Here is a 57,671-nt window from a genome sequence, read left to right on the forward strand (position 1 = left end):
GCTCTCCGTGGTTCTCGCTCACTCCGTTCGCTCTCCGTGGTTCTCGCTCACTCCGTTCGCTCTCCGTGGTTCTCGCTCACTCCGTTCGCTCTCCGTGGTTCTCGCTCACTCCGTTCGCTCTCCGTGGTTCTCGCTCACTCCGTTCGCTCCGAACCACGCTCTCGTCATGCGATCAGGTGTGCAGTGACGTTCAGTGGCTACGATAGCGGTGGGACTCGTGGTATGGCAACCACCGAAGAGACCGCTCGATCGGTCGGCCTCTCAAAGAGAAAAACACCTTCGAACGGTGAACCGCAAATCTTTATCCATAGTGCCGAAAATCTACACGTGATTGAGAACTAGACCCATGGCACTTGGAAACGAACAGTTCGGATCGATATCGATCGACTGGGAATCCGAACCGGTTCCCAACCTCGGACAGTACGACAGTTACGAAACCGCTCGAGCGACATTCGAGTGGGAAATTCCAGAGACGTTCAACATCGCCACCGACGTCGTGACGCGGCACGCGGATGGACGAGGCCGCGTAGCGCTGTTCCAGCGCATCGAAGGTGAGGAGGACCGCACACATACGTTCTGGCAACTCGAGCGAGAGTCGAACCGGATCGCGAACGCGCTGGCGACTCGGGGAGTCGAGCGTGGCGACCGCGTAGCGATCATCGGCTCGCAGAGCGATCGGGTGATGCTCGCACACCTCGCGGCCTGGAAGCTCGGCGCGATCAGCGTTCCTCTCTCAGTGCTCTACGGACCCGACGCCCTGGCGTTCCGCCTTGGCGACTGCGAACCGAACGCCGTCTTCGTCGACTGCGAACTCTCGGAGGCAGTAGCGGATGCACTCGAGACTGTCGAGAGCGTCGAGTGCGTCGTGGGAATGGACGGGGTGCCCGACGAGATCGACGGTGCCGAAACGGTCGCGTTCTCGGCCCTGGATGGAACCACGCGCTTCGAAGCGGTCGAAACGGCGGCCGACGACCCGGCGTTCATCCTCTACACGAGCGGAACGACCGGCCGGCCGAAGGGCGTCCTCCAAGACCACCAGTCGCTCGCGGGCTGGCTACCGAGCTTCCAGATGTGTTTCGAGTTGCCCTGGCACGACGTCGACCCGCTGCTGTACGCGACGCCGGATCTGGCGTGGATCGGCGGCATCAACCTCGTACTCGGCTCGTGGCACTACGGATTCCCTGTGTTCCGCCACGACACGCGCTCGGGATTCGACCCCGAAACAGTGTTTGAGAACATCGAGCGCTACGGCCCGACGCGTGCGGTCTTGGTACCCGGGATGCTCAAACCGATGGCCGATCTCGACGCGTCGCAGTACGACCTGGAGTCCCTCCAAGTGGTCATGTCCGGCTCCGAGCCAGTTTCTGAGCGGCTCCACGAGTACGTCACGGAAACCCTCGGCGCTAACCTGAACGAGATGTACGGCCAGACCGAGGCGATGCACCTCGTCACCTCCTGTTCGCAGTGGCTCGACGCGGATCCGGGAAGTCTCGGCTATCCGGCACCGGGACACGACGTCCGCGTCATCGACGACGATGGAGTCGAGTGCGAACCGGGCGAGACGGGTATCATCGGCGTAAAACGGCCGGATCCGGCGATGTTCGTCGAACTGTGGAACGACGAACTGGCGACCGCGCGGAAGTTCGTCGCCGACGGCGAGTGGATGAACACGGACGATCTCGGTTGCGTCGACGAAAACGGCCAGCTCTGGTTCAAATCGCGCGCGGACGACCTCATCATCACCAACGGCTATCGCGTCGGCCCGGCGGAGGTCGAAGACTCAATCCGTGAACTCGAGGCGGTAGCTGAAGTCGGGGTCATCGGGGTCGAGAACGACCATCGCGGTGAAGCCATCAAGGCATACGTCGAACCGACCGAAGGGGTCACCGCCGACGAAAGCCTCAAGGAGGCGATCAAACGTCACGTGAGGGAAAACCTCGCGAAGTACGAGTACCCGCGAGAAATCGCATTTATCGACGACGTCCCCACCACGGTCACCGGGAAAATCAAGCGATCGCAACTCGAAGAACTCGAGTCCGAGAACGCGGTCTGATCGACGACTCGAGTCGATCGAAGGGGACAGGTGCTCGCATTGACACCGATCGATTCCGAACCAGCCAGGGCCACATCGAGTGGGCTGAATTGAAATAGAAGAAACCAGCGTATTTGTGGCGAATCCCGACAGAGTGATGAGTGGGACAGTTTTCGCTTGGGAAGTATTATATACATTGTCATCATTGGTGGGGGTAGCCATGTGGAACGATAGCAATGGTGTCACTGGCGAGGCGAGAATGGGTCGACGAGCAGCGATTGCGGCAGCCGGAAGCGGCCTGGCCGTCGGTTTGGCCGGGTGTCTGGGTGACTTCACGGGCGGTGGCGGTGATGGGGAATTTCCGAGCGAAAACATCAGGACGCTCATCGCCTTTGGTGAGGGCGGTGGGACCGATATCTACGCTCGACAGATCTGGGGAAAGGTGTCGAAAGAACGTGACGCTTCGATCGAGTTCGACAACGTCCCGGGCGCCGGTGGAATGACGGGAGCGAGCGAGTTCGCGTCGTCGGATTCGGGCGGGCACACGATCGCCCCGTTCAACGCGCCCGGAGACATCATTCCGTCGCTGATCCAGAACGTCGACTTCAGTTTCGAGAACTTCCGCGGAATCGCGGGCCACGCCGTCGAGCCGTTCGTGATCATCGCCAACCCGGACGAGAACGTCGAAGACTTCGAAGACATGGTTTCTCGCTACCGCGAAGGTGAGTTTCAGGCTTTTGCCGGGATGCAACCGGGAACGCAATTCAACGTCGTCGCGACGATTCTCAAGGAGAACGATGACTTTGGTGTCCCGTGGCAGGACTACATTCCCTACGACGGATCGGGCGGGATCGGACAGGCGGTGGCCGGCGGCGAAGTTCCCGTCGGCATTACGACTGTCACGACCGCTCAGGACATGTCCGACAGATTGGATGTCGTCGTCGGTCTCGTCGACGAAGAAATGAACGCCTTCCCCGACGTAGGTAACGTCACCGACTTCGGCTACCCGAGCCTCGATTACATCGGGAAGATCACCAGGGTCACGTACGCACCTCCGGACACACCCGATGAACACATCGATTGGCTCGAATCCGCGGCGGAAGAGGCGATTACGAGCGACGAACTTCAGGACTGGGCCGACGAGGGCGGTCTTCATCTGGAATTCATGGGCGGAGCCGAGTTCGTCGACGACCTTACGGTGGAGGCGATCGAGAACATTCAGGAGCAAGTCGACCTGGAGCAGTTCAGAGACGAATGAGCGCCGATGAACCGGCCGGCCCCCAGCACTCACTGACCGCCGAACACGTGCTACTCGTCGTCGTGCTCGCAATTGCCGTGTACATGTTGGTCGAATCGTACAAGTTCCCACGGAGCGCAGCCTTTTTTCCGCAATTTACCGCCACCGTCACTATCGTGGGTGCGACGCTCTTGCTGGTTCGCGAGTACCTCCCAAGTCCGCTCTATGAGTATGTTGCCGAGTCAACCGACATGCTGAGCGGGTATGGCGACATGGCGGATGCGGACGAGGAAACCGCGACGACCGAAGAAGATGACACTCGCGGACGACCGGTCACCGCCGCGACGTTCACCGTCATTTCCCTCGCTGCGTACGTGATTGGCGCCTATGTCGTGGGACTTCTCTGGGTGACGCCGGTTTTCGTCCTCGGGTACACCTCATGGTTCCGCCTCAGCTGGCCCGCCCGGATCGGCCTGTCGCTTGCGGGGTTCGCGATCACGTTCGGCTTCATGGTGATACTGAACATCGACTTACACGAGCCGTTACTACCTACGACCATCTGAACCATGCTATCCGACTTCCTCCACGCCGTAAGTATCGTCTTTTCAGGACCGACGCTCGTCTGGCTCACGGTCGGCCTGGTGTTCGGCATCTTCGTTGGTGCATTACCGGGTATCGGTCCCAATCTCGGAATGGCAGTCGTCCTTCCGCTTACCGTGTCGTTAGACGGGATCACTGCGATCATCCTCCTGATCAGCATTTACAGCGGGGCGATGTACGGCGGAAGCATCGCCGCGATCCTCATCAACACGCCTGGAAACGCCGCCGCCGCGGCGACCACCTTCGACGGCTATCCCATGACCCGCCTCGGGCAGGCCCGGACGGCGCTCGCCATCTCGGCAACTGCGTCGGCGTTCGGGGGCACACTGACGATTCTGACCGTGATCCTCCTCTCGCCGCTGCTGATCGAACTGGTGTTGCTGTTCGGTTCGCCCGAGTACTTCCTCATCGCGATGTTTGGACTCGTGCTGATCACGGTGGTCACTCGCGGCTCGATGGTCAAGGGGATCACAGCCGGCGCGTTCGGCCTGTTGCTTACGAGCGTCGGAATTCCCGTCACCACCTTCGAAAGACGTTACACCTTCGGCATTCTCGAACTACAGGACGGAATCTCGTTCGTCGTCGCACTCATCGGCGTCTTCGCCATTGGGGAGATGATGCGTCTCGCTTCCCAGCCGGGGAGTATCGCGGATTCCGACGTCGATCTCGCCGGAAGCGTCAGCTCCGGATTTTGGGAAGTATTCAAAAACCCCGTGACGACGCTCAGGTCGGCGTTCATCGGAATGGGAATCGGCGCCGTTCCTGGTTCGGGCGCATCGGTCTCGAACTTCATTTCCTACGGGGAGACCGTCAGAAGCGACGGCGATGACGGCTACGGAGAGGGAAATCCGAAAGGCGTCATCGCCTCCGAGGCCGCCAACAACGGCACTGTGGCCGGGTCGCTGATACCGACGCTCTCGTTCGGCATTCCCGGCAGCGGGGCAACCGCGATTCTGCTCGGTGGCCTCTTGATGCACGGTATCCGACCGAGTCCCGAACTCTTCGGAAGCGAACTGTACATTCCCTATACGACATTCCTTGCGTTGCTCGTCGGAAACGCCATCATTTTCGTGATCGGGATAGCCGTAGTCACTCGGACCGGCCACTGGTTCACTCGCATCAACACCGATTACATTATCCCTCTCGTTATCTGTCTCGCGGTCGTCGGATCGTTCGCTATTCGGAAAAATTGGCTCGACCTCGCATTCGTAGTCGCGTTCGGTATCCTCGGCTACTACATGGTCCGGTACAACTACTCGATCATCGCCTTCGTCCTCGGCATCGTTCTTGGCCCGATCGCCGAGGAAAACCTTTACCGGACGATGGAACTGGGCGGAGTCTCTTTCCTGTTCGAGCGACCACTCTCGATCCTCCTGATCGCCCTCATCGGTCTCGTCCTGATCGGGCCGTTGGTCAAGAAGCAACTTGGCTCACAACAGCGTAGCGGTTGATCACCACCCATTATGTTCAGTTCAACTTCACAGCAATACCCATGACGGCACCGAACAAACCGCTCGATGGAGTCACCATCATCGACGTCTCGACCTACGTCAGCGCCTCGTTCGGCACGTTGATTCTCGCGAATCTCGGCGCCGAAGTCATCAAGATCGAACGACCGGGTGACGGGGACGCGGCTCGGACGGCGGGACCGCCGTTTATCGGCGGTGAATCGCCGTACTTCATGACGGTGAACTACGGGAAGCGTAGCATCGAACTCGACCTCAAGACCGACCCAGGCCTGTCGATCCTCGAGGAGTTAGTCGAACAGGCTGACGTTTTCGTCGAGAACTTTCGGCCTGGAACCGCTGAGCGACTCGGCATCGACTACGAATCGCTCGTCACGGTCAACGAGAACCTGCTTTACTGCTCGGTCTCGGCGTTCGGTGAGGACGGTCCGTGGACGGGACGATCGGGCTACGATCTACTGATACAGGGTATGTCGGGTTTCATGTCGGTCACCGGCGAGCGGGACCGACCGCCGGTAAAATTCGGAATCCCTATCTCCGATCTCATCACCGGTACCTGGGTGACCCACGGCGTTCTCGCAGGCCTCTACGAACGAGAACGATCAGGCGAAGGCGATCGCATCGAACTTGCGATGTTCGACGGGATGCTCCCGTACCTCACCAAACACGCCGGAAAGGTGTTCGCGGGGGAGTCACCGAGCCGAATGGGAACGAGAGACCCGGTCATCGCACCGTACCAGACGTTCGAGGCGGCCGACGGTCGTCTCACCGTCGCCATCGGGAGCCAGAAGCTCTGGCTCGAGTTCTGCGAGGCGATCAGTCGCCCGGATCTCGCCACCGACGACCGCTTCGAGACGAACCCGGACCGCGTCGAGCACATGGACGAACTCGTTGCAGAGTTAGAAGCGACGTTCCGGGAACATTCAGTCAACGAGTGGGTCGAACTGTTGGCCGACGAGCACGGCCTCCCAGTGGGCCCGATCAACGATGTTGCGGACGCCCTCGAGAACGAACATACCGAGGCACGCGAACTGGTCGTCGAGCGCGCCCACACGACCGCGGGCGAGGTTCCGGTCGTTGAACACCCGTTGCGCTTCGACCGCCTTTCGAGCGGCTTCGACCGGCACGCGCCGGCGCTTGGAGAGGACACCGTCAACCTACTCACCGAACTAGGGTACGATGACGATGAGATCGTGGCGTTCGCCGAGATGGGCGCGATCGGATCAGTAGACGAGGAGCGCACGTCCGGTCCGATCGATCGCGACGACCGGGACGGAGGATCAGAATGAGCGAACTTGGTCCCTACCGCCGTCTGTCAGTCGCCGTCGACGACGGCATCGCGACAGTGACGATCGACCGGCCGGACGTATTGAACGCGATCGACGTCGCGACCGTGCACGACCTCGACAGAGCATTCGCTGAGCTGGAATCGCGAACCGACGTCGATGTCGTCGTCGTCACCGGCGCAGGCGACCGGGCGTTTTCGAGTGGCGCCGATGTTTCGGAGTACGGCGTCGACGACCGCCGCTACCACGAGAAGCGCGCCCGGCGCCACTACGAGATGTCGAAGCGGGCGCGAGACGTTAGCGTCCCGACGATCGCCCGCATCGAGGGGTACTGTCTCGGCGGCGGGCTAACGCTCGCTGCGTACTGCGACCTTCGGATCGCTTCCGACACTGCCGAGTTCGGAATCCCGACGACGCGGATGGGGCAGGTTCCCGGCGGCGGACTGACCTACCGTTTGGTCGAACTCGTCGGTGAGGCAGCGGCGAAGGAACTCGTGTTCCTTGGCGAGCGAATCGACGCCGAGCGCGCCTGCTCGATCGGACTGGTCAACCGCGTCGTTGCGAGCGACGCGCTCGACGACGCTCTCGAGGAGAACGTCGCGGCGATCCGCAGGGGCGGTTCCGAAGCCGTCGTGGCAGCCAAAGAGGGAATCAACGAGGCCGCCGACGAGAATGACCGCTCGGCGGGCTTCGTCGCCGAAACGGATCGGTGGTGGGATCGGTACGACTCTGAGGAGCGCCGTCGGCTGACGAGTGAGCGCCTCGAGAAGTGAGATACCATGATCGATCGAACGCCGCGAGCGGGAGAGATTCGGGCGACACTATAGTAGCCACTGAAACGATTCACACACTGATCGAAACGCCATCTTGCGATCAGGTGTACATTGACTTTCGGTAGCTGCTATAGGACACAGTCGCGAGATAGGACCCGCAAAACCGACAACCTGCGAGGACTATTGCGACGCACCGAATTTTAATACCCCCGAGAACGGACGGGGGGTATGACCGACCCGATCGACGTAACCGATCTCGTCGACATGCACTTGCACTGCGGCCCATCGCCGTTCGACCGCCGGGCCGACGGCTACGAGGCGGCGCGCGAAGCGGCGCAGGCGGGAATGCACGCGATCGTTCTCAAAGAACACCACCTGCCGACCGCCTATGGGGTATCGTACATCGACCGGCTCCTCGAGCGCGACGGTCTCGACGTTGAGGTCGTCGGGAGCGTGGTCCTGAACTACTGCAATGGCGGTTTCAACCCGTTTGCAGTCGAATCCGCGATCGCTTACGGCGCGGGCGTCGTCTGGGCACCGACGATCGACGCGCGACACCACGCGCGACAGACCGGCTCACTCGGGGAGTTTCTCGGCGTCGGGGCCGGCCCCGAGTACGATGACCGCGATGGCGTGACCGCGCTCGAGGACGGTGACCTTACCGACGACGCGCAGCTGTGTCTCGACAAAGTGATCGACCACGACGTCGTCTTCTGCATCGGCCACCTCTCCTACGCGGAGTCGGTCGCGATCGTCGAGTACCTTGCCAACGCCGGTCACCAGCGCATCGTCGTGGACCACCCGAACTACGGCGTTACGGATCTCTCGATCGATCAACAGCGGACGCTCGTCGAACTGGGTGCGTACTTGAACTTCCCGTTCATGGGTCTCAGTCCGAAATATCGGTGGATCTCGAGCGAGGAACTCTACAGGAACATCCGGGAAATCGGCGTCGATCGGTGCGTGCTTTCGAGTGACGTCGGCCAACCGGTAAATCCGAGTTCGCCCGAGAGTTTGCGGATCCTCGGCGAAACGCTCCGCTCTGAGGGGCTATCGACGGCTGAGTTCCGGACGATGGCGGGCGAGAATCCCAAAGCCCTGCTGTTCGGCTGAGTGTCGACGGTATGTTCGAACCACCTTACGGACCGATATCGGCTCTCGGGCGTGGCGGTGGTGCCGGCTAACTGTTCCGATGGCGGCTCGGAACGGGGGTGGTGGCGCTCGGTGTCGGCACAACGTCTCCTCTCGGTCGCGAAGCGATGCGGGGAGCCGGCACCGTCCGACCGCTGTCACCGAACGAAACGAACCGGTCGGTGCAAGGATTTTTAATGTGGTATTGCATTTGTTACCCCAAGGCATAGAGTATGACGAATTCCCATCGACGACTACTGGAGGGATAACGTATGGAGTTCAACGGAGAATTTACGCTGGAAGACGTGACGAGCGAAGAGCTGTGGCTCGCGTTATCCGACCCGGTGATGATCAAGAACGCATTGCCGGGCTGTCAGTTTCTCACGCGAATCGACGGTGAGGCGGATTTTGACGAACTCGAGGCGAACGCGACCGACGAGGATCTGCCGACGCTTCCCGAAGCGGATCCGGAGGACGTCGCTGAACGGGCGTTCGAAGAGGGCGGTCGGTACGCGGCGCTCGTCCAGATGAACGTCGGAGGCGTCAACCCACGTTTCGAGACGATCGTGACGATCGACCGCCGGGAGTTTCCCGAGATGGACGCGTCCGGCGAAGGGAGCGCGTCGGACAGCTCGTTCGAGATGAATTCCGGCATGACGCTCGTAGAATCGGACGACGGCGTCACCGTCGAATGGTGGGCCGAAACGGACGTCTTCGGTCGGGTCGCCCAGATGGGACAGCGCGTGATCAGCCCGGTCGCCAAGCGGATTATCAACCGGTTCTTCAGCAACGTCGAGAACCAGCTCTCGGACGTAAGTGAGGAACCGGGGCTTCGAGAACGTATCAGGGGAATTCTATGAATCAGGGTTCGGCGATTGAAAGCCCCATGTTGCACGCGGCGAAGAAACCGACGTCATAGCATGACAGAACACGACATCACGCTCACGGTTAACGGAACAGAACACGAACTGACGGTGGACGCACGGACGCTGCTCGTCCACGCGCTTCGCGATGAACTCGGCTACACTGGGCCGAACGTCGGCTGTGAAAGCAGCATGTGCGGGGCCTGTACGATCCACCTCGACGGCGACGCGGTCAAGTCCTGTACCGTCCTCGCGGTCCAGGCGGACGGCACCGAGGTCACGACCGTCGAAGCGCTTGCCGACCGCGACAAGCTCCACCCGATCCAGGAGAGTTTCTCCGAGGAACACGGTCTCCAGTGTGGGTACTGCACGCCCGGGATGATCATGACGACGTCCGAACTCCTCGAGCGTAATCCGGATCCGAACGAAGAGGAGATCCGGGAGGCGCTCGAGGGGAACCTCTGTCGGTGCACCGGCTACCAGAACATCGTCAAAGCCGTCGAATCGGCGGCGAAGAAGATGGGCACCGCGACCGTCGAGGGTGAGGACTGATGTACCCGTCCAACTTCGACTACCACCGACCCGAACGCGTCGACGAGGCGCTCGAGATTCTCACCGACGACCCCGACGCGAAGGTTCTCGCGGGGGGACACAGCCTGATTCCGATGATGAAGTCCGGGCTCTCAAACCCGGGTGCGCTCGTCGATATCGGTGGGATCGATGAACTCTCCGGCATCGATCGGAACGGCGACACCGTCTCGATCGGCGCGCTCACGACGTACTCGACTATCGCTGACGACGAGGAACTGTGGGACGACTGCACCGTCCTCGCCGAAGCCGCCCAGCAGGTCGGCGACATTCAGGTCCGAAACCGCGGAACGATCGGCGGGAACATCGCCCACGGTGATCCAGCCTCGGACCTCCCTGCGGCGGCGCTGGCAGCCGACGCGACGATCGTCGTGCAAGGACCCGACGGCGAGCGCGAGATCGATGTCGACGACTTCTTTGTCGGTATGTACGCGACCGACATCGAACCGGACGAAATCGTCACTCGCCTCGAGTCCCCCCGGAATCTCGATGCGCTCGGTGCGTACACAAAGAAACCCAGCCCATCGTCGGGGTACGCGCTCGTGGGGGTCGCCGTCTCGATGGAGACTGACGATGATCAAATCGAATCAGCCCGTGTTGCCGCTAACGGCGTGGTGGATCGAGCGGTTCGTCTTGAACCGGTCGAGGATGCGCTCATCGGCGCCACCATTGATGAGGAAACGTTCGAGGAGGCAGCCAAACTAGCCGACGACAGCCTCGACGAGTTCATGATAATGGACGACATTCAGGCGTCACCCGAGTTCCGTGCACAGTTGCTGCGGGTATTTACGAAACGGGCGCTCGAAGCCGCCGCAGATCGGATCAACGCGCCGGCAACGGCCTGAGACGGTATCGATTCTTCCGCTGGTCCGTTGATAATACCGATGCGTTCACAAGCGAGCAGGTTCAACGTCTACGGGTGACACGCTACGACTCTCCGATCCGTTACCGAGCGCGAATGACGCCAGCGGAAGCGTCTTCACCCGGAGGTGTTTGTCCGTGACCGGAACCGACCGAGCGGGCGCCGCGATCACGAGCGCGTTCGCTGACCTCGACGAACGGCGGCTGCGAGACGTCTTCGAGGAGATGGAGTACGTCGCCGAGACGGACCTCATCACGACGGTGTTACTCTCGTTGCGACTCGGAAAGCCGCTGCTCGTCGAAGGCGAGCCGGGCGCCGGCAAGACGGAACTGGCGAAGGTGCTGGCGAACGGATTCGAGACCGAGCTCGTTCGGCTGCAGTGTTACGAGGGGCTGGCTGCCGAAAACGCCCTCTACGAGTGGAACTACACGAAACAGCTGCTCGCGGTCCAGTCGGGCGAGCGCGGCGTCGCGACCGACGAGTCTGTCTTTAGCGACGAGTACCTGCTAGAGCGACCGCTTCTGCGCGCGCTCGAGACCGACGGTGAGACGCCGCGTGTGCTGTTGATCGACGAAGTCGACCGCGCCGACGAGGAGTTCGAAGCCCTCCTCCTCGAGTTGCTCTCGGATTTTCAGCTCTCGATTCCCGAGCTCGGAACGGTCGCAACCGAGACGCCGCCGGTGGTCGTCATCACGTCGAACCGGACGCGCGCATTGAGCGACGCGCTCAAGCGGCGGTGTCTCTACCTGCACGTCGAACCGCCGTCGCTCGAGAAGGAACTCGAGATCGTCCGCCGAAAGGTCCCGGAACTCGAGGAAACCGTCGCCGCGGAGGTCTGCGGCGTCACCCAGGAGCTGCGCGAGCATCCGCTGCTCAAGCAACCGGGCGTTGCCGAGACGCTCGACTGGGCGCGTGCGCTGGTCGATCTGGGGATCGATGACGAGGAGATCGGACCGGACGAGATCCGCGCGACAGCCGGCTGTCTCCTGAAGGAGGTCGAAGATGTCAAGCAGCTAGCCAACCTCGTTGACGACCTTTCGGCGGCCGCCTCGAGCGCCCGCGAGTCACGGGCCGAAACGGACGCCGACGATGACTGAGGGACCCAACTCGAGCGGTGTCCCGAGCAGTGGCTCGGACGACGAAGACGACCTGGACGTTGGTGAATTCCCCGTCGAAGGTTCCGCAGAGACGGGACCTGAGGCGCACGTTCGGTGGCGACTCGTCGAATTCACGCGAGCGTTGCGACGGGCGGACGTCGAAGTGTCAGCCGCCGACAGTCTGAACGCCGCGCGGGCGCTCGCAGAACTCGGCACGCTCGATCGCGAACGTACCAGGGCGGGGCTTCGAGCGACCCTCGTTAGCGATCCAGGAGATATCGCGACGTTCGACCGCTTGTTCGCCACGTTCTGGCGCCACCTCGTCGCGGCGATCGAGGACGCAACGGAACCGGAATCCGCCCGCGACCGAGAGCGCGACCCCGAGGTGCTCGATCTGCCGAACGCGGATCCGTCGGCGCTCGAGGACGAGGATGCGTCCGAGACTGACCTTGAGGCGGCCGGATTGATGACGGGGCTTGCCTCGGAGCGAGACGATGGGCGCCGACGCGACGACGGCGAGACGATCGCGGGATACAGCCGTAGCGGCGAGTCGACGGCCATCCCAGAAAGGATCGCCCCGTCGATCCACGGCGGAGTGGAAGTCCCAGTCGCCCAAATTGGCGACGCGCTGGCCAGATTGGCCGCACGCGGAGACACCGCGGCGAGCCGCGGCGATCGCATCGACGTTCGCCGGGCGCTCCGCGAGAGCTTCCAGACCGGTGGGGTCGTCGTTTCGGTTCCGATGCAATCTCCGAAACGGACCGCGGCCCGGTACCTGTTTTTCGTCGATGTGAGCCGCTCCGTCCTCGACGTAATCGACCGAGATTTCCTGGTACACTGTCTGGCAGCCTTTCGGACCAATAGTCGATCGATGCGGACGTTCTTTTTCGATACGTCGCTACAGGACGTGACCGCCGCCATCGACGCGCGAACGCCAGCAGACGCCTACGACGCGCTCGAGCGACTCGATGCGGAGTGGGGCGGCGGAACGCGGATCGGGGACGCGATAACCGACCTCCGCGACGACCATCCAGACGCCGTCGACCGCCGAACGGCGGTCGTCGTGATCAGCGATGGTCTCGAGACCGGTAACGTCGACGCCCTCACGGAGGGACTGGCCTGGCTTTCCCGTCGTTCGAGCCTCGTCCTCTGGTGGAATCCGCTCGCGACGTCGCCCGGGTACGAACCGTCCTGCCGGGGGATGACCGCAGCGCTGCCGTTCATCGACGGGCTGTTTGCGTTCGCCGGGGCTGACGATCTCCGCGAAATCGCCCGGCAACTGAAGCGTTACGACGGAACGCAACCACTCGGATACGAGCGGGCCGCCGACACGTGACTGGCCAGCCGACACGCTGGTCGTCGCCTCGAGAATCTTCCGTACGCGTAACGGGGCGCGATCGCGAGGATCGACGAAATCAGGCCCCGTGACTACGTCCCTCCGGGATATGACAACAGAATTGAAATTTCTTGAAACGCAGGTTCTCGACACGATCGGCGAACTCGTTGAGAACAAGCGAACGGCCGCACTGGCGACGATTGTCGACGTAGAGGCCGGGCACACAGGCGGCCGGGCGCGAAGATGGTGATCGAACGAGACCGGGGCGTCGGCAGCATCACTGCGGGCTGTCTCGAAAACGAAGTGATCGCCCTCGGTGAGTCTGCGTTCGAAGGAGACCTGTCCCTGCTTGAGCGATTCGATCTGACAGGCGACGACGAAGTCTGGGGACTCGGCGTCGGCTGTAACGGGGTCATCGACGTGCTTGTGGAACTCCTCGACGTACAGTTCCGCTCGATCGTCGAACGATACCAGGAGGGAACGGACCAGCTCGTGTTGGCGGCGCTATCCGGCGACGAGAGACTCACGGTCGGAGATCGGACCGTGCTGACCGGCGAGGAAATTGACTCATCCGAGGACGCCGTCGGGGACTGTCTCTCGGCGGCGGCTCTCTGTTCCAGATTGCCATAAGCATCGTTGGTGAGATCCTTACGGTCCACAACGGCTGCGAGTCCGGTCACCTCCGCGAGCGCGCGTCGCCGGCCCACGATCGAATCGAACTCGAGGCGGACGACTGATCGAGGCTCGGCCCTCGGCCGCCGCATGTTGGCCGGTGATCAATTTGGCACGAGAGAGACGGTTGACCGGCGTCGGCGGTCAGCACGAGATGGCGTTCAGCAGGTGATCACGCCCGATCGAAGCGGTTATCGCTCAGTCGGAGACGACCTCGAGGTGAGGACCGGGTTCCAGACGATCGGTTCGGATTTCGCCTCTGATGAGGGCTGGAGATGCGCTTTCGAACGCGACGTGGGTCGATGTTTTGCATAAATATTTAACCCCGTTCGTCCCATGGTACTGTACGACAGAGTGTCTATTACCAATGAGTGGAGATACGACGAGCGGGCAAATCGGAGCGCGGGTGAATCGCACGGAAGATGCCGAGTTCGTCACCGGCAACGCCACGTACACTGACGACATCGACGTGGCACGAGCAGCACACGCCGCAGTCCTGCGAAGTCAGCACGCCCACGCGAAGATCAACGGGATCGACACTAGCGAGGCAGAGGCACTCGATGGCGTGATTGCCGTGTTCACAGCCGAGGACATGCAAAACGCGGAGACGCCGGCTCCTCGAAAAATTCCCTCGATGTCGACAGACTACATCGAAGTGAAACCGGAACTGTTCCGTCCGGTCATCGCCTCCGACCGCGTCCGTTACCAGGGTGAGCCGCTCGCGATTGCGCTCGCGGAGGACCGCTATACGGCCCACGACGCGCTCAGTCTGATCGATGTCAATTACGAGCGCCTCGACTCCGTTACCGACCCCGAAGCGGCTCTCGAAGACGAGGCACCGACGCTGTTCGAGAACTATCCCGATAACCTCGCCTACGATTGGGAGTTCGGCGATAAAGAAGAACTCGATGAGGTGTTCGAGACGGCCGCTTACACCGCGAGCGCGTCGGTCGACGAGCAGCGGCTGATTCCGGATCCGCTCGAGCCGCGGGCCGCGATCGCCGACTACGACTCGGCCTCGAACAATCTCAGCATCCGAATGAGCACCCAAACGCCCCACTCAGACCGTCACGCGATCGCGGGCATCATCCGCCACCCGGAGAACAAGATCCACGTTCAGGTCCCCCGAGTTGGGGGCGGATTCGGCGCAAAAATACACAACTACGACGTCGAATCGCTCGTTCCGTGGTGCGCCCGCGAACTCGAGCGCCCCGTCAAGTGGCAGGCGCGGCGCAGTGAGATCCACCAGACGTCCTCGCACGGACGTGGCCTGAATCTCGACGGAGAGATTGCCCTCGACGAAGACGGGAACCTGCTGGGCGTCCGGGCCGAGGGTCTCGCCGATCTCGGAGGGTACGTTTCCTCGCACGTTCACATGCTGACGACAGTGCTCTGTATCGAGGTGATCAACGGTCAGTACGAACTGCCGAACCTCTACACCCGGATCCGGGGTGCGCTGACCAACGCGACCTGCCTCGACTCTTATCGAGGTGTTCACGAAGTGGCCGCGATCACGTTCATCGAGCGACTGATGCACGAGGCCGCCAAAGAAATAGGGATGGACCCGGCCGAGTTGCGCCGACAGAACCAGATCCCCGAGGACGCGTTCCCCTACGAGACGGTCACCGGAACCGAATACGATAGCGGCAACTACCAGCAGGCGCTTGACACGGCGCTGGAAGCGCTCGACTACGACGAACTGCGCGAACGCCAGGCGGAGCTCCGCGAGGAAGGGCGGTACCTCGGCATCGGGTTCTCGGCGTACACCCACGTCAGCGGCGTCGGTCCAGCCGACGTCTGTAAGGAGTACGGTATCTTCAAGACGCACTGGGAGAGCGGACGCATCACCGTCCACCAGTCAGGGACAGTCACCGCCTACTGCGGAACGATGGACTTTGGGATGGGCCATCAGACCTCCTACGCCCAGATCGTTGCCGACAAACTCGGTGTCCCACTTGAAGACGTCGAAATCATCGAAGGCGACACCAGACACCTCAACGACGGTGTCGGTACGCACGCAAGCCGCTCGCTCGTCGTCGGCGGCTCGGCGCTGGCCGAGAGTGCGGACGACGTGATCGATAAGGGTCACTCGATCGTCGCTCACCAGTTCGAAGCAGCCGAAGAGGATATTCAGTTCGAGGACGGTGAGTTCTGGGTCAAGGGCGTACCCGAACGCTCGATGACGATCCAAGAGGTCGCCTCTCAGGCCCACCGTGCGTGGGACGTGCCAGACGAACCCGGACTCGAGGCGACAACGTACTACCTGCCCGAGAGGATGGCGATCACCTCCGGCGTCCACGCCGCGGTTGTCGAGGTCGACCCCGAAACCGGCGAGGTCGAGTTCGAACGATACGTCTCCGTCGACGATGCCGGCAACCGCGTCAATCCGGATATCGTCGAGGGACAGTTGCATGGCGGTATCGCCCAGGGAATCAGTCAGGCGCTGTTTGAGGACGTCGTCTACGACGACAACGGGAACATGGTCACCAGCACGCTCCAGGACTACGCCATGCCAAAGTCCTTCCACGTGCCCGAGGTCGAGACGATCGAGGTTTCGACGCCTGCGCCGGACAACCCCCTCGGGGCCAAAGGCGTCGGCGAAACCGGCCCGATTGCCGCTAACGCCGCGGCACTCAATGCCGTCGCCGACGCACTCGAGCCGCTCGGTTTCGATAGCACCGAAATGGATACGCCGCTGACGCCCCAGAAGATCTGGCGGGCGATAAGAGACGAATCGTAGGCGGACGAATTCGCCGTCACTCGCGATCGGTGGGTCGATCGATTTCGCTAGGCGTTGTCCGTTACGTTGACGAGGAGTCAGTATCCTGATGCAGCGTGAATTCGCAGTTGGCACGGCTGTGGCGTCGATGAGCGATTCGAGACGCTCAGTGCGGGCAGTCGGACAACACAGTAGCTAACCCCTGGGGTTCAGTCGGGGACATACCGATCGGCCGGGCTTCGTCGTATACTACTACCTATTTCGAGGATTGTCGCTCAGGTATCCGGCATGTCGCGTTCAATTTTGGCTGGACTGATACGGTTTGTTGTGATTTGCTATCGGTGATCGCCGCCCCAGTGGGGCGATCATCGGTAGAACGGTACAATGATTCGTATGAGGTCGATCGACGATCGACCGTTCGCTAGCGGGAAACTCGTCGAGCGCAGTTTCAGAACGTCGCGACCTCGCGAATGCGGTCTTCGATCCGCGTTGGCAGCACACGAGTGCCGCCACCGTAGGGTGTTTGAACAACCATCTGATAGCCATACTGCCCGCAACTGCGAGCGTGAAGTTGCGCGGCGTGGTTGATAATCTACTCGAACGCCTGATAACTGAACCCGAGGAGCTTGATCTCCCGGACAGGCAGGCCGTGTGCGGCGAGTCAGACGGCGGCACCAACGATTCAACTCCGTCACGCCCGGAGAGCGTCTTTCGGCAAAAGACGCGAATCTGATGGCCAATCTCGGAACGGATCACGTCGAAGCGTTCGCTATAGGTCCCCGTTAGAACTTCTCATTCAAATAGTATTGACAAATAAAATAGGTAATATATAAAATGAGTAATCTCGACAACATCTGTGTCGAGAAATTGAAAGATACCCTCGACAACGTGGAGGGAAGAAGTCGACACAACGACTCTTAGCGGCAATAGCGTACAAAATGGCGTTGCACAAACCGAATTAGCCGAGTGTACGACGTTCAGCGACGAGCGTTCTATAGCTGTTTAAGCGACTCGTTAGTGTCGAGTCGCTTAAACAGGGCGTTACTGATACTCGTTAATCTGAGATATAAACGTTCCGTGAGGAACTCAAAAAACGGCAGGAGATGGATGCCACCGTAATTTGTATCGGCTACACCAAGAAATCTGTCCAGGTTGAGCCGCGTGTCGAGCGGAAACCACGCGGCACGCGGCTATCTATCGAATTATCCGGACAATGCGACGATCACAGTGAAAGAGATCGACGATAATCGCTATTATTACTGGCGGTGGCGTGAAAGAGACAAAATCAAATCAAAAACACCACACCACTATGTCCGGAGTAACTACCACAGAAAGCCGTTAGTGCGTGTACTGATGCCACATGTCCGCTGTTGTAGTCGTTACGTGAGTCGGTGAGACTTGTGGAACGGCCAGATAAAAACGAGCCTCACACCACCATGTCCGGAGTTGTGCTCGATGAGCATCCGACAAAACCAGTGAAGAACAGCGGACATTGTGGTGTGTGTAGGTGAATTACCGTCAGCGTAGCTACGGAAACGGTGGTGTATTCGGGTGCTATCACGCAGTTTTATTGTAATCAGACACCCCACTATGTCCGGAGTTCTCGAGCAGCGATACTAAATGAACACCAGAACAGCGGACACGGTGGGGTGTTCAACCCGGTAGCTGGAAACACGCAAGAAGTCCAGAACACCGCGGAGAAGCCCGGGAGGACCTGTGATACGGAGATTTCCAAGCTCAGACGGTTGCCACGACGGTGTGAACACCCTCCCCCAGTCTGTCCGCTGTTCTTAGGAAAAAGCGTGACTCGCGCTTGGACGGGAACCCATGACGGACTGAGAACGGACTCAACTTCCGCCATTTGAGTCGAGAATAACGGGGTTTCTCGTGAATGAGGTGTACACCACATTCATTCACACTCGTTCGACTTACTGCGGACTAGTAGAGGACTCAGATAAATGAACTTTTCCGTTATTGATAGGTTACTTGATATATTGAGAACCCTACCCTAGGTGTGATGAACAGAACAGCGGACACTCCGGACACGGCGGTTTTATTATACGCGACTCCAATAAGTCAGGTAGTCGAAACTCATCCACAGGACTGTTTGAACGGGATACTGATATCTACAAGGATCGCGATGCGCTTCGCGAGGACTACCAACCGAAGGAACTCGTTGGTCGCGACGACGAGCTCCGAGCTTACCAAACGGCGTTGCAACCAGTGGTCAACGGCGAGCAACCGAACAACATCTTTCTCTACGGAAAGACGGGCGTAGGGAAAACGGCGGCAACGAAGTACCTACTGTCCCATCTCGAGAAAGATGTCAAACAGTACGAGGACATCGATTTCGATCTCGTCTTTTTCAACTGTGACGGGCTTACTTCTTCGTATCAGATCGCTACGCGACTCGTGAACGAACTTCGCGATGATGCAAATCAGATCAGTACGACGGGATACCCTCGGTCGAGCGTCTACGAGATGCTGTGGGAGGAACTCGACGACGTAGGCGGGACGATCCTCTTCATCCTCGACGAAATTGACCACATCAAAGACGATTCCATTCTCTATCAACTCCCACGTACCCGGGCAAACGAAAATCTTACCGAGGCGAAAACCGGAATCATCGGGATCTCTAACGACTTCTCCTTCGGTGACGGTCTCGCACCGAAGGTGAAGAGTTCGCTCTGTGAACAGGAAATCCATTTCCCCGCGTACGATGCAGGTGATCTTCAGCAAATTCTCACCGAGCGAGCAAATGTCGCGTTTTATAACGGCGCTCTCGACGACGCTGTCATTCCTCTCTGTGCAGCATACGGAGCCAAGGATGCAGGAGATGCTCGTCAGTCGATCGATCTGTCAATGAAAGCCGGTGACCTCGCTCGTGACGGCGATACCGAGATCGTGACCGAGAAGCATGTCGAATATGGTCGTTGGGATCTCGAGCGCGGACGGATCGAGGAAGGCATCAATAGGCTCACCCAGCACGGCCATCTCGTGCTGTACGCCCTGTTGACACTCGACCTGGAGAATGATACGCCGGTTCGATCTCGAGATGTCCGCCCACGATACACCCGGTTTGCGGAACGAGCCGGTCGCGATCCACTCGTCTCGCGTCGAATGCGCGATCATCTCTCCGAGCTCGCGATGCTCGGCTTGATCTCTGTAACCGAGCGGAACGAAGGTCGAAGAGGGGGAACCTACCGAGAGTACAATCTCGATATGAACGCCAACCTCATCCTCAATGCTCTTGATGATGTCCTCGAAGATGTTGGCACCCACGAGTCCGTCAATCAATATCTCAGTGCCGATGACAAGCTCAAAGAGGTGCCTGTATTGTCCGACTTTTCGTGAATCAGTATAATATGGGTCACACCATTGTGCCTGAAGTAATATTGTAATAGACTGGCTCAAACACCGTCCTCTCGATTTTCGCGCTCATGAAATCATCTATTTCGGTTAATTCTTGGTCTCTCGTCTATGAGAACTTCCTATCCTCTTCTTGCTGTTCCTGTTCCCCTTCCCCCTCTGGGGTTTCACATATCGATGACGGGGTAGAGAGGTGCTGACATATATCGAGATACACTGATGCATAGCCTGCTTTTCAACAGAAACGCGGTGTGTGCCTCGTCGATAGGCCGCCTGTTCGCGAGCACCCGAGAGCCATATATGTTACCTGCCGTGATCGGGCCGACTCTTTCCACAACGTTGCCACCCGATCGGGCCATAACAAGCGACGGCAGTTTCCCACACGCACGCATTGACACATCAACGCCGGCTAGTCACAACCACTATCCCGGTCGCTCGCGTACGATCGATTGCCGACACCATTCGGCCACCCAAATACCAGATTCATTCTGGGGCGGCACATCAGCCGCCTGTGACTCCTACACCACTTAAGTGGCTATGCTAGAATACGCACCGTAACCACCTACAACAGATACAACAGATACAACAGATACAATAGCTACAATAGGTGAAATAGCTGAACTATCTATTGTATCTGGGCTACCTGCTGCACCTGAACCACCTATTGTGCTTGAACTACCTATTGTAACTGAACTGCCTGCTGCAGTTTCCTACGGTATAATTAAGTACGATCGGTCGGATAGTCCGACTGTCCGCTGAAACAAGCGATCGATACACAATAGGAACCTATTGCGCTTGCAGCGGGCGGAGTCACACAACGATGGCAGCAACAGATCCACGCGCCGTTAGCGTGGTCATCCTGAAAGGCGGTGTCGGAAAGTCAACGACCTCGATGAATCTCGCTCGACAGCTCGCCAATCGCGGCGAGACGCTGTTTGCAGACCTCGATCCGAACGGCCATGCGACGAACGGACTCGGATTCGAGGACGCCTATCAGGGCGACATAAATCTCGGCGACGTAATTCTCGAGGGCAATGCAACGCCAGCCGACCTCATCCAGTCAACCGAGTACGGCTTCGACCTTCTCCCATCGTCGAACACGCTCGAAGATGTCGAGAAAGACCTTGCCGGAGCAATGCAAGGCTCAGCACGCGTCAAGTCGAAGATCGTCGATCCGCTACTCGGCGACGAATACGAGTACATCGTGTTCGACTGTCCAGCCTATCCAGGGATGCTGAACAACAACGCGCTGGTCGCGACGAGGAACGTAATCGTCCCGATCGAACCCGGCTCGAGCGCGATCGGTGGCTACAAACGCACGATGGAACGACTCATCGAACCGGCACGGGAGTATATCGACGTGGACGTGCTCGCCGTCGTGCCGAACAAACTCTCCGATCGGATTGACCAACAGACCGAAGACCGGGAGCTACTCGAAAATCTGAACACGGCCAGCTACGAGGTCAACCCCGGCCAGTCGTTGCAAGACGCAGTCCCGACGTTCGCACGCATCACGGCCGACGAGTTCGACCAGATCGACGCGGGAGAACTCAAGGCACCGAAACCGGGAATTCGACACCGGTCGGCACTCTCTCGATCGCTACAGGAAAACAAACCACTACAGGATTACGACCCGGAAAGCGACCAGATCGAGCACTACGAGGAACTTGCGGCGATCGTCGCCAACGGAGGGATCGATCGATGACAAACCCGTTCGACGACCTCGAAAGCGAGGGCGACGACGAATCGGACGCTGACAACGAGCCGACCGTCGAGCCAGAGATAGAACCCAGACCCGAACCCGTGTCCGAGCCTGAGCCCGAACCGGAACCGGAACCGATCGATCCGGCCGTATCTGGCCCGGCATTCGAGTACAGCGAGGTACGCCAGAAGCCATTGTACGCGAAATCAGACGAATGGACGGCCTTCGAGAAGGCACTCCGGATGGAAATCACACCGTACCTTGCAGATCGGGATGTGGTTGACGAAGAAACCCGTGAGATTCACAATGCCGTTCTGAAACTCGCGACTGAGCGACCGGTGCGAGTTGCAGAGATCGTGCTTGAAGAACGCCGACAGTCATAGTCAGATACTCGAACCGATCGGCTTTTTCTCGCCAAAATATTAGTAGACGGGGAACCCCGTCCGGATATTACATGGTAATACGCACAGACCGGGCTGTCGACCCGGTCGTCGGCACCGGAGCACTACCCACACTCATCCCACTCCTAACAGTAGATCCACCCGGAATAACCGGACACGTCTGACAGACACAGCTTGTGGGGTCGAGATTCAGCTCGCGAGTCTCGAGTGTATAGTGGTTGTTCCAAAACGCCGCGGAGTCGAAGCCGGCGATCGATCGCTTGGCACACGGGTGAGCATCTTTCCGCATCGGGACCATATCGTGCCAGCGCTCGGTGTCTTTGCCGTCGTTGTGCGAATGGTCGAGGTGGCACGCTGGATCAAGATCGACCAGTAGCACCTCGCGTGGGTGTGATTGATTCGGCCGCACGTCCTCGGTGCCGATCCACTCCTGTTGGCCGGAGAGAATCGCGTGCTGCGATCGGCCCCGATTCAACTCCTTTATTCCCTGTTGCCGTACTAGAGCGTATCAGACGATCGCCTTCGGCCGAGTTTGTTTATAGGTGAATAAATGCGAATTTTGTATAGCGGCATGTAATTTATATATTACCGAACAGCGGCGTGGCATACCCAAGACGATCGAAAACAGCCGAATCAGAACACATTTAATGTACTTGGTTAAAGAAGCATTTAACCAAGTGACTTTACATAGGTCGATACTGTATCCCGCATACGAATGTCTGGATCAACGGACCGACGGGCTTCCTCCGGGGGGACGACTGTCCACGAAGCTATCGAGAGCTACCTCCGGTACAAAATCAACGCCGACGGCTCGAAGACGACCATGCGCTCACCACTGCGTGAGTTCGCCGACCACTGTCGAGACGAGCGTGACCTCGAGATCGTCGACGAACTCACACCCCACGATGTCCGCAGTTACAGCGAACACCTCTACGATCGCGTCGTGATCGACGAGGACTTGGCGGCTTCAACCGCTCACAACTACTTCGCGTACGTCCGGGCCTTTCTCTCGTGGTCAGTTCGGGAACAACACCTCGAGTCGAACCCGGCGAACACGAACACCGCGATGGACCCGCTGCCAGAGGACGACGGGAGACGCAAGCGCCAGTACTGGAGCGCCGAGGACCGCGAGACGCTGCTTGAGTACGTCACCACGCGCGTGGATATGGCCCTCGAGGGAACGATCCGAATCGATGCGGAGACGGCCTTGCGCGATCGGGCGATCGTCTTCATGCTTGATGGAACCGGGGCGCGAGGTGCGGAGCTGTTCGCTGATTCGAAAGACAAGAAGCGCAACGGTCTTCGGTGGGAAGACGTCGATTTCGACGAGCGGATGATCGAAGTGTACGGCAAATCGCGTGAGTACGAACAGGCTCCGTTTCCCGCAAGCGTCCACGACGTCCTCGAGCGATGGCACCGCGTCCAAGAGCCACCGACTGAGGTGTGGCCTGTCTTCCCGACCGGCCACTACGGGTCGAAAAAGCGCATTCTTGAGGCCGAACTCGGCGTGGAACGTGTATCGTCGGCGCTCGAGGAAAGGGGTGGCGCTGGGAAGACCGAGGTGCTTGAGCGGCTGCATCGCGAGTACGAGGTTCCGCCGCGGTCGATCTCGAAGGAGGGCGTTCGTCGGTTGATGAAACGGCTTACTGACGAGGCGGGGATCGATCCGGACGGCGAATACGACTATCTGACGCTCCACGGTGCACGGCGGGCGCTTGGGCGTGATCTGTATACAAGCGGGTTGTCTGAGAAAGCCCAGGAAGCGTTGCGGCACAACTCAATTGAAACGACTCACGAGGCCTACGCTGATGTGCAAATGAAGGATGTCTCGGATAGCATTGACGACGTCCGCGGTTAGTTGGACTGCTATGCTTGTGGGATGGCTGATCGAGAGAGTCAGCTGAACCCACGCCAAATCTGATAAGGATATGCCTCGAGAGCATAAATCGTATAATGCGATATTGAATTATTGGAGCAATTTGACACAACCTCGAAGGATGATTTTGATGCGTGGCTTTGTTTCCCCCTAGCCAGAAGAGAAACTGACAGCAAGTAGAGTACGAGTTGCTCAGTAACTAATCGATTCCAGACCTTCTACATCGCATGATTCAACCGAAGGGTGTAGTAGTGGATGAAAATGACAATAGCCGAGGGTCGTAGAATCGAATCCCAAACTCTTCTTACGACAGTTTGATGGTCCCATCCGAAGAGATTGTTACGTCATACCCTCGGTACCGGAACGAAACGTGTCCGCCTCGGACCGAGTCGTCAGCAGCGGTCGGTTCAAACAATCGGTCCAGCGCAGCAGGATCCACAACGTCGTTGAGCGGTGGCTCAAGGGCAGTCGGGGAGACACCTTCCGCGTCGGTAATCGCCTCGAGAACGCGCAGGCTCGGTTTCGAGCGCGTGGACTCGGTGTCGGTCATGGCTCAGACGAGGAGCTGGATGTCGGATTCGGCCATGTGCTGCAACGCGGTGGCCGCGCCGACGCCGGTGGTGACCCCGTCGTAGAAGTCGTCCTCGTCGTAGTCCATCAGCTCGATCGTCATCTGACAGGCCTGCAGGTCGACGCCGCTCTCGAGCGAGAGGTCGATCAACTCCTCGATGGTGGCGGTGCCGTTGTCGTCAATCTTCTTCTGCATCATTTTCGTGGCCATCGTGTCCATGCCCGGGAGCGCGGCGATGGCGTTCGGGACCGGCATGTTCGGGTTGCCAACGGCACTCAGCTTGAGGTCCGTCGACTTCTCCTCGTGGAGGATATCGAGTCCCCAGAACGTGTGAAAGACGACGACCTCCCAGCCGAACGCGGCCGCCGTGCTTGCAAGGATCAACGGCGGATACGCCATGTCGAAGCTGCCCTGCGTCGCCACGATCGTCATCTTCTTCTGGTCGTCGCCCGCGTCCGCCTCTGCAAGCGACTCCTCTAACTCCTCGACGCGCTCGCGTAGGGCCTGCAACTCGGCGGCGTCAATCTCGGCGTTGGATTCGGATTCGGCGTCCGCCTCGCCGTCTTCGATCGGTGTCGTTTGATTGTCCGTGCTCATTATTCCGTCTTCTTCACGTAGTGGGTGTAGATGTCGTCCTCTTCGACTTGCTCAAGGAGTTCGACGCCGTTGGTGCCGTCGGCCCACCCCTGAATGTCGCTCATGCTGCCCGAGTCAGTCGCGACGACCTCGAGGACGTCGCCGGCCTCGAGGTCGTCGATCGCTTGCTTGGTCTTCACGATGGGCATCGGGCAGGACTGTCCTTTCACGTCCAGCGTCTCCGTGGTCTGGTATTCCGAACTCATGATTTCGTTCTATGCTCTGTATTGGAGCTATTACAAAATATTGGATGTACCCCTATAAGACCTTCGGTTATTGTGCAATACACGAACACCCCTGGTCCAGAGGAAGGTAGTAACTAGTTAGTTTTGCCCGCATACAGGCATTTAGTCTCAATTAGGGTGTATTTGGCTGGCCCTGTATTGCACATAATAGGAAATACTATACAAACCCTTAAGTGCCAGTAGCCGATACTGGAAACTGTACAACATGGACGATATGGATCTTCCAATGCCGGACGTCGAGATCGAATCGGTCAGTCCAGACGAATTGAAGGACCAAATCGACGCGGGCGAGGACGTCACGCTCCTCGATACCCGTATGGAATCGGAGTACAACGAGTGGAAGATCGACGGAGAGACCGTCGAATCGATCAACATCCCGTACTTCGAGTTCTTGGACGACGAAATCGACGACGACGTCCTTGCACAGATTCCCGATGGCCGCGAAATCACGGTTCTCTGTGCGAAGGGGGGCTCGAGCGAGTACGTCGCCGGGACGCTGAAAGAGCGCGGCTACGACGTCCTCTCGGAGATCCGGGAGTGCGTCACCGACTGTGACGGGATCACGGTCGCAGACGTCTCCTGGAGCGTCGGCACCGCTGAACCAGTCAGGAGCCCGCTTGTCGAGGCCGTCGCATCGATCGCCGAAGCGACGACCGGAGAGCGTGTCTATCGGCGGAGCGCGACCGGCGGCGGCGACGCGAAGAAACTGCGAAACACCGGAATTCCGACGGTCGAATTCGCGCTCGGAACGGACACCGTCCACGCCGTCGACGAGTACACGACCGTCGACGCGCTCGTCGGGAACGCAATGGTCTACGCGCGTCTCCCCGAGCGGTGGGCGGCCGCGGTCGACGGGACCGACGCTTCCAAGTAGAGCCAAGGATCCCGGTATTCGGGAAACACTTAACCCCTGTTATGTCCATTTATGGGTGTGAAGTACAATATCGGATCGACGGATCGGATCGTCCGCGCGCTCGGCGGCGCGATATTGGCTGCCGTCGGCGCCGCGACGCTAGCGGGCGCACTCGATTTCGGAACGGCTGCGGGTGCCGTGGCGGTGCTGATCGGGAGTGTCCTCCTCGGGACGGCGTTGACTCAAACCTGTCTTCTGTACCGTATCCTGGGCGTCGATACGTCTGTGTAACCCGACCATGGATACGGAACGATTCCAGAATACGGGACAACCCGACTGGGACTGGTGGGGCAGGCTGTGGCCGACGCCCGGCGCGACGCTCCGTCGCCTCGGGATCGTCCCTGGCCAGTCGCTCGCGGAGGTCGCCTGTGGGAACGGCTACTTCGCGCTCCCCGCCGCCCGAATCACAGATCCCGCACCGGTCTACGCGCTCGATCTCGAGGAATCGCTGCTCGAGGAGTGTGTTCGCCTCGCCGAGTCCCAGGGGATCGAGAACGTCGTCCCCGTTCACGGCGACGCTCGACGGATGGCCCAATTGCTCCCGGAGCGAGTAGACGTCGTCTTAGTCGCGAACACGTTCCACGGGGTCGACGACAAACGGGCGTTCGTCGAACAAGCGGCCGAGTCGCTCCGACCGGGCGGGCGGTTCGTAATCGTGAACTGGCACGACCGGCCGCGTGAAACGACCACCGTCGCGGGCGAACCGCGGGGGCCACCGACCGACCTTCGACTGTCGCCCGACGAGACGAACGCCGTAGTGATCGACGGGGAGGCCTTCTCCCTCGAGGAGCGCGTCGAACTCCCGCCGTATCACTACGCACTCCTATTCGAACACGTCGACGGATGACCACCGGTACCGGTCGGACGCGACCGCCGTTACTCGCTGCCAGGCCGCTCATCAGGGGCGTTCGACACCCAATATTTCACAATTGTCCCAAGATTATTGTCGACTGCCTACGTAGGTCGATCTATGCAACCGAGTCCAACGATGACGCCGATCGAACTCCGGGCGGATATCCCCGCCCTGCAGGAGGGTACCTACCTCAACTTCGGTGCTCACGGTCCTAGTCCGAAGTATGTCGTCGACGCCGCCGACGAGTTCGTCCGCGAACACGAGTACGAGTCGCCGGTCGCGGACGATCCCTACGAGACCGCGTTCCGAGCGTTCGACCGCACTCGAGAGGCAGTCGAATCGTTTGTCGGCGCCGAACCGGACGAGATCGCGCTCACCGAGAGCACGACGGCCGGGATCAACGCCGTCGCGAACGCGATCGAATTGGAGATCCGCGTCGAAAACAAGGTGTAATTGTCGCTCTCAAAACGAGGGCAATGTATAGTGCATACACTGTCAATTGAATGGCTGACCACTATCTCCCGTGGGCACTGGAAAACCAGACTATATCTCCGTGAAAATCGCCTTTTGTTGCTCTCTCATTGTCTGTCGTGCTCACCAACACGTATGACCCTTGCAAAACCAACATGTACGTTTAAATGTGGTCAATTCCGCGAAAAGACAGTACCTGGATCCCGGCTTGGCAAGGACGGGTGGCGCATGACCTATTTGGTCAATACAGTCATACGCGTGTAATTGCAGTCCATGGTGAACAGGTACTGGAGCGCGTCGGGAGCACGGCAACAGTTTCTTAGACAGCGAAAGCGGATCTGTGACTCGTCGTTCAAATATCGTGACGTCAAGAATGAATTTTACAACTGTCCTCTCCGCTTCAATTCAATCATTCTAATGACTTACCTCGACGCTATCGGTGGATTCAATAGAATCTACCGAGATAATTCTCTAATAGAGTCATCGGCTGGAGTCCTCGAATGGCTGTGACCACACCTCATCGAACGATTCCTAACACGCCAGGATCGTCTACCTCGGTCTTAGAATCGTCCTCGACGAGCGCCTAATCGAGGCGCCAGCGAGAATATCGCCTGCATCGTCGGGACGACGCGAATCGATTGGCCGGAGCTTAGCGTAGCTCATGTCGGATTCGTGTAGCTTCCGGTACAGATGTACCGAACGGTACGTAACGCCGTAGCGGTATTCAATGAGTGGGTGAATCTAACGAGCCATCCACGGTTGGCCGTCTTCGAAGAGGAGACAGAGTTACTCGAGTTGTTCGGGCGAGAGCTTCGGCGGCCGACCGCGGCCGAAGCTCGGCCGGAGTCCGTCAACGCTGCCATCCTTCCAATGTGGGGATACTCGAATCCAGTCACCGTTGATGTTATCTAATTACAGGCGTACTGGTGTAATGATGTAGTCGTTACGGATCGGTGTCCCACGCTATTCGATCGTTTATTTCCGAACCATCCAACTGTTCCAACCGTTCCAAACCCAGTTCTATAAGAAGTGGGTAGTAGTCCCGCATCTTTTTCATACCGTCCCCGGTGCTTTCGTGAAGGCGAATACTCGATTTTTTGAATCCGAGTTCGATATCTGCTTTGAGGTCGTCCGGAACGTAAATATAGACCCCGTTCCAATCCTGTTTAATATTCCCCGGTTGCTCAGCGCTTTCATGCTGTTGGGCCTTCTGCTTGGTCTCTGCTGTCTCCCCCGTTTCACTCTGCGTTCGATCCCATTTTTGTTTCGGTACCTCTTCAGTCATTTCAGTTCACCCTCCGAACGTGATCTTCACCTTCTCGCTCATCGTGAAATTGCCATTGTCCGTCGATTCGAACCAGTTTGTCGTTCCAAACCATACAAACTCCGTAACTCTGTAGTAATATAATTGTTGTGGATTATGTATGAATACAGTCATGTTTGGGGAACCCGTCGATACCGCCGGTCGGGGAATTAAAATTCGACGACAGCCTTCGTGACCGATGTCGTCTCGGAAAACGCACCATCGTGCTCTGTCGGTTCGTAGATGGCAGCGGTCAGTTCGTCGAGAAACCAGGACGGGAACTCTCGAAGTCGATCGATTGCCGACTCGAAGTGGCGGCGGTGGGAGGTTACCGAGCCGACCAGTGCCTTGCTGTTGAGGACCATATCGTGGTGAATGGTGCTTCCATCGACTGAAAATTCCCAGCCGGTTTCTGGAACGCCGAGCAGAGCAGCCACGCCGTTTGGACTGAGCGCCCCCACTGACTCGAACGCATGTTTGGCATGGCCGGTAGCTTCGTAGATGAGATCCATCGATTCATACTCATCTGGCACTCGAGGCAGTGGCGTCTCGGTCGAATTGATGTACGTCGCACCGAAGCGTTCAATGATGTCGATCGATCGGTCTGGCCGGTCTCGACGACCCAGGCAATACACTCGGTCGAACGACGAAAGCAGTGGTAGCGTCACGAGTCCAAGGCTTCCGTTTCCAAGAACGAGCGCACTTTCTGGTTCCCACTCGAACGATTGACGACTCTGTCGAGCGTGTTCGATCGCCTTTTCCGAGACGCTGATCGGCTCTAGTAGGAAGCCATACGGTGCGAGACTAGTCGGAATATTGACCAGAAACTCGGCAGGTGAGACGAAATATTCCTGCATGTAGCCGTGATCGCCGACGATTCCCTGTTCAACGTACGTTCCGGGGGGTGCCATGTCCAGTTGATCGTCGCCGTGGTAGCCGCCGGGATCGTTCGGTAGCGGTCGCCGCACGATCGGAACGACAGCATCGCCGACTTCGTATTCGGGTGCCTTCGACTCCGCAACGATGCCGACAGCTTCGTGGCCGAGGACTAGATAATCGTCGCTATCGGGATAGCCACCGTGTGCTCCCCGAAGGACTTCGTGATCGGTTCCATCGATTCCAACGCGATGAGTTTTGACCAGTACCTCTCCGGCGGACGGAGACGGTCGAGGAATGTCGATGAGTGATGGCTCACTCTCACCTCTCCGTACGACAAGCGCTTGCATATCGGTCGGAGAATCGAAAGATGTGTATTTATTTGTTTTGACCGACCTGCTGATATGTCCTCACACTCACTCGAGTGTGGTCCGCTCGACGTTCGTCCCGGGTTCGTCGAGAATCGCGCTGTCGAGTTCAGTTCCGAGACCGGGCCCCGGAGGCGGGCCGAGAACGCCGTCGTCGACAACGTGCGCTGTCGTGATCAGGTTTTGATGCCACCCGGCGTATCGATCGCGGACAGTCTCCATGAGGTAGAGATTTGGAATAGATGTACAAAGATGGGCGGTTGCAAAATGGAGAATGGGTCCGCCGCAGTTGTGGGGGGCGACCGGAATCTGATGCGCCTCGGCGACTGAGGCAATCGCTTTCACTTCGGAGATACCGCCTGTCCAGCAAACGTCGGGCATCGCGATATCGACGACGCCGTGTTCCATCGCCCGAGAGAACTCGTGGCGTCCGATCAGTCGTTCGCTAAGACACAGCGGGGTCGCGGAAAGACCGCGGAGCCGACGGTAGGTCTCGACATCTCCTTTTTTGATCGGATCTTCCACCCAGATCGGGTCGTATGCCGATACCGCTCGGATGATCTTCGATGCCGGCGTTACCGCCCACAGTCCGTGCAGTTCGACGGCGACATCCATTTCGTCGCCGACTGCCTCGTGAATCCGTTCGAGCGGTTCGAGTCCGCGCTGGAGGTCCGTGCGAGAGATGCGTTGACCGCGCGTCCGGTCAGCGAACTCGTCGAACGGCCAGATCTTCATGAACGAGAGGCCCTCGTCGAGCAACGACTCGGCGAGTGCGACCGGTTCGGCGCGGAAGTCGTACGTGGTATCGTAACTCGTATTGTACGTTGGTATCTCGGATCGAGACGGTCCCCCGAGCAGTTCGTAGATCGGTTTCTCCGCCAGTTTGCCGGCGATATCCCACAGGGCGATGTCGAGTGCGCTCATCGCCCGAGTTTCGGCACCGGCATGGCCGTAATAGTTGAAGTACGTGAGGAGGTCGTCTCGAATCGCCTCGATCGAGCGGGGATCGCGACCGAGGACAGTTCTGGCGATCGGTCCGTGAAGAACGGCGGCCTCCACCGATCCGAGTGGGTAGGTCTCGCCCAGACCGATTACGCCATCGTCCGTGTGAAGTCGAACCATCGTGATCTTGATGTCACGTTCGGTGTCGGTCAGCGGCGAATCCGGATCGAACTGTATCGTCTCTATTTCGGTGATCTGCATTCACACTCTCCTCACAGTCCTTGCTCAAAAGGGTTTCTTTGGCCCGATTCGGCGATCGGACGGACGGGCCGTCACTGCGTCGATACTCGATCGTCGTCTCGGTGATGGCTCGATCTCGTCTCGACGTAGTTGACAGCGAAATCCTGCGTCTCGATATTTATATACACTTGCCGCCTCACCTCTCCGTATGGATTCTGAATGGCGATCTGGCCCGCGTATTTCGACGAACTACACGTACCGCGATCTCGAAACGGTCATTATCGAAAATCGACACCTGCGGGTGATGATTCTCACAGAGAAAGGTGGAGACATCCTCGAATTCCGGGACAAACAGACGGACATCGACGTCCTTTGGCACGCCGATCACAACTGGTTCCCGCCGGCCGATCGGTACATTCCGTCGATGGCACCGACGACCTGGCAGGACCACTACCCCGGCGGCTGGCAGGTCAACCTGCCGATCGCCGGTTTTGGGCGCGAAATCGACGGGAACAAATACGGACTCCACGGCGAGAGTGCACTGATTCCGTGGGAAGCGACCGTCGTCAGGGACGACCCCGAAGCGGTCGCTCTCAAATTATCGACCGAACTGAATCGGTATCCGTTCCACGTCGAACGGATACTCACACTGGAGGCGGGCGAATCGACGCTTCAGATCGACGAGACAGTCACGAACTGCGGCGGCGTCGAGCTGGAGTACATCTGGCAACAGCACGTCGCCCTCGGTGCGCCGTTACTGGGCCCGGGCGCCCGACTCGACGTCCCTGCGGTCAGCGGTGTCGTCGAGCAGTATGACGGATCATTCCCCAACGCCAGACTTGCCGAGGGCGAACCGTTCGAGTGGCCGTCTGCCCCCGGCGTCGACGGAGAGACGGTTGACCTGCGGAAAATTCCGCCCAAAGATGCCGGTACACACGATCTGGCGTTCGCGACCGACCTCGAGGAGGGTTGGTGTGCGCTCACGAACCCTGACGTCAATCTCGGCTTTGGCATCACCTTCCCGCTCGACCCCTTCGAGTGTCTGCATTACTGGCAACCGTTTGGCGGCTACGTCGACTCGCCGTTTTTCTGCCGAAACTACAACGTCGGCCTCGAACCGACGACGGCCTATCCGGGTGCATCAATTCCTGACGCCCAGCGGGCGAACGGGACGATGAAAACGATCGACCCAGGAGAATCCGTCTCGGCGTCGTTCGCGGCGACATGTTATCACGGGCTCGAATCAGTGACAGGAATCAATTCCACTGGAACCGTCAGCGGTACGGACGCATAACTGCCTACGCGCCCCTCGGCTGATCAGTGGGGAACGCACCGAGGAGGTAGACGGCTGCGAGACACAGACAGAGCGCGCCGAGGCCGATGGCAAAAGACTGGTAGACGGCGCCGAACGTCAATCCGGCTTCGGTGAGCCAGCCCGTAATGAAACTGCCACTCGCTTCGACGACGACCACGATACCGGTATATACGCCGTAGATGCTCGAGCGGTCTTTCGTTGCAGCAGTTCCCATAATGAACGCATCTATCGCTGGAAACAGGCTGTGAATAACGTATCCGATGATGACCGTCACGAGGACGATCGCGGCGATACTCGTTGCGAGCGTAAGGCCGTAGAGACAGATGCCGAACGTGGCGATGATCGAGATGAGGTAGGGTACCTTTGGAAGCCGGTCCACGAGGTGGCCACTCACCCAGAAGGCGGGAACACCGGCGGCGAACGAGACGGTAAGCAGTATTCGAGCGTGGGTCGGATCGATCGACTTCTCGGCGATGAGATACGAGGGATAAAAATTGAAAACTCCGTTCCAGACCAATCCGATCGCCCCGAACAACGCCACTCCGGCGATAATGACCGGATATCCCCGCTTGAGCGCACCGACGAAATTGCGCTCTCCAATGTCGTAGTCGGGAAGCGACGTCTGATCTCTCGCCAGTTCGGCAAATACGAGTCCACTCACGAGGGTCGCGACTGCGATGACGACGAACGTGGTTCGCCACGGCGCAACGATCAGGACGACGATCACCAGGAGTGGAGCAGTGACGGCAGCGAGTTGGCTGGAGACACCGTGAATTCCGAGTGCACGGCCCGTTCGGAGAGGATAGAGATCGCTGATAAGGGGGATCGCAGCGACGAAGTAGGCGCCGCCCGCAATCCCCATCAGTACGGCGCCGACGGCGAGCATTTCGATTGACGTCGCACTCGCCGTTAGCATCGAGACTCCAGCGAGGGCGATTGACGTCCAGAACACCACTTTCTGCTGAGACACGTACGTCAACGCGTAGCCGACTGGAATCCGAGGAACGGCGCTCCCGAGCCAGACGAGCGACGCGATGAATCCGAGCGTATCGTTGCCGACGTCGAACTCGCTCCCGATCGGTTCCAGCAGGGGTGCAAAGACGATTCGAGACAGGCTGATCATGAACACGAGCCCGCAGAGGGCCGTGAATACTCCCCGTGATGGCATCCCCTGCGTCTTTTGCTGTTAACGAGATATAGCTTCTGTTCGCCGGGTTTGTCGGCCGGAAGACTGCTGTCGTCTGTTGGGATTGGTATGAAAACACTTATCGTATCTTGTGGCCGATCGATACGATGTCTAGCATGACACGAAGTGTTGACTTTCGGTATTCCCCGGAAATCGTACAGACCTGTATTGGGCGCGTCGACGATGAACACAAGACGCTCGTCAGGGAGGACGGGAGCCTCTGTTATGGCTACGTCAGGTCCGACTTCGACCTCGATCGGCAGGAAAACTACGCCGACTACGTCACGCGGGAGCACGTTCCACAGCGTGACAATTTCCAGTTCACCCATCGGCTGACCCCGACGTTCACGCATCGAGACGATCTGGTCGATCGGAGCCAGAGCTACGGCGATCCGGCCGCGGCGATCGTTACGACGACCGAAACCTACGAGGAGACGACGTTCGAGTGGACGGCCTTTGCCTACGAAACCGACGATGTTCGAGCCGACGTGATCCGGTGGTCACTCACTGCGAGCGACGAGTTCGGTCGTGCACCAGCTCGAGTCGAACTCGACCTCGTCGGTCCTGAAGCTGATCTCCCCGAGATTATCGAGACCGAGGGAACGACTGCCTACTGGACGGAAGACGGCTTGCAGCTACCCGGATTGAACCACTACGCGTTCCTCGAGTCAGGCGAGACTCGAGAAGGGGCGTTCGCCATCGTCCTCGAGGGTGACCTCGACCCGGACGACGTCACCGTCGAGTGGGCCGACGACGCCCTCGATCAAACGCGTGAGTACTGGCAGTCGCTCGAACCGTTCCGTAACACGTTCCAGATCCCCGACGACGACATTCAGGCGATGCTGGATTCCTGCGGTCGAAACATCTTGCAGGCCCGTGAAGTCATCGACGGTGTTACCGAGTACCAGGTCGGACCGACCGAGTATCGCGGGCTGTGGGTCGTCGACGGTCACTTCCTTCTCGAGGCCGCCCACATGATGGGACGAAGGGAGTCAGCGTTCGAGCAAGGATTGCTCGCACTGCTTCGCCGGGTGAAGCCGTCGGGCGCGATTCAGGACATTCCGGGCCACGATAAGGAGACGGGGATCGCACTCGCAACATTCGCGCGACAGTGCGAACTGGCCGACGATGACGATCGGTTGGCCGAGCTCTGGCCGTTGATGCACCGTGCTCTCGACTTCCTCGAACACCAACACGAGGTCGCAAACGAGATGGGGCCCGAGTATCCGGCCCAGTCGCTGTTCCCGCCGGCATTCCTTGATGGCGGCATATCTGGCCCCTTCCCCGATTACACGACGCCGCTGTGGATTCTCGTCGGCCTGTCCGAAGCCTACGAGAACGGCAAACGACTCGATCTCGACGAATACGAACGATTCGGCGAATTCTACGAGGAAATACTCGCTGGATTCCACGAGTGTGCCGAACGCGACATGCGCGAAACCGACGACGGCATTCCCTACCTTCCCATGATCATGGAAGACGTCGAGTACAATACACCGCAGTCGGCGACCTGGGCGTTCGCACACGCGATTTACCCGGGCGAGGTGTTCGATGCCGACTCGTCGTACGTGGAAAACCTGCTGGAATTGCTCGATTCGGTCGACGATACGCAAGGTCTTCCGGAGAACACAGGCTGGATCCACGACCAGGCCGTCTGGCCATATTCGGGAATGTTCTACGCACAGGTGTGGCTCTACGCTGGCTACTCGGAGAAAGCGGTCGATTATCTCTACGCCTTCGCGAACCACGCCGCGCCGAGTCGCGTCTGGCGCGAGGAACAGGCACTCGTCGACAGCCACTCCGCTGAGTTCTGCGGAGATATGCCTCACAACTGGGGCTCGGCGGAGTTCATCCGCCTCGTTAGACACCTGCTCGTTGTCGAGATCGATGACGACCTCGAACTGCTTCGCGGCCTCCCCGAAGAGTGGATGCCGACCGATGAGGAGTCGTTGATTCTGGAGGCGACGCCGACGCGTTACGGACCGGTCGATCTCGAACTCTCGCAGGAAGACGACCATCTGACGCTCGACCTTTCGATCGATGCCGGGAACAAGACGCCCGAGACGATCGTCCTGCGATGGGATGGATCGGTCGACGGAACGGGTGTCGAACAGCGGGCGGCCGACGAGTGGATTATCGATTCCGACGGCGTCGTTGACGTCGAACTCCGCCTCGAACGGTAGGCGCCGCGCCCAGACCGTCAACTGACGCGGGCCCGGGTTTTCTTGGTGCTGTAACAGAACTCTGGATTTTCACCGTCTCAGATCGGTATCACACCGGTCTCGCCGCATCCCCGGAAGCAAAAATATATATAATATTAGTTTCATCGTATAGTCGAGGCACTATGAGAGAAGATGCCAATCGGAACCTTGAGGGTGACAACCACGCGTTGTCGCCGCGTAGGCCAGTTAATCGACGCCGCTTCGTGAAAGCAGTTGGTGCAGGGGGTGCGATCTCGCTTGCCGGTTGTCTCGACGACGGCAATGGCACCGGTAGTGGCAATGGTGGCGATAGTGACACTGTCCGCTTCCATACCATCGATCAAATCGGGGACAACGAAGAGGAGTTTTTGGACGCGCTCTATGCGGCTGGACTCCCGGAAGATATCACGGTCGAGATTACGGTGACGGGCGGTGCGACCGACCAGATGCGCGATCAGCTTCAGCAGTGGTTCAACGCCCAGCGATCGGAGCCGGATGTGATGATGGTCGACTTCGGATGGGCAATTCCGTTTATGGAGCGGGGCCACCTGCTAAACTTGTCGGAGGCGCTTGACGATAGCGACGTCGACACGATCGAATCCGAGTTCGTACCGAACCATCTCGACACGATGCGGATGGACGATGACTTGTATGCGATTCCGATGTTCCTCGACATTCCCGCGGTTCACTACCGCAAAGATCTCGTCGAGGCCGCTGGCTACGATCCGGACGGCGAAAACTGGGCAACCGAACCGCTCTCCTGGGAACGGTTCTCCCACGTCGTCGAGGACGCCTACAATGAGGCCGACGTCGACTACGGCTACACGTTCCAGGCAGACGTTTACGAAGGGCTCGCCTGCTGTAACTTCAACGAATTCATCACCACCTGGGGCGGCGCGTTTTTCGGTGGACTCGACAATCTGTTCGGCCCGATCGGCGATAGACCGGTCACGGTCGACGAACAGCCCGTGATCGACTCGATCCGGATGGTTCGGACGTTCATCAACGGGCACGACGACGAGTACGCGCTCGAGGACTTCGCCGGCGATATCTCGCCGGAAGCCGTCGTCGGCTGGACTGAAGAGACGTCCCGGGAACCGTTCGCTAACGGAAACGCCGTTGCCCACCGAAACTGGACGTACGCGATTCCGCTGAACGCCGAGGCCCTGGACGAGGATCAGTACGGCCTGACGCCGATGCCCTACGGTGTCGAGGACGGGCAGGGTAACTACGACGGCACGGGAGGCTCGGCGTCGGCGCTGGGTGGCTGGCAGTACGCCGTTAACGCCTATTCGGGCAATACGGAAAACGCGCTCGAACTCGTTCGGGTTCTCTACTCGGACGCGTTCCTCGAGGAACTGTACCCGATCACCGGCTTCTTCCCACCCAAACCCGAACTGCTGGACTCACCGGAACTGCGATCGCTTCCCGTCGTCGGTGAGTACGTCGAGACGCTGGCCTCGGCGGCAGACCGTGGTCTCATCCCCCGCCCGGCGACGCCGGTCTGGTCCGACCAGTCACCGCAAATCTCCCAGGCGGCGAACGATGCCTACCGGCAGAACCGGAGTCCCGAAGAGGCAATGAGCGGTCTCAAGGAAACGCTAGAGGATATCGAACAATCTGCCTGATCGTCTCTGGTACCGAATACTATGACTATCAGACGAAATCTGTCTAACCGAATCGAGCAGATGAGCGAGACACGGTTCGCGTACCTGCTGCTCGTTCCGACGTTCGCGACGGTCGGTCTCCTCGCGTTCTGGCCCCTCGCGGAGACGCTTCGAATGTCGCTGTACGGCGATAGTCTCCTCGGAACCGAGACGCTCGGTTCGTTCGTCGGTATCGGGAACTACGTCGACCTGCTGACTGGGGCGTCAAATTCGTACCTCACGCGGCCGTTCGTCGACCTCAGCCGCCCGTTCGAGAGTTCGCTCACCGTCACCCTGATTATCGTCGTCGTGAGCGTCGTTGCCGAGACGGTTATCGGCTTTGCACAGGCACTGGTCATCGATCGGCAGTTCAGATACCGACGCTGGATCGTCGTTATCGTGATCCTGCCCTGGACGGTCCCCATCGCCATTCACGGCATGATGTGGTACCTGATGTTCGTTCCGGGGACCGGTTTCGCGACGGAACCGCTCCAGAATCTCGGACTGCTGAGTTCGTCGGTGCCGCTTTCGGACAGCCGGGATGCGACGATTATCGTCATCTTGAGCGACATCTGGAAGACGTCCTCGTTCATGACGATCCTGATCCTGGCCGGGCTGAAGAGCGTCGACCGATCGCTCTACGACGTCGCCAAGGTCGCCGGAGCCACGCGATGGCAGGCTTTCCGGCTGATTACGTTCCCGCTCGTCTTGCCCATCCTGCTCGTTGCATTGCTGTTCCGGACGATGGACGCGATGCGGATTTACGGCTCGATCGAGACGATGACGAGTTGCTCTACCGTGCCGTCGCTGACGTGTCTGGTAGTCACGACGTTCCGGTCGCAACGGTACGGGACGTCGGCGGCCATCGCGTTCGTGACAGCTATGCTGATCGCACTGGTCGTCGGGATCTACCTGGCGAAACTCTCACAACTACGGAACGGGATCTAACATGACTGACCGAACGCACACCGAGACGACCGCGGGAACCGATACCAACTGGGCCCAGTTCATGATCGTGAACCGAGATCGGGTCTACCAGACCTGTTTCTACGTGGGACTGGTGTTCTTCGCGATCTTCGCGCTGTTCCCGTTCTTCTGGCTGTTCGTGCTCGCGCTGACGCCGCAAGGACAGATGGGCGGCGGGTTCTTCCCGAACGAACTGTACTTCAGTTCGTTCGTCGAGATTTTCCAACTCTTGCCGCTACACCGATACATTCTCAACAGCTTCGTTATCGCGGCGCTGACGACGGCGATCGTGCTCGTCATCGGGAGTTTCGCGGGATACGTCTTCGGCCGCTTGCAGTTCCCAGGGCGTCGACCGCTTCTGGTCGTACTCCTGGTCGTGTCCTTCTTCCCGCCAGCGGCGTACATTCTCCCGCTGTTTCGCTTCCTCACGGGGAACGTTGCGGCACTCGGCCTCCGGAGTCCAGACCTGTTTAACACCCCCGGTTCGATGGTGCTCCCGTTCAGTGCGCTGTTCCTTCCGCTGACGATCTTCATCCTCACCAACTTCTACAGCCAGATTCCGGACGGCCTCGAAGACGCTGCGCGGATCGAAGGGACGACGCGGATCGGCGCACTGTATCACGTTATTGCACCTCTTTCGGCACCGGGGATCGCGACGGCTGGAATCCTCACGTTCATCGGGGTCTACAACGAGTTCTTCTTCTCGTTCCTGATGACCGACGGACAAGCCCAGAACTGGGCGCCGCTGCTGTGGGGGATCATCGGCTATCAGACGCAGTACGTCCAGATGTACAACCTCATGGCCGCGGCGAGCATCGTCGGGATTGTTCCCGTCGCGATTCTCGTCGTCGTCGCCCAGGAGAAAATCGTCAGCGGACTCACCGCGGGCGCACTCAAGGAGTAATCAATGGCAGACGTTACACTCGAACACATTACGAAACGGTACGCAGACGTAACGGCAGTCGACGACATGAACCTCGAGATCGAACACGGCGAGTTCGTTACCTTCGTCGGTCCCTCGGGCTGTGGCAAGTCGACGACGATGGACACGATCGCCGGGCTGACGACCCCGTCCGACGGAACCATCCTCATCGGTGACACCGACGTCACCGAGTTGCCGCCGAAAGATCGTGGGGTCTCGATGGTCTTCCAGAACATCGCGTTGTTCCCGCACATGGACGTCTACGAAAACATTTCGTTCGGCCTGCGGCTCAGGAAATTCGACGACGACGAGATCGATCGCCGGGTCGAACGCGCCGCCGAGATCGTTCAACTTGAGGGAATGCTCGATCGGATGCCCGACGAAATGTCGGGTGGCCAGCGCCAACGGGTCGCGATCGCTCGGGCGATCGTTAGAGAGCCCGACGTGTTCTTGATGGACGAACCGCTCGCGAACCTCGACGCCAAACTCCGCGTCCACATGCGAACGGAACTACAACGGTTACACAAGGAACTCGACACGACGATCATCTACGTCACGCACGATCAGGCCGAAGCGATGACGATGTCCGATCGTGTTGCCGTCATCAACGGCGGACAACTTCAGCAGATCGACCCACCGCTTACCTGTTACAACAGACCAGCAAACCAGTTCGTCGCCGGTTTCATCGGCTCTCCCTCGATGAACTTCATCGAGGCTACCGTCGACGGAGACGAACTCGTCAGCGAGAACGTGACCCTGACCGCCGTAGATACCAGCGCGCTCACCGACGGCACGACCGTTACGATCGGTGTCCGCCCTGAAGACATCTACCCCGCCACGGCAGCGGACACACTCGACGCTCCCTCCGAGCCAGTCACTGCACGCGCGGACGTGCTCGAACCGATGGGGAACGAAGTCTTCGTCTACGCGGTTCTCGACGACTCGCCCTCCAACATGCAGACCGAGGCGGGAATCAACGACAGCCAACTGCTGGTGAGTCTCGATCCGGACACACAACTCGAGGCGGACGACGAACTCGAGTTGGTGATCGACCGCTCGAATGTTCACGTCTTCGATGCGTCCGGTGAAGCGGTTTACCACGGTATCGTCGATTCGAGCGCAGCAGCCGTCTCGAACGCGTCCACCGATCCGGAGAGTGCCTGACTGCGTCAACCCACACATGACCATCGATTCGAACACAGAATCAGATCGAACGATCGATTTCAGATACGCACCGCCAGTCGTCCAGACCTGTATCGGCCGCGTCGACGACGACTACAAGACGGTCGTCCGCGAAGATGGGCGACTCTGCTACGGCTACGAACTCGGACCCGGCGTCGACTACGACCCGAACCAGCTCGGCCACGACCGTATTACCAGTCCATACGACTCCCATCCGTTACAGTCGTTCGCGACGACGATCAAGCCGACAATCACGCATCGCGACGAACTGATCGATCGGGAGCAGACCTACGGCGACCCCAGGGAAGCGATCGTCACGACGACCGAACGGTACGCCGAGTCGACCCTCTCGTGGACGGTCTTCGCCTACGAATCAGACGACTGTCGGGCCGACGTGATTCGATGGACGGTGACCACGACAGCGGACTTTCGGCCGGCCCCCTCTCGGGTCAAACTCGACCTCCAAGGCGCGGCGCTTCAAGATGTGATCGAAGTTCCGATGCCCGATCCAACTGCCGATCGCGATCGGCTCGATCTGCCGCCGTACGCCGTCCGTCGTGGCCTCGACTACGAGAGACTCGGTAGAGACGAGACCCGAGTGGGTGCGTTCGTCGTCGTGCTGGACGGCGACCTCGATCCGGCGGCTGTCTCGATGGAGTGGGTCGAGGACGCCCTCGACCGAACTCGCGAGTACTGGCAGTCGGTCGAACCGTTCCAGAACACGTTACAGATTCCCGACGAGGACGTTCAGGCGATGCTCGACTCTTGCGGGCGCAACATCTTGCAAGCCCGTGAGGTTGTCGACGGCGTGGCCGAGTACCAGGTCGGGCCGACCGAGTACCGGGGACTGTGGGTCGTTGACGGCCACTTCATTCTCGAAGCCGCCCACATGATGGGTCGGGGCGAGGCGGCGTTCGAGCAAGGACTGCTCGCCTTGCTCCGGCGTGTCAAACCGTCGGGAGCACTGCTCGAGTCGCCCAAACATGACAAGGAGACTGGGATCGCACTCGCAACGTTCGTCCGCCAGTGTGAACTGGCCGACGACGATGAGCGGCTGGTCGAACTCTGGCCGCTGATGTGCCGTGCCCTCGAATTCCTCGAAAGCCAGCGCGAACGGGCCGAGGCGATGGGATCCGACTATCCGGCCCAGTCGCTGTTCCCGCCGGCGTTCGTTGACGGGGGAATCGAAGGCCCCTATCCCGACTACACGACGCCACTTTGGGTTCTCGTCGGACTCCGTGCGGCGGCCGACGCAGGCGATCGACTCGGCCTCGACGGCCACGATCGATTCGACTCGCTTTACGAGGAGGTCCTCGAGGGTTTCCATCAGTGTGCCGAACGCGACATGCGCAAAACTGACGACAGTATCCCCTACCTGCCGATGATCATGGAAGACATCGAGTACAACAGGCCACAGTCGGCAACCTGGGCGTTCGCACACGCGATTTACCCGGGCGAAGTGTTCGACCCCGAGTCGTCGTTCGTCAAGAATCTGCTCGAATTGCTCGATTCGATCGACGATACGCAGGGGCTCCCGGAGAACACGGGCTGGATCCACGACCAGGCCGTCTGGTCGTACTCAGGACTGTTCTACGCGCAGGTGTGGCTTTACGCCGGCGACCCTGAGAAAGCCGTCGACTACCTCTACGCCTTCGCGAACCATGCTGCACCGAGTCGTGTCTGGCGGGAAGAACAGGCGTTCACCGACGGCCATTCGACGGAATTCTATGGAGATATGCCCCATAACTGGGCCTCGGGGGAATTCATTCGACTTATCAGGAATCTGTTGGTTGTCGAGATCGACGCCGACCTCGAACTGTTTCGGGGACTCCCGACGGAGTGGTTGCCGGCCGAGAACGAACCGCTCGTTCTGGAAGCGACGCCGACGCGCTATGGTCCGATCGACGTCGTCCTCAGTGCTACCGGAGACGGCGAGTACCAACTCGAACTCGACCTTCCGAGCCGTGATCGGACGCCTGAGACGATCGTTCTCTGGTGGGACGGCGACGTCGAAGGAACGGAAACTGACGTCGACTCGCTGGGTAACCAGAGATATCACGTACCGAACGTAGCGGACCAGGTCACGATTCATCTCTCGCGGTAACCGAATGCTGTGTCGGCAGTCACTTCTCATCGATCTTGAAGCTATGGATAATATACGATATACGCTCTTGATGCGATGAAAGCCTGCTAAGACCTCAGCGCATGGAGTAAGACTGGGGTGGCAAAGGCCGATGCTTCACAGGCGCAACAAAGCGCGTGCTCTTGATTGGCCGACGTGCCAAGGAAGCCACATCATGAGGCCAAGCCCGACTGCCCGGGAGGAAGTCGGGCGACGACCTCGAATAGGTGTCGCTCTACTCCATGCACTATCGCTCCAGAGAAAACCATGAACTACCTCGGAATTGACATCTACAAAGACGAATCGTACATTGCTGTCTTGGACGACGATGCGAGGTTGTCGAAGAGATTCGCGTCGATAATACGTAAGGGAAGTTTAGGGGATGGTGTGAGAATGACAATCGATGAGTGAAGATCGCCGCAAAGAGATCGTCCGTCACCTCAGTGACGACGATCTCGACCGACTCCTTGCTGAAACAGACGATGAGAAAATCAGCAAGCGGCTCATTTTTGTCAAGAATCTCTATCAAGGCGACACGCTTGAGCAGGCGGCCGACCGTGTTGGTAAGTCCGAATCAACCGGCAGTCGCTGGGCTCGGCGCTGGAATGAGGGAGGACTCGGGCTACTAACGCCGAACTTCGGGACCGGCAGGCCCCCAAAGCTCGGCGAAGACGAACAGGAAGAGTTGCTCGAACTCCTCCGGGAAGGACAGCCCTGGAAGAAACAGGAGATACAGCATCTCATCGATCAGTAGTTCGACGTGCAGTATTACCCAGTCTACCTCGGCAAGTTTCTTGACAACCTTGGCCTCTCGTACGCCATTCCACGGACCAAGCGTCCCTCTAGACCCGAAAACGCCGGAGAGATTCTCGACGAACGCGTCGCTGACGCGTTCGATGAGGAAGATGCCAAGCCCCACAATAAATGCGAGAATGACGACAAAGAAGGCTGAGTTGTCGACGACGATATCTGTACAGACGGCAGAACTGTCCTCGGATTTTTCGATGCGTCACATCCCCAACCGTGGGACAACTCTCAGCGGCTGTACTGTGTCGATGACCCACACATCACCCGACCGCTGGTTCATCTGTTCGAACCAGCGGTCGGGTTCTACGCGCTCAACGGCGAGAATGTAGTAAGCTTCTCCGAGGACCAGACGAAAGCACGGATCTGTGACTGTCTCGAAGGGATACGCGAGCAGAATCCCGGCAAGCGGATTCTGCTCGTCTTGGGCAACCACTTCGCACATACGTGCGAGTACACGCGGAAGCGTGCCCACCAACTCGGCATTGATCTCGTGTTCTTACCGGTAGGATCACCTGACCTCAATCCAATTGAGCAGGTCTGGAAGTAGTTGAAATGGGTCACATCGCCACTTATCGTCGAGAGCGCGGCAGGTTCCGCGCTCTCGTCGATGATCTCTTTACGCGACTCACCGACCGGTTGAGTTTCGCGAAGGCATGGATCGACGATTTCCTTGGCTCTCGCTTGCAGTTCTTATCTTAACCACTAACCACCGCTGGAAACACAAAACAATGACCGGTCGGTTGCCTATACCCTCACGCTGATAATGTGTGGAACGAATCAATCCTCCGGAAGATGACTCGAGCAATACGGACTGGGCTGTTTCTAGCACTTGCGTTTCTGTGGGGATCTGGATTTATCGCACTCAGGATCGGACTGGAGTATCTACCCCCGTTCTCGTTCGCAGCGATCGCGTTCTTCCTGACGGCTGTCGGGCTGTTTCCGATCGTTGTGGCCCGCTACCGGCACCGACGGCCCCGAACGCCTGCCGGGTGGGCTACCGTCGCGGTGATTGCCCTCTTCACGGTATTCTTCTACAACGCGTTGCTCTTTACTGGGCAGCAATACACGACGGCTGCCATCAGTGCAACAATCATCAGTCTGGTTCCGATTCTCGCCGCGGGATTCGCGAGGGTGTTGCTCGAGGACGAACGGCTCGGACGTCGGGGAGCCGTCGGAATCGTCGTCGGACTGGTCGGCATCGTGACCATCGCGCAACCGTCACCATCGAACATCGCAGCCGGTGCCTTGGGAGAGCTGTTAATCTTGCTCGCGGCGGCGAGCACGGCTCTCGCGGCGGTTTTGATCCAGCGGTTCGCTGCCGACGAACCGGATGTCCTCCTCATTGCCTGGGGCTCGCTCCTCGGCTGTATCGGTCTCTTCGGGCTGGGTCTGCTCTCGGGTGAATCGACCACGATTTCGGCGGTCGTTGTTGGGCCGGCCCTCTGGGCGATCCTCTACCTTGTCGGGTGCGTCTACGTCATCGGCTACTTGATTTACTTCCACCTGCTCTCTGCCCTCGGTGCAATCGAAGTGAATCTCGTCTCCTACGTCGCCCCGCTGTCGGCGGCACTCCTTGAGTGGACCGTGCTGAGCGACCAGCCGACGCTCGAAACTGCCGTGGGATTCGCCATCATCTTCACCAGCTTCGCGATCCTCAAGTCCGAAGAACTCTCGAGCCTGGTCTCCGTCGACGCGCGGATGAAGCACCGATCCTGATACACAAGTTATTCGGCACCATCCGACCCAACTGACGGTATCGATCGACTCTCGATTCATCTCACGAGAAATTCGACCGTGGACCAAGATCATGTTATTCGTTGGATCACTCCTTCATCAGACCATCTTATTTACACTTATGGTCCAAATCGATCGTATAACCGCTTCCAAAACTAATTTGCCATCTATAGGCTTCTATAGTGCTGTATACGCCAAATTGGTTGCCGAAATTGGCGTTCTCGAAAGAGATGTGCGATTTAGAGCCATAGTTAGCTTCTCGTGTGTTTTGGGAGGGAGATCGTTAGACTCTTGTCTCGGGAAGACAGCAGCGAGTGTAGTCCGTAGCCGATTTAGTATCAGATAGAATTTATAGTTCTCAACTATACAATTCTCGTAGTCAACATCCGATTGTCTCCTCAAAAAATCCCCCTGAGTGGAAATGAGATGCAGGACTCAACCCGAACCAGATATTTGATCCTGGGGCTCATCATCACCCCACGATTTTCAGAACCATCATCTTATATCATATAGTAAATATACTTGTGAATGGGATTTTCATTAGTTCTTACTAAGGTTCTGATCAGCTGTAAATACGTTTGCTTAAACAATCATTTCGAGCATACATTTAACAAATACAGAAGATATTTATCCCATCTCCGTAGACCGACGCTCGATACTCTATGACCCCCCCATCGACCAAAGATCACAACAGTCCTCGAAGGCGTTTGCACCTACGTCCTTCCAAAGACAGCAGTACCGTTACTCTCCTGTACAGCAATTCAATTTCCTCTCTGTTCAGTAGTGACGCTGGTCATCGATGACGAGCCGGAATTTAACTTCTGATTCTCACTCGGTTGGGCTTCGACGAGTTGTACGCAGTGGGTTCCTGTCGGTTGATGTCCTCTTGCTCATCGCCGTAGACCCAGTCCTTGCTCAGGATAGCGTAGTCTGTGAAGCCGAAGGGTTGCCAGACATGATTTCGGGATTCTTCCAGATCACGACTGCCCTCGGGATCATGGGCCTGGTCGTCGTCTGGCAGGCCGATTCGCTCGTCGAGATGTTTACGATGAACATCGAGCAAAAGAAGGACCTCAAACAGCACAAGCGAACGGCGATGAAGTCTGCGGTTATCCTCGTGATCCTCGGACCGCTATACACGGTTGCTGGATCAGCTATTGGTCTTCCGCTCGCCGAATGTGTCGACCTCGTCCCGTGGTAGTCCCAGAGTCCCTGCTAAACTAACTGAATCCCGTGCACCAGAACCTCTCTGCCGTGATTGCCGTGGCCACTCTCGTTGTCGGTACGATCGCGTTCGCAGGTGTGGTCGCTGGTAGTCCAGACGTCCCACCACGATCGGAAGCCGACGATAGTGGGTTAGACGCTAACGAGACGGCAACACTGTGGTCGAAAGCGCCGAACGAGTGTCTCAGTGATGACGAGTACGAGGATCGATACGATGAGCAGCGAACGGCGATGCAGGAACTTGCCAACTGTACGGATATCACGTTCAAAGAACCTCCAGATACGGCCGAGCGCTGGACAGCGTATGATTACGAATCACTCGCGGGTGGCGATACAGAGACCTCAATACACCCCATCCATGCAGAACTCACAGATTCTGTCCTCATTGCCGATGCACACGCAACAGCATTTGCGATCCAGCCATCGACAAAAACACACCTGAACGCGAACGAGACGCGTCAGTACATCGCGCCAGAAGGCAAACTCACTGGCCTTATTGATTATCGCATCCGTCTCGATAGCAACTCATCGATCGACGATCACGGCATCGATGAAGTTCGCTTGCTCAGGGATGGTGAGCTCGTCGAGGCTACAGCGGGTACGCAAACACCCACTATCGAATATGCGTTCGATCGTGGTGGCCCGGCAACACTCACACTCGAGGCGGACATCAGCGCCCGAGTTGAGCGAGACCGTAGCAACGAGACGGAGGTCCTCACCGATCGGGTCACCGTTTCGCAGGATCTCGATATCGAGGTATACGATCCACAGGCCTGGGTCTACCATGCATCATATCCCAATGGCGACGGCGGTGTTGCGATCTATCAGGACCAACCGTGGCACGGATACACGCTTTCGGACGACGGCGAAGCGAAGGTCCGTGGCGTGTGGCGATACTACACCGCTCGAGATACCGGCTGGGACGAACTAACGCACGCAACTGCGACCTCCAGCGAGAGGGTAAATTCTGACGCCCTTCCGGTATACGTTCATGCGTTTCCATCCGAATTAGGTCCGCGCGCAGAACCGATCCGTGACGGCCCTGAAATCCTCGAAGTATGGGGGTCCAAGAGTTCTTCGCCGGAGTCCGGGATCCACGAGAACGTCGATATCGACGTAGTTTCGGAGACCTACACCCGATCGGATGGACTGGCTCTTCGCCACGACGAGATCGATCGAGATGCGATCGCCGTCGACGGTATCGTTCGAGGTGTCTCTGCAGACATCGTCGAGCCCGACGGTGGCTCGGAACGAGAGATTCGTGAGAGTGACCTCTCTGTCGAGATCATCGAATCGAATGCGACTGCAACGACTCTCCAGATCGAACTTCGTGATGCCGAGACAGGTGCGCCGATTATGCTCGAGAGCCCGTTCGACCATCCTCGGTTTTCGCTGATCGGCCACCAGTCGCGGGAGGGCTACATCACGATCGGTGACCAGCGAGTCCGAACGAACGCAGCTGGTACTGCTGAGGTCACAGTCCACCAGCCGGGAATCTATACGGCGGAGTATCACCCTGGTTCGTGGCGTTCACACAGTCCAGCATATTTCGGTGATACAGCCACCGAGACGTGGCATCCGCTGGCGACACCGACTGGCTGGTTCACACTATTAGTAGACGTTGTTCGGTATGCGCTCCCGCTTGTAGTCGTGCTCTACGCTGCCAAGCGGATCGGCACCTTCTTGAAAATGAAAGATACGCTATGACAACCCAACAGAAGACAGTATACAGACGTACCGTTATAAGAAGCCTCCTTGTTGGAGCGACAGCCGGACTCGCTGGCTGCTCAGCTTTGAGCGATCGCAGCGACAACGGGTCCGTTGACGCTGCTGAAGAGTTCATCCAGAGCGTCGATGTCGATGGACTCGAGCTGGTAATCGAACTCGAGCGAGACACAATTGATCGACTGAACCTAATCGCACCCTCTGGTGACCTCTTCGCCCAGCGATCGCGGTGATCGATACGGGTGAAGATTCTGTTCGCGTCTATCGAGATAGTGAATTCCTGCCTCTCCAGACGGTTCTCGGGGAGACGGATTCGGATGAAGCAACGACAAGCTTGCCCGCATTTGAGGAGCCATCGCCGGCTGTACCCGATCGTAAAGATATAGATGTGCAAGCAGACGATTGCAACGCTTCAGAGACGAATCGCGAGAAGGAACTCCCATCTGATCCAGCGGATATCGACTTCAGTACCTTCGTCGAGGAGTGTATTATCGAACATGAAGACGCTGAAATCCCGAAAGACGACCTCTACAAGGTACACCAACTGTGGGCTGCTGTCTATAATCAAAAGGAGTACTCGAAACCCTGGTTCTCTCGGAAGCTTGGCGAGCACATTACGTATGGAGAGAGTCGTCCAACGCGTGATGGCCAGCGCGTAAACTGTTACACTGGTATCACGCTCTCAAGTCAGGGGCGAGAGCTTGCTGAATGACACTATGATTATCCCTGAAATCCGACTGAGTCCAATAAGTTGCAAACGAGCGTGTCAGTGCATACTGACTGAGACGACGCTACCTCGACGGGCTCGTCAGGGTAAAAACCGCAAGACAGAGTCGGATGTCAGGGTAGCGTCGGGGCAGAAACCGACTAGTATAGACAGGGGTTATCCCGTCGGTCAGTGGGTTGGCTGGTATCGGTATTTGAGTTTATTTGACTCCTCCAGAGTCGGAGAGTCAGTACAAATGGAGGGCAGAAATGAGTAACACAATTAGCAGTGAAATCGATGACGATGTACTTCCCAGCACACTCACTGAGAGAACACAGTGGCTTTGCTGGCGATCGGAACATCGGGACGGAAAACAAACGAAGATTCCAATCGACCCGAAGACTGGCAACGTTGCGTCGTCGACGGATGATCGGACCTGGAGCGACTTCGAAACAGCACTGAGGTATGTGGATTCTGCAAACGCAGATGGAATCGGATTCGTCTTTACGAGCACGGACCCGATTGTCGGGGTCGACCTGGACAAGTGCCGTGATCCAGAGACTGGTCGACCAGATAAAGACGCGAAGGAGATCATCCAACAACTGGATTCGTTCACCGAAGTTTCCCCCTCTGGAACGGGCTATCACGTCCTCCTCCAGGGAGAGCTCCCAACCGGGCGAAACCGTCGAGGTGGAATCGAGATGTACGATCGATCTCGGTTCTTCACCGTGACAGCAGAGCACGTCGACGGAACGCCGACGTCGATCAACGATCGGCAAGCGGAACTCGAGGCGATCCACGAGGAGTTCGTCGCTGAAGAGGATAATATTGAAAACGACGCCGTCGACACCGATCGGACCGAAACCGCGAACCAACGCCAACCGATCGAACTCGAGGATGAGGAACTGCTTAAGAAAGCCCGATCAGCAGGTAACGGCGCAAAGTTCGATCGGTTGTGGCAAGGCAACACCAGTGGATACGACAGCCAGTCGGAAGCCGGTATGGCACTGTGCTGTTTGCTCGCGTTCTGGACGGGTGGCGATCGACTACAGATGGATCGACTCTTTCGACGGTCAAGACTCATCCGGGGGAAATGGGACGACATCCATCACGCGGACGGATCGACGTACGGCGAAAAGACGATCGAGCGAGCGATTGCTACGACAGGCGACTTCTACGAGCCGAAGAAGTCTGCCATGGATACCCAACTGGATTCTGAGACGGCTTTTGACTTGGAGAATGAGTCCGGCCGTTCGGAGTCTATAGGGGCCGATCAGACCTATCTTGCAGAGAAGAACCGGCTCCTCGAACAGCGTATCGATGAACTAGAACAGACGCTTGCCGATCGCCGTAACGAAATCGAGCAGCTCACTGCGGAACGTCAAGAGCTCCGATCGATCGTTGAACAACAAAAGAACGTGGTCGAGCGATGTACCAATCAAGAGAATAAGATGGGTGATGACTCGTCGTCGTTGTGGGTACGGGTTCGGCAGTTGTGGTCTCGCGACTGATCTGACCAGATAGAGTTCTTATCGAAAACTGTGGATTCATTATTTGCACCGCTCAGCTCAGGTGGATGATGTATCGCAATACAGTATGACGCATACGTAAACTGGTAAAAACAGCGCGCAACACTCAGAGGATGCGTTCAGCAGTCGTCCAGCGTCCGTTTTCCCAATGTACTTCACTACGCCGCTCGTGTGCTTCTCAATGGAGACGGTCGTCCAATACTGCCATCTTCGATTTCAACCCGATCAGCAGTGGTTCGAGCCGGTTCACCAGCAGGTGGCTGCCAAACCCGCGGTGACTCACGAACTCATCCACCAGACGAATCTCTTAGACGACGGCACTGCGGTCGTGTTGTTCGAAATCGTCGGAGACGTCGATCGGATCGAGGCATTACTCAAAGAGCACTTTCTCGCCCTCGAATACCAACTGATCGTCAAGGATCATAGCGTCTTCGTTTACGCCCACTTTCGACCCAACGAGACGATTTACGCGCTCTTGCGGATGTTCGATCGCCACGAAATCGTTATGGACCCACCGATGATTTACACCGACGAGGGCGCTTTGGAAATAACCATCGTGGGGAACAAGAAGATCGTCGCCGAGGCGATTGAAAAAGTCGATGCCGACGTCTCGTTCGTTCTACACCGGACCGGAACCTACGAACCGTACCACAAATCGCTATTCTCGCTTCTCACCCCAAAGCAACAAGAAACGCTCAAAACGGCCATCGAATGCGGCTATTATCGCGATCCGCGCGCAGCAACGTACGAGGATATTGCCGACGAACTCGGCTGTGCAGTCGGGACGGTCGGCGAACACCTGCGAAAGTGTGAGGCAAAGTTGTTGCCCCGTCTTGTCCCCTGACTGGTCTGTCGGGTGATGGTGGTGGGTGTTTCTCCCGCATATTTGCGGCTAATCGCTTACCCAACATGAACGATAATGTGAGACTATGCCACGCAATCAGGCATCGGATCGGGGAACGGGGTGTCTCGAGTGAGCGAGGGACTCTTCAGGGACAGTTTCGAGGATATGTCGGTGGGCGACACCACGGAGACGATCGGGCGAACGCTCACCGAGTCCGACGTGGTGAACTACGCAAACGTAACGGGGTGTTGGTTCCCCATACATACGGACAAGGAGTTCGCCGCATCGACGATGTTCGGCGATCGGATCGTCCAGGGGACCTTCCTCGTCGGGCTTGCCGAAGGGTTGCTCTTTCAAAATCGGGAGACGAGCATCCGGGCCAACGCCGGCATCGGTGAGATCTCGTTCCATCAGCCGGTTTACATCGATGATACGGTACGCTACACCGCCGAAATCGTCGAAAAGACACCTCGTAATGACGACCATGGCATCGTAACGGCGGCGATTCGCTGCCAGAATCAACGCGGAGAGACGGTCGCGGAGTTCGAGAATCAGTACCTCGTCGCACGAACACAACAGGAGGATCCAACTCATGACTGACACGCCTTACGACCCGGGAGAACCGCACACCGGCCTCGTTCATTGGTACCTCGAACGATGGGCCGCAGAACAGCCGATGGCGAGCGCTTACAGTTACGAACCGGTCGCGATGGCGGATGGGGACGCTATCGACGGGACGTGGGAGGAGTTAAACCGGGAAGCGGCACGTCTCGCTGCCGGTCTCTCGGAGGCGGGCGTCGAGCCTGGTGACCACATCGCCACGCTGTTCCCGCAGTGTCCACAGTATCTCAGAACGTACGCCGCGGCCGCCAAACTCGGGGCTACGCTCGTCCCGATCGACTTGCGTTCGGAGCCGCGCGAAATCAAGTACATCCTCGAGCAGACGCGACCGACGGCCTTCCTCGGTGTCGACGCGTATCACGGAGAATCGTATCGAGAGGCGCTGATGGGACACGACCTCCTTGCAGATGTTCCGATAGTGGAGTGGTTCGACGACGCGAGATTCGTATCAGGTGGCGACCCGGGAGAGTACGAGTGGAGTGTCGTCGATTCGGACGGATCGACACGGAACTCGGCTGATGCCGTGGGAAACCACGACCCAGATACGCCGTTTCTCGTCGTGTTCACGAGCGGAACGACGGGCAGTCCGAAAGGAGCGCTATTGAGCCATCGAAACGCAGTCTTCCAGGGAACGGCGATGTCTGATACCTGGGCGATCGATCACTCGGATACCACACTCGTTCATCTCCCACCGAGCCACGTCGGTGGCTCAACTGAACTCCTCGGGACGGTGTTCGTCTCCGGCGGCGAAGCGGTACTGCTCGACGCGTTCGATCCTGGCGAGGCCCTGGACAGAATCGCGACAGAATCGATCACCGTCGTCGGGAACGTCCCTGCGATGTGGGAGATGCTCTTTGCGGTGCCCGACCACGAGGACGCGATGGAGAGCGTAAAGACGGCTGTCGTGGCCGGCCAAGCGCCGTCGGAGAACTGCCTCGATGGAATGGCCGCAATCGGGACGCCCGTGACCGGCTGGGGGCTTACGGAGACCGGTGGGTTCGTCACCCTGACCGAGCTCGAGGCCTCCTGGGACGTACTCACGGAGACCGTCGGAAAACCGTATCCCAGATTCGACGTGAAGGCGGTCGATGAGAGTGGCGCCACCCTCCCGGAAGGCGAAACCGGAGAGCTCGTGGTTCGCGGTGACGGTGTCATGGTCGGTTACCTCGACGACGAACAGACGGCCGCCGAGACGATCGACGGGGAGTGGATCCGGACCGGAGACATGGGCTTCGTCGACGAACACGGGTACGTCCGGCTGCGCGGTCGGGCTCACAACATGTACATCTCCGGCGGTTACAACGTGTATCCCGACGAAATCCAAGACGTTCTGACGTCGCATCCGGCGGTCAACCTGGCACAAGTAGTCGGCATCGAACACGAGAAGTGGGGTGAGGCAGGCCACGCGTTCATCGTTCCGGATCCTGATTCGGACCTGGACGTTTCGGATCTCGAGGAGTACGCCAGCAAGGAACTTGCGGACTATAAGCGGCCCGTGAAGTACACGATCAGTGACAAACTCCCGACTACACCACTCGGGAAGATCGACCGCCAAGGTCTAATCGAGAGATACGACCTCTCAACATAGTACGATGTCGATCGATAATCACAAATTAATCAATGAACAGGTAGGTTTCTGGGGCGCTGTCGCGCTGCTCGTCGGCACCGCCATGGGAATGAGCATCTTTATTGTCCCGACGCAGATGCTAGCACAGGCCGGTCCAAGTATCACTATCGCCGTCGTCTTCGCCATCTTACCGATGGTGCTTGGCGTACTGATGTTGTTGCAGCTCGGCGGCGCACTACCGGTTGCTGGCGGAATTTACGTGTACGGTTCGCGGCTCATCGGGCCTTACTGGGGAATAATCGGCGTTGCCGTCCCTGTACTGGCCGTGTGGTCGTACCTGCTTTTCGCCGCGCTCGGATTTACACAGTATCTCAACGGCATTCTGGGAGAGGTTGCCGGTACGGAAGCGCCGGCGATGCTAATCATCTGGGCGATCATCGGGGCGTTCCTCGCGCTCAACTATGTCGGCATCAGGATCGTTGCAAAGGTACAGATCGCAATGGTGCTGTTCTTCCTCGCGGCGCTGCTGACGTTCACGCTCGGGATGGCACCCTCTGTTGAGGCGAGCAACTTCACTCCGATCTTCCCCGACGAACTGTTCGTCGGCAGCATGGCGCCGCTGCTTCTGGCGATCGTGACGCTGTACACCCCGTTCCAGGGCTTCGGGATGATAATCGAGATGGGGGAGGAGATCGAGGACCCGGTCAAGAACATCCCCCGGGTACTCGCCATCGGGATGGGGATCGTGGCGGCGATTTCGATGGCGGTCGTCATTGTGCTAGCCGGCGCGGTGCCGTGGCAGGAGGCCATCGTCGACGGAAAGCCCGTTGAGGGCGGCTTCTTCGCCGTCAGCACGCTCCCCGATGGCGCGTCGCTGCTGATCGCGCTCGGTGCACTGGTCGCCGGTGCGACGACCATCAACGCACTATTCACCTCGTACTCCCGGACCGTGATGCGGGCAGCCCGCGACGAGATCATTCCCGACTACCTTGCGGCGGTCCACGACCGATTCAACACGCCGAACCGCGCGATCATCCTCCTCGCGATCCCGCCGCTCGTAGCTGCGCCGTTCGTCGACCTCTTCGACGCAATCACACCCGTAGAGTTCCTCGATTGGCTCGTGGTCGTAGTCATCGTCGGCATCCTCATGCTCTTCATGATCGGCGGTATCGCGCTGTGGAACCTGCCGAAGGTATTCCCGCAGCGCTACGAGTACTCGATTTACAAGCTCCCGATGCCGCTGCTCCGCGCCGTCGCGGTCGGGAACGTCCTCGTCTCGTTCGTGTTCATCATCTTCATCGTCTCGAGCGCCCCGACGGCGCTATTGTTCTTCTTGGCGTGGCTGGCTCTCGTGACGGTAGCGTACTTCTATCGCATCCGCGCATACGATAAGAAGGGCGAGAACCTCAAAGACCGGATGGGGCTGCTGCACAGACACGAACAGATCGAGAGGAAAACCACCGACGACTGATACTGTCAGCTGTACTTTTCCTCGCCGAGAGCGTTTCACTCCTGGTCGATCTTCCTACACCGGATCGTTTTAAGCCTCTGCAGTCCCTGGAGGCCCTTTGTCCAGAGTTTTAGCATATGTGTCCCTACACAGTTCTATTCTGCCAACTCTGGGGAAGGTATTCACCACTGTTAAAGAGTGGCTTGAACCATTCGGTCATGTGCTGTACTACCGATCGATCCGACTCAACCCAGTGTCCACCGTATCTGTATGTCACGTTTGCGCTGTATATTCAGCAAGACTCTACTAAAACAACTGATAACTAACAGGAGTAGCCGCATTAGGTTCGCACATACGGTGTGCGCTGTGTCACTGAGAGTCTTTTCAAGACTGTCTCTTCATATATAAGAACTGTAGGTGCAGTGTGAGGTAACTTCTACTCAAAGAACAGACCAACAAAATCTCACCGATCGCTCACGTAGTTTCGTGGCTCAACAGAACGGTTTGTCCTCCCCAAAGGGGTGAGGGGAAATCAGTGAATTCCGCTCGCTAACCATGAGTTCTGAACGATCGAAACATCGACTGGGCAGCGGCACCGACATACAACTAGAGACGCTGATCGAGCCACGAGAGAATCATCGAGAACTCTTGATCCCAAACAACCGCAGCGGTGTCTCGATCGTCTCATACGTCGACTGGGTTCTCGTCGAACTCACACACGAACCTCTTGGCGCTGAATACCGATCATCGCATCTTTGGGGTCACAAGCGGACACACTACGTCGCGGTTGATGCGTACGGTGAGTTGTTCGCAAAACACCATTATGACGATCGGCTCGGCTGGCATGAAGAGACACTTTCGCGTGATGAACTTCGAACGGAGTTGGCGAACCGGCTATCAAGATTTCGTCCAGAGACATCTGATCCGAGCCGTGAGGTGGCGTGTCGATGTGACCGCTTTGTTCTCAAACCCCTCCGTCACTGTTCTCAGCGAGAAGATACGAAATAATTCGGAAGCATGCCAAACTATTAGTCCAAAGCGACTCTACAGAGACCAATGAGCGATCAATCACGTGCGTGGCCAGCGGAGATGGACGCTGCTGACCGCATCAGGCATGTTGCGTTGACTCGAACGTCGCCGCAAAATGCTGGCTGGATTGCTGAAGAGGCAGATGTCTCGAGGGATACAGCCGTTAAATATCTCGATCGCATGACCGATCAGGGCGAGCTCGAGGTCGTCGAAACAGCTGACGGCACGTGCTACAAGCCAGACGACATCACGCAATTCCTGCGCGAAGTCCGCACTCTCGCTGAAGAACAGTCTGTAGACGAACTCACCAACGAATTGCGTGCAATTGGTGACGAAATCGACTCGTGGAAAGCAGTGTACGATGTCGAGTCACTCGAAGAACTTCGCCGGAGTATTGGACGTGAGGATCTGTCGTCCAGCGATCGACGTGAGCGCCTCGAGACTATCGAGGAATGGGAGTACAACATCCAGGTACGGGAAGCGCTTCAGCTTGCCATCAGCCTGCAGAGTTCACTGACGAAGCTTGACGCAGATCCGCGTATCGGGGTGATTGGCACAGGGACGCTCCCGCAAGAAGGCTAACAAACTGATGGTACTGTTTCTTGCTGGTGGCCGAGGGTTCACTCGGCGCGAAGGACTTCGTCGGATCAAAGAACGCCTCGAGAAAGAACCTGGTTTCTCCAACATCCAGTATCGACCATCACGACTCCGTCCTCGATCTGTTGTTGCCGACGTTGATACGGAGATGTTCCTTGAGAGAAAATTCCCGCGGCAGCAGGCTACTTTTGAGGTTGCCTGGCGTCCCCGTGCTGGAACTGATGTCCAGCGTGTGCAGTGGGCCGACGATGCAGTCAGTCTGGGATGGCACAAAGATGACGACCACGAAGATCTTGGGACAACTCACTTCCAGATCGAGACTGATGAGGAACTATTCCACGAACCTGGACACCTCAAGGCGGAAGCGCCACTGAGTTTCTTGGAGACCTGCCTACAGCGACTCCCTGCAAAGCTTGAAGAGACAATCACGGACTGAACTTGGTTACTCTCGGTCCGACAACCGCTTCGAGAGACGATCGAGGCGCTCCTGTGCAGACTCCTTGCGAGACTGTGTGACTTCAGGGAGATATTCGACTTCGCGGAGTTCGTTCGCTTCAACGGCGATCTCGAGAACTGCCCCTTCGTGCTGAGCCTCCGGTGGTAGCGTCGTTACGTCGACATCGAGTTGCTCTCCGTGTTCGTCGACCATCCGCTCTTCAGCGTCGGCTTCCGCATCGCCGGTGATGAGATAGGAGAACTCTCCGAACTCGATGGAGAGTGCCACACTGTTATCGTGAAGGTCCGAACCCGAATCTCCTTCGGGTCGCCATCTTCCCACGAAGACGCGATCCCGTGCCGTTATCGTGAAGGTCCGAACCCGAATCTCCTTCGGGTGGGTTGAGCACGTCGACGTTCGCGTTGCCGAACTCG

At 58.3% G+C, this 57,671-nt stretch carries 49 protein-coding genes and 4 pseudogenes (1 of these 53 running past the window's edge); 44 read left to right on the top strand and 9 right to left on the bottom strand.

Features of this window, described 5'->3' with window-relative positions:
* The first annotated feature begins 346 nt into the window (after nt 1-346).
* The 19 genes and pseudogenes from AC6I6L_RS17110 (at nt 347) to AC6I6L_RS17200 (ending at nt 23,992) form a co-directional block, all read left to right on the top strand.
* Nucleotides 347-2,053, top strand: coding sequence for an acetate--CoA ligase (locus AC6I6L_RS17110; RefSeq protein WP_497918995.1), 1,707 nt, complete (start codon nt 347-349; stop codon nt 2,051-2,053).
* 238 nt (nt 2,054-2,291) lie between these two features.
* A complete protein-coding gene (locus AC6I6L_RS17115; protein ID WP_497918996.1) occupies nt 2,292-3,290 on the top strand; it encodes a Bug family tripartite tricarboxylate transporter substrate binding protein in 999 nt (332 codons plus the stop codon).
* Complete coding sequence (locus tag AC6I6L_RS17120) at nt 3,287-3,832, top strand: tripartite tricarboxylate transporter TctB family protein (protein ID WP_497918997.1); 546 nt, start codon at nt 3,287-3,289, stop codon at nt 3,830-3,832. The genes AC6I6L_RS17115 and AC6I6L_RS17120 overlap by 4 nt, the downstream gene beginning before the upstream one ends.
* 3 nt (nt 3,833-3,835) lie before the next feature.
* Nucleotides 3,836-5,320, top strand: a complete 1,485-nt coding sequence (locus AC6I6L_RS17125) for a tripartite tricarboxylate transporter permease (protein WP_497918998.1) — start codon at nt 3,836-3,838, stop codon at nt 5,318-5,320.
* 41 nt (nt 5,321-5,361) lie between these two features.
* Entirely contained in the window at nt 5,362-6,624 is a 1,263-nt protein-coding gene (locus AC6I6L_RS17130) for a CaiB/BaiF CoA transferase family protein (protein ID WP_497918999.1), read from the top strand.
* On the top strand, nt 6,621-7,394 hold the full coding sequence (locus AC6I6L_RS17135; RefSeq protein ID WP_497919000.1) for an enoyl-CoA hydratase/isomerase family protein: 774 nt from the start codon (nt 6,621-6,623) through the stop codon (nt 7,392-7,394). The genes AC6I6L_RS17130 and AC6I6L_RS17135 overlap by 4 nt, the downstream gene beginning before the upstream one ends.
* Before the next feature lie 228 nt (nt 7,395-7,622).
* A complete protein-coding gene (locus AC6I6L_RS17140; RefSeq protein ID WP_497919001.1) occupies nt 7,623-8,507 on the top strand; it encodes a DUF6282 family protein in 885 nt (294 codons plus the stop codon).
* 290 nt (nt 8,508-8,797) lie between these two features.
* A complete protein-coding gene (locus tag AC6I6L_RS17145) occupies nt 8,798-9,385 on the top strand; it encodes an SRPBCC family protein (protein WP_497919002.1) in 588 nt (195 codons plus the stop codon).
* 60 nt (nt 9,386-9,445) lie between these two features.
* Nucleotides 9,446-9,940, top strand: a complete 495-nt coding sequence (locus tag AC6I6L_RS17150; RefSeq protein WP_497919003.1) for a (2Fe-2S)-binding protein — start codon at nt 9,446-9,448, stop codon at nt 9,938-9,940.
* Nucleotides 9,940-10,821: an FAD binding domain-containing protein gene (locus AC6I6L_RS17155; protein WP_497919004.1), complete on the top strand. Its 882-nt coding sequence runs from the start codon at nt 9,940-9,942 to the stop codon at nt 10,819-10,821. Before AC6I6L_RS17150 ends, AC6I6L_RS17155 begins: the two co-directional genes overlap by 1 nt.
* Before the next feature lie 241 nt (nt 10,822-11,062).
* On the top strand, nt 11,063-11,935 hold the full coding sequence (locus AC6I6L_RS17160; protein ID WP_497919197.1) for an AAA family ATPase: 873 nt from the start codon (nt 11,063-11,065) through the stop codon (nt 11,933-11,935).
* Complete coding sequence (locus tag AC6I6L_RS17165) at nt 11,928-13,271, top strand: vWA domain-containing protein (protein WP_497919005.1); 1,344 nt, start codon at nt 11,928-11,930, stop codon at nt 13,269-13,271. The genes AC6I6L_RS17160 and AC6I6L_RS17165 overlap by 8 nt, the downstream gene beginning before the upstream one ends.
* A gap of 216 nt (nt 13,272-13,487) precedes the next feature.
* Nucleotides 13,488-13,901: pseudogene (locus AC6I6L_RS17170) on the top strand (XdhC family protein); the annotation flags it as partial.
* A gap of 409 nt (nt 13,902-14,310) precedes the next feature.
* A complete protein-coding gene (locus AC6I6L_RS17175; RefSeq protein ID WP_497919006.1) occupies nt 14,311-16,683 on the top strand; it encodes a xanthine dehydrogenase family protein molybdopterin-binding subunit in 2,373 nt (790 codons plus the stop codon).
* 813 nt (nt 16,684-17,496) lie between these two features.
* Nucleotides 17,497-17,882, top strand: a pseudogene (locus AC6I6L_RS17180) (hypothetical protein); the annotation flags it as partial.
* A gap of 883 nt (nt 17,883-18,765) precedes the next feature.
* On the top strand, nt 18,766-20,016 hold the full coding sequence (locus tag AC6I6L_RS17185) for a Cdc6/Cdc18 family protein (RefSeq protein WP_497919198.1): 1,251 nt from the start codon (nt 18,766-18,768) through the stop codon (nt 20,014-20,016).
* 835 nt (nt 20,017-20,851) lie between these two features.
* The gene (locus AC6I6L_RS17190; RefSeq protein WP_497919007.1) at nt 20,852-21,736 is read left to right on the top strand and encodes a ParA family protein; all 885 of its coding nucleotides are present in this window, start codon (nt 20,852-20,854) and stop codon (nt 21,734-21,736) included.
* Nucleotides 21,733-22,116 carry a DUF7970 domain-containing protein gene (locus tag AC6I6L_RS17195; protein WP_497919008.1) on the top strand — a complete coding sequence of 128 codons (384 nt, stop codon included), beginning with the start codon at nt 21,733-21,735 and terminating at the stop codon, nt 22,114-22,116. Before AC6I6L_RS17190 ends, AC6I6L_RS17195 begins: the two co-directional genes overlap by 4 nt.
* Before the next feature lie 733 nt (nt 22,117-22,849).
* Nucleotides 22,850-23,992 carry a tyrosine-type recombinase/integrase gene (locus tag AC6I6L_RS17200; RefSeq protein WP_497919009.1) on the top strand — a complete coding sequence of 381 codons (1,143 nt, stop codon included), beginning with the start codon at nt 22,850-22,852 and terminating at the stop codon, nt 23,990-23,992.
* Nucleotides 23,993-24,314: 322 nt separating this feature from the next.
* On the opposite strand, the gene ddfA is transcribed toward AC6I6L_RS17200, so the two are convergent.
* The 3 genes from ddfA to AC6I6L_RS17215 are packed head-to-tail and all read right to left on the bottom strand — an operon-like array spanning nt 24,315 to nt 25,423.
* Complete coding sequence (ddfA, locus tag AC6I6L_RS17205) at nt 24,315-24,560, bottom strand: DdfA family disk-determining factor (RefSeq protein WP_497919010.1); 246 nt, start codon at nt 24,558-24,560, stop codon at nt 24,315-24,317.
* 3 nt (nt 24,561-24,563) lie between these two features.
* Entirely contained in the window at nt 24,564-25,178 is a 615-nt protein-coding gene (locus AC6I6L_RS17210) for a DsrE/DsrF/DrsH-like family protein (protein ID WP_497919011.1), read from the bottom strand.
* Nucleotides 25,178-25,423, bottom strand: coding sequence for a sulfurtransferase TusA family protein (locus AC6I6L_RS17215; RefSeq protein WP_497919012.1), 246 nt, complete (start codon nt 25,421-25,423; stop codon nt 25,178-25,180). Before AC6I6L_RS17215 ends, AC6I6L_RS17210 begins: the two co-directional genes overlap by 1 nt.
* A gap of 244 nt (nt 25,424-25,667) precedes the next feature.
* Between AC6I6L_RS17215 and AC6I6L_RS17220 the strand changes: the two genes are divergently transcribed.
* From AC6I6L_RS17220 to AC6I6L_RS17235, 4 genes and pseudogenes are all read left to right on the top strand, one after another.
* On the top strand, nt 25,668-26,336 hold the full coding sequence (locus AC6I6L_RS17220; RefSeq protein ID WP_497919013.1) for a M20/M25/M40 family metallo-hydrolase: 669 nt from the start codon (nt 25,668-25,670) through the stop codon (nt 26,334-26,336).
* Nucleotides 26,337-26,387: 51 nt separating this feature from the next.
* Nucleotides 26,388-26,606 carry a YgaP family membrane protein gene (locus AC6I6L_RS17225; RefSeq protein ID WP_497919014.1) on the top strand — a complete coding sequence of 73 codons (219 nt, stop codon included), beginning with the start codon at nt 26,388-26,390 and terminating at the stop codon, nt 26,604-26,606.
* A gap of 7 nt (nt 26,607-26,613) precedes the next feature.
* Complete coding sequence (locus AC6I6L_RS17230) at nt 26,614-27,222, top strand: class I SAM-dependent methyltransferase (RefSeq protein WP_497919015.1); 609 nt, start codon at nt 26,614-26,616, stop codon at nt 27,220-27,222.
* Nucleotides 27,223-27,345: 123 nt separating this feature from the next.
* Nucleotides 27,346-27,651 (top strand): annotated as a pseudogene (locus AC6I6L_RS17235) (aminotransferase class V-fold PLP-dependent enzyme); the annotation flags it as partial.
* Between the two features lie 991 nt (nt 27,652-28,642).
* On the opposite strand, the gene AC6I6L_RS17240 reads toward AC6I6L_RS17235, so the two are convergent.
* The 3 genes from AC6I6L_RS17240 to AC6I6L_RS17250 all read right to left on the bottom strand — a co-directional run bounded on the left by AC6I6L_RS17240 (nt 28,643) and on the right by AC6I6L_RS17250 (nt 31,449).
* On the bottom strand, nt 28,643-28,984 hold the full coding sequence (locus AC6I6L_RS17240; RefSeq protein ID WP_497919016.1) for a DUF8160 family protein: 342 nt from the start codon (nt 28,982-28,984) through the stop codon (nt 28,643-28,645).
* Nucleotides 28,985-29,172: 188 nt separating this feature from the next.
* Nucleotides 29,173-30,228 carry a glucose 1-dehydrogenase gene (locus tag AC6I6L_RS17245; RefSeq protein ID WP_497919017.1) on the bottom strand — a complete coding sequence of 352 codons (1,056 nt, stop codon included), beginning with the start codon at nt 30,226-30,228 and terminating at the stop codon, nt 29,173-29,175.
* A 66-nt stretch (nt 30,229-30,294) separates the two neighbouring features.
* Complete coding sequence (locus tag AC6I6L_RS17250; protein WP_497919018.1) at nt 30,295-31,449, bottom strand: mandelate racemase/muconate lactonizing enzyme family protein; 1,155 nt, start codon at nt 31,447-31,449, stop codon at nt 30,295-30,297.
* A 187-nt stretch (nt 31,450-31,636) separates the two neighbouring features.
* Between AC6I6L_RS17250 and AC6I6L_RS17255 the strand changes: the two genes are divergently transcribed.
* Nucleotides 31,637-32,722 (top strand): DUF4432 family protein, encoded by a 1,086-nt coding sequence (locus AC6I6L_RS17255; protein WP_497919019.1) that lies wholly within the window; start codon nt 31,637-31,639, stop codon nt 32,720-32,722.
* A 4-nt stretch (nt 32,723-32,726) separates the two neighbouring features.
* Here AC6I6L_RS17255 and AC6I6L_RS17260 read toward each other — a convergent pair whose 3' ends face one another.
* Nucleotides 32,727-33,911, bottom strand: a complete 1,185-nt coding sequence (locus AC6I6L_RS17260; RefSeq protein ID WP_497919020.1) for an MFS transporter — start codon at nt 33,909-33,911, stop codon at nt 32,727-32,729.
* 134 nt (nt 33,912-34,045) lie between these two features.
* On the opposite strand from AC6I6L_RS17260, the gene AC6I6L_RS17265 reads away from it, so the two are divergent.
* The 20 genes and pseudogenes from AC6I6L_RS17265 (at nt 34,046) to AC6I6L_RS17360 (ending at nt 57,175) form a co-directional block, all read left to right on the top strand.
* A complete protein-coding gene (locus AC6I6L_RS17265) occupies nt 34,046-36,112 on the top strand; it encodes a hypothetical protein (RefSeq protein ID WP_497919021.1) in 2,067 nt (688 codons plus the stop codon).
* Between the two features lie 242 nt (nt 36,113-36,354).
* Nucleotides 36,355-37,758: an extracellular solute-binding protein gene (locus AC6I6L_RS17270; protein WP_497919022.1), complete on the top strand. Its 1,404-nt coding sequence runs from the start codon at nt 36,355-36,357 to the stop codon at nt 37,756-37,758.
* Nucleotides 37,759-37,818: 60 nt separating this feature from the next.
* On the top strand, nt 37,819-38,724 hold the full coding sequence (locus AC6I6L_RS17275; RefSeq protein ID WP_497919023.1) for a carbohydrate ABC transporter permease: 906 nt from the start codon (nt 37,819-37,821) through the stop codon (nt 38,722-38,724).
* Nucleotide 38,725: 1 nt separating this feature from the next.
* Nucleotides 38,726-39,646, top strand: a complete 921-nt coding sequence (locus AC6I6L_RS17280) for a carbohydrate ABC transporter permease (RefSeq protein WP_497919024.1) — start codon at nt 38,726-38,728, stop codon at nt 39,644-39,646.
* 3 nt (nt 39,647-39,649) lie between these two features.
* On the top strand, nt 39,650-40,828 hold the full coding sequence (locus AC6I6L_RS17285; protein WP_497919025.1) for an ABC transporter ATP-binding protein: 1,179 nt from the start codon (nt 39,650-39,652) through the stop codon (nt 40,826-40,828).
* Nucleotides 40,829-40,844: 16 nt separating this feature from the next.
* The gene (locus AC6I6L_RS17290; protein WP_497919026.1) at nt 40,845-42,950 is read left to right on the top strand and encodes a glucosidase family protein; all 2,106 of its coding nucleotides are present in this window, start codon (nt 40,845-40,847) and stop codon (nt 42,948-42,950) included.
* Between the two features lie 421 nt (nt 42,951-43,371).
* Nucleotides 43,372-44,474: pseudogene (locus AC6I6L_RS17295) on the top strand (IS630 family transposase).
* A gap of 93 nt (nt 44,475-44,567) precedes the next feature.
* Nucleotides 44,568-45,491, top strand: coding sequence for a DMT family transporter (locus tag AC6I6L_RS17300; RefSeq protein WP_497919027.1), 924 nt, complete (start codon nt 44,568-44,570; stop codon nt 45,489-45,491).
* 817 nt (nt 45,492-46,308) lie between these two features.
* Complete coding sequence (locus AC6I6L_RS17305; RefSeq protein ID WP_497919028.1) at nt 46,309-46,710, top strand: DUF7985 family protein; 402 nt, start codon at nt 46,309-46,311, stop codon at nt 46,708-46,710.
* A 53-nt stretch (nt 46,711-46,763) separates the two neighbouring features.
* A complete protein-coding gene (locus tag AC6I6L_RS17310; protein ID WP_497919029.1) occupies nt 46,764-48,440 on the top strand; it encodes a DUF8186 domain-containing protein in 1,677 nt (558 codons plus the stop codon).
* Nucleotides 48,441-48,526: 86 nt separating this feature from the next.
* A complete protein-coding gene (locus tag AC6I6L_RS17315) occupies nt 48,527-48,691 on the top strand; it encodes a hypothetical protein (protein ID WP_497919030.1) in 165 nt (54 codons plus the stop codon).
* On the top strand, nt 48,688-49,170 hold the full coding sequence (locus AC6I6L_RS17320) for a primase-like DNA-binding domain-containing protein (protein WP_497919031.1): 483 nt from the start codon (nt 48,688-48,690) through the stop codon (nt 49,168-49,170). The genes AC6I6L_RS17315 and AC6I6L_RS17320 overlap by 4 nt, the downstream gene beginning before the upstream one ends.
* A 263-nt stretch (nt 49,171-49,433) precedes the next feature.
* A complete protein-coding gene (locus AC6I6L_RS17325; protein ID WP_497919032.1) occupies nt 49,434-50,675 on the top strand; it encodes a phage NrS-1 polymerase family protein in 1,242 nt (413 codons plus the stop codon).
* Nucleotides 50,676-50,874: 199 nt separating this feature from the next.
* Complete coding sequence (locus AC6I6L_RS17330) at nt 50,875-51,537, top strand: helix-turn-helix domain-containing protein (RefSeq protein WP_497919033.1); 663 nt, start codon at nt 50,875-50,877, stop codon at nt 51,535-51,537.
* 129 nt (nt 51,538-51,666) lie between these two features.
* The gene (locus tag AC6I6L_RS17335) at nt 51,667-52,137 is read left to right on the top strand and encodes a MaoC family dehydratase (protein ID WP_497919034.1); all 471 of its coding nucleotides are present in this window, start codon (nt 51,667-51,669) and stop codon (nt 52,135-52,137) included.
* Nucleotides 52,130-53,746, top strand: a complete 1,617-nt coding sequence (locus AC6I6L_RS17340; protein ID WP_497919035.1) for a class I adenylate-forming enzyme family protein — start codon at nt 52,130-52,132, stop codon at nt 53,744-53,746. The genes AC6I6L_RS17335 and AC6I6L_RS17340 overlap by 8 nt, the downstream gene beginning before the upstream one ends.
* 4 nt (nt 53,747-53,750) lie before the next feature.
* Complete coding sequence (locus tag AC6I6L_RS17345) at nt 53,751-55,196, top strand: APC family permease (RefSeq protein ID WP_497919036.1); 1,446 nt, start codon at nt 53,751-53,753, stop codon at nt 55,194-55,196.
* Between the two features lie 534 nt (nt 55,197-55,730).
* Nucleotides 55,731-56,183 carry a DUF8030 family protein gene (locus tag AC6I6L_RS17350; protein WP_497919037.1) on the top strand — a complete coding sequence of 151 codons (453 nt, stop codon included), beginning with the start codon at nt 55,731-55,733 and terminating at the stop codon, nt 56,181-56,183.
* 48 nt (nt 56,184-56,231) lie between these two features.
* Entirely contained in the window at nt 56,232-56,786 is a 555-nt protein-coding gene (locus AC6I6L_RS17355; RefSeq protein WP_497919038.1) for a DUF7342 family protein, read from the top strand.
* A 26-nt stretch (nt 56,787-56,812) separates the two neighbouring features.
* Nucleotides 56,813-57,175 carry a hypothetical protein gene (locus AC6I6L_RS17360; protein ID WP_497919039.1) on the top strand — a complete coding sequence of 121 codons (363 nt, stop codon included), beginning with the start codon at nt 56,813-56,815 and terminating at the stop codon, nt 57,173-57,175.
* Nucleotides 57,176-57,243: 68 nt separating this feature from the next.
* Here the strand turns inward: AC6I6L_RS17360 and AC6I6L_RS17365 are convergent, their stop codons facing one another.
* Both AC6I6L_RS17365 and AC6I6L_RS17370 read right to left on the bottom strand, forming a co-directional pair.
* Nucleotides 57,244-57,450 carry a DUF3006 domain-containing protein gene (locus AC6I6L_RS17365; protein WP_497919199.1) on the bottom strand — a complete coding sequence of 69 codons (207 nt, stop codon included), beginning with the start codon at nt 57,448-57,450 and terminating at the stop codon, nt 57,244-57,246.
* A 79-nt stretch (nt 57,451-57,529) separates the two neighbouring features.
* A protein-coding gene (locus tag AC6I6L_RS17370; RefSeq protein WP_497919040.1) for an MBL fold metallo-hydrolase crosses the window boundary here: on the bottom strand, nt 57,530-57,671 show its final stretch. The gene runs 560 nt beyond the window's last position; 142 of the gene's 702 nt are visible here — the last part of the coding sequence; its start codon lies off the right edge, out of view; its stop codon occupies nt 57,530-57,532.

The sequence above is a fragment of the Halosolutus sp. DAT137 genome, assembly GCF_059736405.1.

Excerpts from the sequence above, each read along its gene's own strand:
- AC6I6L_RS17110 (WP_497918995.1), top strand. The coding sequence starts at position 347 with ATGGCACTTGGAAACGAACAGTTCGGATCGATATCGATCGACTGGGAA.
- AC6I6L_RS17115 (WP_497918996.1), top strand. The coding sequence starts at position 2,292 with ATGGGTCGACGAGCAGCGATTGCGGCAGCCGGAAGCGGCCTGGCCGTC.
- AC6I6L_RS17120 (WP_497918997.1), top strand. The coding sequence starts at position 3,287 with ATGAGCGCCGATGAACCGGCCGGCCCCCAGCACTCACTGACCGCCGAA.
- AC6I6L_RS17125 (WP_497918998.1), top strand. The coding sequence starts at position 3,836 with ATGCTATCCGACTTCCTCCACGCCGTAAGTATCGTCTTTTCAGGACCG.
- AC6I6L_RS17130 (WP_497918999.1), top strand. The coding sequence starts at position 5,362 with ATGACGGCACCGAACAAACCGCTCGATGGAGTCACCATCATCGACGTC.
- AC6I6L_RS17135 (WP_497919000.1), top strand. The coding sequence starts at position 6,621 with ATGAGCGAACTTGGTCCCTACCGCCGTCTGTCAGTCGCCGTCGACGAC.
- AC6I6L_RS17140 (WP_497919001.1), top strand. The coding sequence starts at position 7,623 with ATGACCGACCCGATCGACGTAACCGATCTCGTCGACATGCACTTGCAC.
- AC6I6L_RS17145 (WP_497919002.1), top strand. The coding sequence starts at position 8,798 with ATGGAGTTCAACGGAGAATTTACGCTGGAAGACGTGACGAGCGAAGAG.
- AC6I6L_RS17150 (WP_497919003.1), top strand. The coding sequence starts at position 9,446 with ATGACAGAACACGACATCACGCTCACGGTTAACGGAACAGAACACGAA.
- AC6I6L_RS17155 (WP_497919004.1), top strand. The coding sequence starts at position 9,940 with ATGTACCCGTCCAACTTCGACTACCACCGACCCGAACGCGTCGACGAG.
- AC6I6L_RS17160 (WP_497919197.1), top strand. The coding sequence starts at position 11,063 with ATGGAGTACGTCGCCGAGACGGACCTCATCACGACGGTGTTACTCTCG.
- AC6I6L_RS17165 (WP_497919005.1), top strand. The coding sequence starts at position 11,928 with ATGACTGAGGGACCCAACTCGAGCGGTGTCCCGAGCAGTGGCTCGGAC.
- AC6I6L_RS17175 (WP_497919006.1), top strand. The coding sequence starts at position 14,311 with ATGAGTGGAGATACGACGAGCGGGCAAATCGGAGCGCGGGTGAATCGC.
- AC6I6L_RS17190 (WP_497919007.1), top strand. The coding sequence starts at position 20,852 with ATGGCAGCAACAGATCCACGCGCCGTTAGCGTGGTCATCCTGAAAGGC.
- AC6I6L_RS17195 (WP_497919008.1), top strand. The coding sequence starts at position 21,733 with ATGACAAACCCGTTCGACGACCTCGAAAGCGAGGGCGACGACGAATCG.
- AC6I6L_RS17200 (WP_497919009.1), top strand. The coding sequence starts at position 22,850 with ATGTCTGGATCAACGGACCGACGGGCTTCCTCCGGGGGGACGACTGTC.
- ddfA (WP_497919010.1), bottom strand. The coding sequence starts at position 24,560 with ATGACCGACACCGAGTCCACGCGCTCGAAACCGAGCCTGCGCGTTCTC.
- AC6I6L_RS17210 (WP_497919011.1), bottom strand. The coding sequence starts at position 25,178 with ATGAGCACGGACAATCAAACGACACCGATCGAAGACGGCGAGGCGGAC.
- AC6I6L_RS17215 (WP_497919012.1), bottom strand. The coding sequence starts at position 25,423 with ATGAGTTCGGAATACCAGACCACGGAGACGCTGGACGTGAAAGGACAG.
- AC6I6L_RS17220 (WP_497919013.1), top strand. The coding sequence starts at position 25,668 with ATGGACGATATGGATCTTCCAATGCCGGACGTCGAGATCGAATCGGTC.
- AC6I6L_RS17225 (WP_497919014.1), top strand. The coding sequence starts at position 26,388 with ATGGGTGTGAAGTACAATATCGGATCGACGGATCGGATCGTCCGCGCG.
- AC6I6L_RS17230 (WP_497919015.1), top strand. The coding sequence starts at position 26,614 with ATGGATACGGAACGATTCCAGAATACGGGACAACCCGACTGGGACTGG.
- AC6I6L_RS17240 (WP_497919016.1), bottom strand. The coding sequence starts at position 28,984 with ATGACTGAAGAGGTACCGAAACAAAAATGGGATCGAACGCAGAGTGAA.
- AC6I6L_RS17245 (WP_497919017.1), bottom strand. The coding sequence starts at position 30,228 with ATGCAAGCGCTTGTCGTACGGAGAGGTGAGAGTGAGCCATCACTCATC.
- AC6I6L_RS17250 (WP_497919018.1), bottom strand. The coding sequence starts at position 31,449 with ATGCAGATCACCGAAATAGAGACGATACAGTTCGATCCGGATTCGCCG.
- AC6I6L_RS17255 (WP_497919019.1), top strand. The coding sequence starts at position 31,637 with ATGGATTCTGAATGGCGATCTGGCCCGCGTATTTCGACGAACTACACG.
- AC6I6L_RS17260 (WP_497919020.1), bottom strand. The coding sequence starts at position 33,911 with ATGCCATCACGGGGAGTATTCACGGCCCTCTGCGGGCTCGTGTTCATG.
- AC6I6L_RS17265 (WP_497919021.1), top strand. The coding sequence starts at position 34,046 with ATGACACGAAGTGTTGACTTTCGGTATTCCCCGGAAATCGTACAGACC.
- AC6I6L_RS17275 (WP_497919023.1), top strand. The coding sequence starts at position 37,819 with ATGAGCGAGACACGGTTCGCGTACCTGCTGCTCGTTCCGACGTTCGCG.
- AC6I6L_RS17280 (WP_497919024.1), top strand. The coding sequence starts at position 38,726 with ATGACTGACCGAACGCACACCGAGACGACCGCGGGAACCGATACCAAC.
- AC6I6L_RS17285 (WP_497919025.1), top strand. The coding sequence starts at position 39,650 with ATGGCAGACGTTACACTCGAACACATTACGAAACGGTACGCAGACGTA.
- AC6I6L_RS17290 (WP_497919026.1), top strand. The coding sequence starts at position 40,845 with ATGACCATCGATTCGAACACAGAATCAGATCGAACGATCGATTTCAGA.
- AC6I6L_RS17300 (WP_497919027.1), top strand. The coding sequence starts at position 44,568 with ATGACTCGAGCAATACGGACTGGGCTGTTTCTAGCACTTGCGTTTCTG.
- AC6I6L_RS17305 (WP_497919028.1), top strand. The coding sequence starts at position 46,309 with ATGACGAGCCGGAATTTAACTTCTGATTCTCACTCGGTTGGGCTTCGA.
- AC6I6L_RS17325 (WP_497919032.1), top strand. The coding sequence starts at position 49,434 with ATGAGTAACACAATTAGCAGTGAAATCGATGACGATGTACTTCCCAGC.
- AC6I6L_RS17330 (WP_497919033.1), top strand. The coding sequence starts at position 50,875 with ATGGAGACGGTCGTCCAATACTGCCATCTTCGATTTCAACCCGATCAG.
- AC6I6L_RS17340 (WP_497919035.1), top strand. The coding sequence starts at position 52,130 with ATGACTGACACGCCTTACGACCCGGGAGAACCGCACACCGGCCTCGTT.
- AC6I6L_RS17345 (WP_497919036.1), top strand. The coding sequence starts at position 53,751 with ATGTCGATCGATAATCACAAATTAATCAATGAACAGGTAGGTTTCTGG.
- AC6I6L_RS17350 (WP_497919037.1), top strand. The coding sequence starts at position 55,731 with ATGAGTTCTGAACGATCGAAACATCGACTGGGCAGCGGCACCGACATA.
- AC6I6L_RS17355 (WP_497919038.1), top strand. The coding sequence starts at position 56,232 with ATGAGCGATCAATCACGTGCGTGGCCAGCGGAGATGGACGCTGCTGAC.
- AC6I6L_RS17365 (WP_497919199.1), bottom strand. The coding sequence starts at position 57,450 with ATGGTCGACGAACACGGAGAGCAACTCGATGTCGACGTAACGACGCTA.